The organism is Micromonospora sp. CPCC 206171, from assembly GCF_036906755.1.
Classification (GTDB): Bacteria; Actinomycetota; Actinomycetes; order Mycobacteriales; family Micromonosporaceae; genus Micromonospora; species Micromonospora purpureochromogenes.
Genome location: NZ_JBAKHT010000034.1, coordinates 1 through 56846 on the forward strand (window position 1 = coordinate 1; position 56846 = coordinate 56846).

Genomic DNA, 56846 nt, shown 5'->3' on the forward strand with positions numbered 1-56846 from the left:
CGGCGGCGACGCGGCGGCCGGCGGCGACGCGGCTCCCGGCGCAAGCGCGGCGGCCGACGGCGGCGCGGCGCGGGCGGCCGGGATCATCGACGCTGTGGGTGGTCTGCTCGGGCAGATCGCCGACATCATCGAGGCCGCCGGGGCTGGTCAGCAGGCCGGCGCCGGAGAGCAGGGGGCCGGTGGGCAGCAGGCCGGCGAGGAACAGGGCGCAGGGCAGCAGGCGGCCGGCGGACAGCAGGCCGCAGGTGAGCAGGAGGCCGGCGAGCAGGAGGCGGGCGCCGAGCAGGCCGCCGGCCAGCAGGCGGGGAACGCCGGCGGCCAGCAGGCGGGGAACGCCGGCGGCCAGGAGGCCGGGAACGGCGGCCAGAAGGCGGCGAATGCCGGCGGGCAGGTCGCCAACCGGATCCAGCAGATCCGCGTCCGGATCCAGCAACTGCGGGCGATCGTGCAGCAGGTGCGGGCGGACCGGCAGGCGGCGCGCGACCAGGCTGCAGCCGAGGATCAGGCGCAGAACGAGGCCGGTGCACAGAACCAGAACGAAGCCGGGGCCGACGCACAGAACCAGGCCGGAGCCGAGAACCAGGCTGGCGCCCACGAGCAGAGCGGCGCAGCAGAGCAGGCCGGAGCCGAGGGCCAAGCCGGGGCACAGGACCAAGCCGGAGCACAGGATCAAGCCGGAGCCGAGGACCAGGGCGCGGGCGGTGCCGGTTCGGTCTACATGGTGGCCGATCCGAGTGCGCCGGGCTGCGCCGACGCAGCCGGGGAGAAGTCCGGCGGGTCCGCCGCCGACGGCGGGACGGCCGACACCGACACCGGCACCGGCACCGGCACGGGCCCGGGTGCCGACGGCCGCAGGGCCGGCACGGTGAGCGGGTCACGCACGGACTAGGACCGGGCGGCGAGGTGGGGCGCGGACCTGGTCGGGCGTACGTCAGACCAGGCCCGCGTCCCGCAGCAGCTTCCAGAGCCCGGCGCCGTCCGGCGCGGAGAGCCACTTCTGCCCCACCGGTCCGGAGGACGAAGACTGGCCGGCCGGGGCGGGCAGGCTACCGGCCAGCACCGACTGGGTCGGCGAGAGGCGGCGGATCGCCACCCCGGCGACGTTGTCCGGGTGGGCGGCGGCGAACTCGCGGTAGATCTCCTGGTCGTGCTGCCCGTCGTCGCCGATCAGCAGCCAGCGCACCTCCGGGAACTCCCGGGCCAGCCGGGCCAGGGTGGCCCGCTTGTGCTCCCGGCCGCTGCGGAACCACCGGTCGGCGGTCGGGCCCCAGTCGGTCAGCAGCAGCGGGCCGGCCGGGTAGAGGTGCCGGGAGAGGAACCGGGTCAGCGTCGGGGCGACGTTCCACGCCCCGGTGGAGAGGTAGAAGACCGGCGCCCCCGGGTGGGCGGTGGCCAGCCGCTCGTAGAGCACCGCCATGCCGGGCACCGCGGCCCGGGCGTGCTCGTCCAGCACGAAGGTGTTCCAGGCGGCGAGCAGCGGTCGGGGCAGCGCGGTCACCATGACCGTGTCGTCGATGTCGGAGAGGATGCCGAACCGGACCTCCGGGTCGAGGATCCGCACCAACGCCTCGGCCGGTTCGGCGTCGGCAACGCTGAGGCGGACGGAGGACCAGCCGGGGGTGAAGTCGCCCTCGACGAGGGTGTCGACGAAGCCGCTGCGGTCGGCGTGTGCCTCGTGGGTGACCCCACCCGCCTCGATGGTCACCTTGACGTGCTTGGCCGGCAGGGTGGTGAAGCTGCGCCAACCGCGTACCTTGTCCAGCCGGCCCCGCTGTCGGGTGTCCGGGCGGCCGAGCAGCACCCGGCAGAGCACCCGCGCCCAGCCCGGCGCGCCGTAGCCGGCGTACGCGACGATGTTGGCCTGCCAGCCGGTGCGGCGCAGGCGACGCTCCACCAGCTGGTGCACGGCGTCCTCGATCCGCGCGGCTCGGTGCAGGTTCGGTACGGCCAGCTGGCCTGCGGGAGTGGGTGGCACGCTGCAACCCTGCCACACGTGGGCGGAAGCGGCCACGCGAGAGAGCCCGGCTCCCGGGATCGACCCCGGGCGTCCGGTACGGCGTGAAACACTCCGATCGGGACGACGACGGGGGCGTTGGTCGTGTCGACATCAGGATCGCGGGACCACGCGGAGCGGCCGCGGCTCGACCGGCCGGCGCTCGTCGCGCTGCTGCTCGGGGCGGTCGGGGTGGGTTACCGGCTGGTGCTGACCCTGCTGACCGTGCCCCCGTCGAACAGCGACGAGGCCACCTTCGGGCTCGCCGCCCTGCACATCGCCGCCGGCCGGGAGCGCCCGGTGTTCCTCTACGGGCAGCACTACATGGGCATGGCCGAGGCGTACCTGGCGGCGCCGCTGGTGGCGCTGGCCGGGCCGAGCTGGCCGGTGCTGCGGCTGCCGCTGCTGGCCCTGTACGCGCTCTTCCTGTGGTTGTCGTACCGGCTGACCCGTCGGCTCTACTCGCCCTGGTTCGCCACCTTCGTGGTGGGCCTGCTGGCGCTCGGCACGGAACGGGTGGTGCGCGACCAGTTGACCGTGGTGGGCGGCCGGCCCGAGGTGAAACCGGCGGTGCTGGCGATGCTGCTGATCGCGGTGGCGCTGGCCCAGGACCGGGTACGGCGCCGGTGGGCCGCGATCGGCCTGGCCGGGCTGCTGGCCGGGCTGGCGCTCTGGTCGGACTGGCTGATCGTGCCGTACCTGGCGGTGGCCGGGCTGCTGCTGCTCTACGCCGCCCGCCGGGACCTGCTCGGCTGGCCGGCGCTGCTGCTGCTGGCCGGGTTCGTCGTCGGCCTGGCACCGATGATCTGGGACAACCTGGTCGCGCCGCCCGGGCTGGACTCGCTGTCGGTGCTGCGCGAGGTCAGCGCCACCGCCGGACCGCCGCCGCCCTGGTCGGAGCGGGTGCGCGGCGGTCTGCTGGAGGGGGTGCCGCTGGCCACCGGGCTCTGCCCGATCACCGGCTGCGCCCGCTGGCAGGAGTGGTTCGGCCTGCTCTACCCGGTGCTGCTGGCCGTCGCCGGGCTGGTCGCGCTGCTCGCGTACCGCCGGACCGCCGGCCTGCCCACCGCCCGGCGGGTCCGGCCGGTCGCGCAGCTCACCCTGGTCGTCGGCGCGGGGCTGACCCTGCTCGCGTACGTCCGCAGTCCGCTCACCGTGACGGACCCGCTGGGCAACGCCCGCTACCTGTCGGTGCTCCAGATCTCCCTGCCCGCGGTGCTCTGGCCGCTCTGGGCGGCGGCGGTGGCCTGCTGGCGGGGCACGGTCGGTGCGGCGGGCCGGCTGGCCGGGGCGAGCGCGACCGCCGTGCTGGCCGGGCTGACCACGACCGCCGTGGTGGCCACCGGGCTCTTCCTGACCGGGACGGAGGCGGCCCAGGACGAGGAGCGGCAGGCGCGGGAACTGGCCGACGCGGTGCGCCGGACCGGGCTGCGCGAGGTGTACGGCGACTACTGGACCTGCAACCGGCTGACCTTCGCCACCGGTGAGCGGGTGGTCTGCGCGGTGCTCGACGGCGCGCTCACCCCCGGGCAGAACCGCTACCGGCCGTACTGGGAGCAGGTCGGCCGGGCGGAGCGGCCCGGGTACGTGGTGGAGGTCGACTCCGCGGCGGACCGCCGGCTGCGCCGCCTGCTCGGCGAGCGGGCCGACGCCGCCACCCTGGCCGAGGTGGCCGGCTACCGCGTGTACCACCCGCCGACCGCCGTGCGGCCGTGGCGCTGAGCCCGGCCCGTACGCTGGCGGAATGCTCATCCTGCTGCCGCCCTCCGAGGGGAAGGCCGACGCCGGCACGGGCCGGCGGCTCGACCTGACCCGGCTCTCCCTGACCGAGCTGACCCCCGCCCGCCAGGAGGTGCTGGCCGCGCTGATCGGGCTCAGCGGCGGCGACGAGGCGGCGGCGCTGGCCGCGCTCGGGCTCAGCGCCGGGCAGCGGGGTGAGCTGGCCCGCAACGCACGGCTGGACCGGGCGGCGACCGCACCCGCGGGGCAGGTCTACACCGGGGTGCTCTACGAGGCGCTCGACCTGGTCTCGCTGCCGGCTACCGCCCAGCGGGCGGCGCGCCGGACCGTGCTGATCAGCTCCGGCCTCTGGGGCGCCGTGCGCCTCACCGACCGGATCCCGCCGTACCGCTGCCCGATCGGGGCGAAGCTGCCAGGGGTGGGGGCGCTGTCGGCGTACTGGCGTCGGGTGTTGGCCCCGGCGATGGCGGCGGCGGCCGGCGACGGGCCGGTGCTGGATCTGCGCTCCGGCGCGTACGCCGCGACCTGGGCGCCGCGCGGCGAGCAGGCCGGCCGCACGGTGACGGTGCGGGTGCTGCACGAGCGGGACACGCCGGCCGGGCCGACCCGCAGCGTGGTCAGCCACTTCAACAAGGCCACCAAGGGTCGCCTGGTTCGCGACCTGCTGGTGGCCGGCGCCCGGCCGCGCACCGCCGCCGGGCTGGTCACCGCGCTGCGTGACCTCAAGTACACGGTCGAGGAGCAGCCGACGCCGGCCGGGCGCCCCCGGCAGCTCGACGTGGTGGTCACCGAGCTCTGACGAGCCGCAAGATTTCCTCAAGGCTGGGCCGGATCGGTGGAACCCGGCCGGCCCACGGGTGACGGTATGGGGACCCGACGCCGACAAGGAGCGGTCCGATGGCCCCGCAACCCACTTTGCTCGACCGGCCCCGCGTTCCGCCGCCCCCGCCGCCGATGGACTGGCTCACCCTGGGCGACGCGTTCGAGGTGGCCTGCCTGGTCCGCTGCACACCCCCACCGGCCGGCGAGCGCGGCCCGGTCGAGCCGTACCGGCCGGTGGAGTTCAACCGGGAGGACGCCGCGCTGCGGATGCGGCAACTGCTCAACCGGCTGGACGTGCCGGTGGAGCACGAGGTGGTCAGCGGTGGCCTGCGCCGCCGCTACGAGCTGCACCGGCTGCACGTGCCCCGGGAACACCGGGCGGCGTACGCGGAGCTGCGCGAGTCGGGCTGGCGGCGGGGCCGCCGTGAGCTGCTCAGCGGGCCGGCCCCGGGCGCCTCGACGGCCCGGGCGGCCTGGCGGTCCCGGCTCGCCGCGGCGGCCTGGCGGTCGGCGCTGCTGGCCGGCGGTCGGCACGTGCGCCGGCACATCCTGGGGATCCGGCTGACCGACCGGGAGCTGGCCGCCGTGCTGGTCCGAAGCGCCGCCCTGCTGGACGTGCCGGCGCTGCTCCGGCCGGGCGCCGGCTGCTTCGTGGTCAGCGTCGCCGACGGCCCGGACCGGCTCAGGATCATGGACCGCGCGGCGCTCGCCCCGGCCCGCTGACCCGGTACGCCGACCGGGCGGGCTTGCGCCGGGGGCGGTGCGCAGCGCAGAGTGCTGCGGGTGAGCCGTTGCTGGTCTGTCCCCGGCCGGCGGCGCGCCGCCGCCCCGGCGGCGCTGCTGATGCTGCTCCTGATGTCGGCGACCGGGCTGGGCGCCTGCCGCGACTCCCCGACCGAGCCGGTGCCGATCCGGATCGCCACCGGCAGCCCGACGGCCGTCTACCATGCCTTCGGGCAGTCGCTGGCCGCCATCCTCAACCGAGAGCTGCCCGGGGTGCGGGCCAGCGTGGTGGTCACCGCCGCCTCCGCGGAGAACATGCGGCTGGTCGGCGCGGGTGCGGCCGAACTCGGCTTCACCCAGGCCGACGTGCTGCCCACCGGCCCCGCCTCGAACCCGTCGGTGCTCGCCGTGGCCCGGGTCTACGACGACCTGCTGCACCTGGTCACCACCGCCGGCGGCCCGGTCCGGACGGTCGCCGACCTGCGCGGCCGGCGGGTGTCGGTGGGCGCGGCGGGCTCCGGCACGGAGGTCACCGCGACCCGGCTGCTGGAGGTGGCCCGGCTCGGCGGCGACCGGGTCCAGCAGAAGCACCTCAACCTGGACGACTCGGTGGCCGCGCTGCGGGCCGGCGAGATCGACGCGTTCTTCTTCTCCGGCGGGCTGCCGGTGCGCGCGGTGCGCGAGCTGACGGCCGACTCGGCCACCCGGGTCGTCGACCTCGGCGAGTGGACCGAGCCACTGCGCCGCAGCTACCGCGAGGTGTACGTGTCGCGGGACATCCCCCGCTCGGTGTACCACCTCGATCCGATCACCACGGTGGCCAACCCGAACTACCTGATCGTCCGGGCGGACCTGCCGGAGCCGCTGGTACGGGAGGTGACCCGGCTGCTGATGGAGCGCCGGGCCGAACTGGCCGCGGCCCATCCGGCGGCCGGCCGGATGAGCCCCCGCTCGGCGATCGCCACGTCGCCGCTGCCGCTGCACCCGGGCGCGGCGCGCTGGTACCGCTCCGTCAAGCCCTGACCGCTCAGCTCCCGGCCGGCGTCCCGCCCACGTCTTCGGCGGAGTGCCCCGGGCCCGCCTGCTTCGGCACCGGGGCGTCCGCCGGGGTGGGCCGGGTGGCGGTCAACGCCGGTGGCGGGTCGACCGGTGAAGGGTCGTCGGGTGCGGGGCCGTCGGGTGCCACCCGCACGTCCTCGGCACCGCTGATCGCGCCGTCCCAGGGGGCCGGGAACCACAGCTCCGCGACCAGGCCACGCGGCTCCCCCGCCCGCATCGTCAGCCGCCCGTCGGAGGCGTCCACCAGCACCGCGACGATGGTCAGCCCGAGCCCCGCGCCGTCGATGTTCTGCGCGTCCGGCGCCCGCCAGAACCGCTCGGTGGCCTGGTCGAGCTGGCCCGGCGTCATTCCCGGCCCGGTGTCGCGCACCTCCAGGGCGGTCCCGCCGTCGGCGTACCGGGCGGTCACGGTGACCTCTCCCCCGGCCCCGCTGAACTTCACCGCGTTGTCGATCAGCGCGTCCAGCGCCTGGTCGACGGCGGTGGGCACGGTCCGGGCGTACGCCGGGCCACGGGCGACAAGCCGGAGGGCCACCGCGCGGTGCCGGGCCAGCGGCTCCCACGCGGCGACCCGCGAGGCGGCGACCTCCGCCGCGTCGACGGTCACCCGCTGGTTCTCCTCCCGCTCCGCCCGGGCCAGGGTGAGCAGGGCGTCGAGCACCAGCGCCAGCCGGTCGGTCTCCTCCAGCGCGAGCCGGTGCTCGGCCCGGCCGTCCGGGTCGGTCAGGCTCGGCCCCAGCTCCTCCACCCGCAGCCGCAACGCGGTCAGCGGGTTGCGGAGCTGGTGGCTGGCGTGGGCGACGAACGCGCGCTGCCGGTCCATCACGTCGGAGACCGCGTCGGCCATGTTGTTGAAGCTGGCCGCGAGGCGGCGCAGCTCGGGCGGGCCCAGCCGGTGCTGCACCCGCGCACCCCCGTCGCCCTCGGCGATCTCGTGGGTCACCGCGTCCAGCTCGGTCACCGGGCGCAGCACCCAGCCGGCCAGCCCGAACGCGGTGGAGACGCAGGCCAGCACGGCGAGCAGGCCGATTCCGGCCAGCAGCAGCCACCAGACCGTCACCGTGCGCCGGACCTTGCCGGCCGGGGTGGCGGTCACCACCGCGCCGAGCACCTCGCCGCCGTCGTTGATCGGCACCGCCACCACCAACGGGCCGTCCACCCACGGCCAGACCGCCTCCGGCCCGCTGAACTGCTGGCCCGCCAGGGCCGTGTCGCGCGCCGTCTCGGCGTCCCGGCCGGCGCGCCAGTCGGGCGACACCACCACGGTACGGCCGTCCCGGTCGACCACCGCCGCGCCGATGCCGTACAGCTCCTCGTAGGCGGCCAGTTCGCCGCTGAGCGGTCCGGGCACGCCGCCGCGCAGTGCCGGCCCGGCCAGCGAGGCGAACCGGGTCGCGTCGGCGAGCCGGTCGGCGCGGACCCGGTCGGTCTCCCGGGAGGCGAGGGTGGCCGCCAGCGGGGTCTCCAACGCCAGCAGCACCAGCACCATCAGCAGCAGGTAGCTGATCACCAGTCGGCGACGCACCGGCCGCCCCTCACTCGCCGCGGAGCCGGTAGCCGACCCCGCGCACGGTCTCCACCAGGCGGGGCTCGCCGAGCTTGCCGCGCAGCGAGCCCACGTGCACCTCGACGGTGTGCCGGTCGGCCCAGGTGGTGCCCCAGACGTCCAGCAGGATCCGGTCCCGGGGCACCGCGACGCCGGGCTGGCGGGCCAGCGAGAGCAGGATGTCGAACTCCTTGCGGGTCAGCGCCACCGGCCGCCCGGCGACGGTGACCGTACGGCCGGCGACGTCGATGCGCACGGCGCCGGCCTCGATCAGGTCCCGCTCCGGCACGGTGTGCGAGGCCCGGCGCAGCACCGCCTCGATCCGGGCCTGGAGTTCCACCATCGAGAACGGCTTCACCACGTAGTCGTCGGCGCCCAGCCGCAGGCCGAGCACCCGGTCGCGTTCCTCGCCCCGGGCGGTCACCGCGATGATGCCGAGCTGGCTGCTGCGCCGGCGCAGCTCCCGGCAGACTTCTGTGCCGTCCCCGTCGGGCAGGGTCAGGTCCAGCAGCACCAGGTCGCACGGGGCGGCGGAGAGGGCCGCGGCGACCGTGGCGGCGTGCTCGACCTCGTACCCGCGCCGGGTCAGCGCCGAGGAGAGGGCGGCGGCCACCCGACGGTCGTCCTCGACCAGCAGGATGCGCACGGGGGACCCCCATTCGTCGTACGGATGACGTGCGAATGGTGGCAGAAGAGCGCGACGGGCGGGAGGCCCGGTCCGGCCACCGGACAGCTCGACCGCCCCCGGGGCCGCCGGAGCGGGCCGTACGCTGCCGTCATGATCTACAAACTGGTGACCCTCGACGAGTGGGCGCGGGCCGGGGTCGACGGGTACGTCCCCGCCTCGGCCCTGGACCGTCAGGACGGGTTCCTGCACCTGTCGGCGGCGGACCAGATCGTGGAGACCGCCCGGCGGCACTACGCCGGCGCCACCGGGCTGGCCCTGCTCACCGTCGAGGAGGACCGCCTCGGCGACGACCTGCGCTGGGAGCCGTCCCGCGACGGCGCCCGGTTCCCGCACCTGTACGGCGCGCTGCCGCTGGCGGCGGTCACCGGCGTCGCGGAACTGCCGGCGGACGTGCCCGCCGCCGAAGCGGTGGCCGACCTGCTGCGCTGACCGGGAACACGGCGAAGGGCCCGGGACAAGCGTGTCGTCCCGGGCCCTGATGCCGTTGGGTCAGCGGCAGAGCCGCCCGATCTCCTCCTGGAACCGGTCCATCGGGTTCGCCTCGGCCGGGCCGAGCAGGTAGGTCTTCAGCTCGCGCCGGGCCTCGGTCATCGGGTCGTCGCCGGTACGGGTGAGGGCGAGGATCTTCTCCAGCTCGCCGCAGTCGACCGAGAGCAGGTACGCCGCCCGGGAGGTCGGGAACTCCCGGCGGAACTCGTCCTCGGGCAGCCCGCTCGGGTTGGCGACCACGTACGGCCGCTGGCTCTGCACGAAGTCGGAGACCACGCTGGACACGTCGCTGATCAGCAGGTCGGTCTGGTTGAAGCAGTCGAACAGCGCCGGGACGCGGCCGGTGACCACCCGGTGGCCGGGGCCGTCCAGCGAGGTGGCGTCGACGTCGCCGCCGGCCGCCCGGACCAGCGACACGATCCGCTCGTGCGCGGCCTTGGCCTCCTTGGAGCGGGAGCCCGTCAGCGGGTGCGGCTTGTAGATCAGGCGGACCGCGGGCGAGGTGGCCAGCAGTCCCTTGACGATCCGCTCGCCCATCAGCACCACCGAGGTGTGGTACGGGTCGTCGTCCAGCCAGCCCTCCCAGGTGGGGGCGTAGAGGACGGTGAACGGCCGGTCCTCGGCGGGCGCGCCGAAGGTGTGCACGCCGGCGAGCTGCGGGCGTCCGATCTCGACGATGTCCTCGTCGCGTACGCCGACATCGGCCCGGGCGTAGCGCTCCCGGCCGGCGAGGCCGGCGACCCACACCTCGTCGTACACCTTGCTGTAGGGGTTGACGCTGGCCTGCTTGTCGCTGTCGCCGTGCCCGACGAAGACGTGCTTCATGCCCGGCTCGCGGAGCAGGTGGATGTTCGCGCCGACGTTCGCGGCGTAGAGCGCGGCGCGGACGGTGCCCAGTTCGAGGTTCATGAAGTCGACCCCGGCCGGTACGCAGACCACCGGCAGCCGGGTGTCGGCCAGCTCGAGGAAGGCCTCCTTGCTGCGCATCAGCACGATGCCGCGCTGGTTCAGCGCCTCGGTCGGGGCCAGCCACATGTTGGCCTGGTAGACGTCCTTGGCCGGGCCGGCGAAGTAGAGCGCCACCTCGGGCCGGTAGCTGTCCAGCCAGCGCTGGAGCACCGGCAGCACCGGGCTCTTGCCGGTGCCCCGGCCGCGCAGCCAGGTCAGCGCGATGATCCCGCCGACCGCCGCGGCGGCGGCGACGGCCACCGCGCCGACGACCAGGACCGGGGTGACGTCCTCCTGGACCGCGGCCACCACGGCGGCCGGGATCAGCAGCACGTTCACCACCGCCAGCGGGACGCCGGCGAGGTCGGACGCCCACTGCGGCGGGCGCGGCGCGGACCGGATCGGGCCCAGCTCGATGTTGCGGACCAGCGCGGAGATCGGGTTGCGACGGTCGATCATCGTGTTGAGCGCGCCGGAGAAGACGGCGATCACCCATACCGCGGCCGGCAGGATCAGCAGCCAGGTCACCTCGATCGCGGTCAGCCGGACGGTCGCGGCGATCAGCAGCACCGTGGCCAGGTCGCGGCTGAGCTGGCGGTAGCCCCGGTTGAGCCCGACCTTCTCCAGCAGGAGGTCCGACGGCGGCGACCACCGGGAGAGGGCGAACTCACCGACGACGGCGGCCAGCCCGGCCACGGCGAAGACGGGCACCCAGCCGAAGGTGCCCGCGACGAGCATGACCAGGTAGGACAGCACCAGCAGCGCGCTACGGGCGGCGACGCCGGTGCGTTCCATTAACGTGCCGAACAACGGTTACGCTCCCTACGATATCGATGACGGGCGTTGCCCGTGTCGTCGACGTCACGCCGCGACGTGGGTGGTCTGTCCCGTGCCGTGTCCGGTTCGACCCGGCTGCGGGTGACTGCGACCTTAACGCGAGTGGATGCCCCGGTGTCGCTCGGGTGTCGGGAACGATCATCGTCGCCGCGACACGGGCCGGCGCGCCGCCGGGGCGTGCGTGTCGGACCGCTCAGCCGGCCGGCCGGTAGCAGGTCATCGCCCCCGGCCCCGTGCGCGCGGCGAACTCGGTGAAGCCGAGGTCGACCACGGTGTCGCGGGCGTACCGGTTGCCGTTGTAGACGCAGATGGTGCCCACGCCGACCCGCCGCACCGCCGTGGCCACCTCGTCCTTCGGCGGCTGGATCCGGCCGTCGGCGAACCGGGCGAGCAGCAGCCGGTCCTTGGCGAAGTCGGAGTTGAGGTCGTACTCGACCAGGTAGAAGTCGCGCGGCAGGACCACCCGGACCTCGCTGGTGACGATCAGCGAGGTCCGCATGATCACCGACGGGGCGAGCAGGAGACCGGCCGGCCGGTCCTGGTCCTTGATCCAGAACGCGATCTTCTGCCGCTGCTGGGGCAGCTTCCAGGTGGGCCGCTCGTGGGTCTCCACCCAGCTCTCCGGGGACCACATCGGAGTGGCCCAGATCGCGAAGCAGGCGACCATCGCCGCCGCGAGCACGGCCCCGACCGCGCCGCGCAGCAGCGGCGCGGGTGACGGGACGTCCACCGTGCAGAGCAGGCCGATCAGCGCCGGCAGGGCGAGCAGCCAGGGCACCCGCCAGAGCACCACGGAGATGCCGCTGAGGTCGCCCAGCACCTCCAGCACACCGGGAATCAGCAGCACGCTGATCGTCAGGGTGGCGCCGGCGGCCAGCAGCGCCGGGGTGCGGCGCCGGGCCAGCAGCGGGCCGCACCAGAGCGCCAGACCGCTGATCACGCCGACGATCCCCACCAGCAGCGTCCGCCGGTAGGTGTACTCGGCGTCGAAGAAGGCGTCGTCCGCGCCGGTCGCGGTCATCCCGCCGAGCACCAGCCGGGACACCACGATCGCCCCGACCGGGTACGCGACGGCGGCCACCCCGCCGATCAGGGCGTCCTTCCAGCGGCCGACCAGCAGCATGGCCAGCCCCGCCGCGCCGACCAGCATCGGCAGGATGATCGCCGAGGTGGTGGTCAGGCCGGCGGCGGTCACCGACAGCGCGAAGACCAGCAGCAGCGACCGGCGCGAGCGGGTGTCGAACCACTCGGTCAGGTAGAGCCACATCAGCGGGATGACCGCCGAGACGAACATGCCCTTGCCCTCGTAGAGCCGGGGCAGGTGGAAGGTGCCCAGCGCGGCGTCCGCCCCGGCCACCAGGTAGAGGTAGGCGACGGCGACGCTGAAGGCCAGCACCGGGCGGCGGGGCGCCCACCGGTGGACCAGCCGCCAGAGCGCCAGGATGGCCAGCACGGCCAGCGCCGGCAGCAGCACGTACCAGGTCGCCGAGGCGCCGTGGATGCCGAGCACCCGGCCGAGCGCGCCGGCGAACACCTCGATGGAGGGGGTCGGCGGCTGCGAGCCCATCGCCGGGGCGACGTTCTCGGTGAAGAGGAAGTCGTTGAGCGGGACGATGTCGCGCTCGGCCACCCAGACCGACTTGCCGACGTAGTAGACGTCGTCGGGGGTGTTGCGGGCGATGAACAGCGAGGAGATCGCCACCCCGACCGAGACGAGCAGCGCGTACGCCGACTGGAGCGCGGTCGGCGCGGGCGCCGCCGGCTCGGGCGCGGGCCCGGCCAGCCAGGCCCGCCGGGTCAGCAGCGTCACGCCGACGGCCGCGATGATCCCGGCGACGGCCGGCACCCACCAGGAGATGCCGTCCCCGGCCGGCGTGCCGGCCAGACCGGCGGTGATCGCCGCCACGGCGGCGGCCGCCACGACCGGCAGCACCCAGCGGCGCGGGTGAGCGGCGGGGGCCGGGCCCCGCGCCACCGGCGTCGACCCGGTGGTCGCGCCGCTGCGCCGCCAGGCGCGCACCCCGGCCCAGCCGGCCAGCAGGACGCCGGACGCCACCCAGATCAGGAAGGTCACCGACGGGCGGAGGCTGAACAGGAACGCGGCGTGGTAGAGCACGGTCCACAGCGCGAAGCCGACCACGCCCGCGTCGGTGACGGCGGCGGGCGCCGCCGCGATCAGCGCGGACAGCCGGCGCCGACCGGGCGCCTGCGGGCTCTCGCGAGACGCGTCCGGCGGGGCGGACCGCTCCTCGACGGCAACGTGGTCGGCGTTCGACACGGGTCGTCCTTGTCGTTGTGTGGGCGATGTGCGCGACGGGCGGGCGGCGGGCGGCGCCACCGGGGCGGCCGGGCTCCGGTCCGGGTTGCAGAGTAGCCGGAACCACCTTTTCGTGATGTCCGGCACGTGGCGTGGCGGGGACGCGTCGGGGTCCACGGGGGTGTCCCGGGTCAGCCGGACACCGGGGCCTCGCGCTGCCGGGGCAGCGCCGGCTCGGCGCCGAGGCCGGCCGCGACCGCCTCGGCGAGGGTGTCGAGGTAGGTGTCGGTGAGCGGGGTGCGGGCGATGGCGAGCCGCCAGTAGAGCGGCCCCACGATCAGGTCGACCGCGGCGTCCGGGTCGGTGCCGGCCGGCAGCTCGCCGCGCTCGACCGCCCGGCCGATGACCTGGCCGCCGATCTCCTGCTGCTTGCCCCGGAGCACCTGCTGCAGGCTCTGGTCGATGGTCGGGTTGCGGGCCGCCTCGGCGAGCAGGTCGGGGATGATCTGCGAGGCCAGCGGATGGCTCAGCGCGTGCGCCACCACCTGGAACAGCAGCGACAGGTCGCCGCGGAGGGTGCCGGTGTCCAGCGCGGGCAGCTTGCTGCCGGCGGCGGCGACCACGGTCTCCAGGACCAGTTCGAGCTTGGAACTCCACCGCCGGTAGATGGCCGTCTTGCTGACCCCGGCCCGGCGGGCGACCGCCTCGATCGAGAGCCGGCCGTAACCGACCGCGGCGAGCTCCTGCATCAGCGCGCGCCGGATGGCCTTCGTGATGTCGCCCCGGAGCACCGCGGCGCCGGCCGGCGTACGCCTCTTCTCGCTGGTCATCGGGGACCTTCCGCAGCTGTCACGGTGGCCAATGTACCGCAACGACGGTACGGTTGCGTCCCGACGTGTTTTGGACTACCGTCCACGCAGCGACGAGGCGGCCTCCGCGAACAGCTCCCCTCGTAAGATTCCATCGTCGCGCGCATCCCGTTGGCACGAAAGATCGGAGCGCCCTTCCATGGCCGACACCGCGCTGGTCGACCCCGAAACGGGCCTGACCCAGGCGCAGCTGGCCGCCCGGCACGGACTACGGGTCGCCGGTGAGCGCCCCTCCCTGGCCGAATACAGCCGCCGGCTGTGGTCCTACCGGCACTTCATCGCCGCGTACGCCAACGCCAAGCTCGTCGCCTCGTACAGCAACGCCAAGCTGGGTCAGATCTGGCAGGTGCTGACCCCGCTCACCAACGCCCTGGTCTACTACCTGATCTTCGGCGTGGTGCTGGCCCAGAACGACATGCCGAACTTCATCGCGTACCTGACCACCGGGTTGTTCATCTTCAACTTCACCCAGAGCGCGGTGCTGGCCGGCACCCAGTCGATCAGCGGCAACCTCGGGCTGATCCGGGCGCTGCACTTCCCCCGGGCCAGCCTGCCGCTGGCCGCCACGCTCACCCAGTTCCAGCAGCTGCTGGCCTCGATGATCGTGCTGGTCGGGATCGTGCTGGTGACCGGCGAGCCGATCACCCTCAAGTGGCTGATGGTGGTGCCGGCGCTGCTGCTCCAGGCGGTCTTCAACGCGGGCATCGTGATGGTCGTCGCCCGGATGGGCGCGAAGGCCAGCGACCTGAAGCAGGTCATGCCCTTCATCCTGCGCACCTGGATGTACGGCTCCGGCGTCCTCTACAGCGTCAGCCTCTTCGAACGGCTGCCGGGCTGGGCGACGACCCTGGTCCAGTTCAACCCGATGCTGGTCTACATCGAGCTGGCCCGCTACTCCCTGCTCGAGCAGGCGCCACTGCTCAACGAGTCGCTGGCCCAGCTCTGGCTGGTCGGCGCGGCGTGGGCGGTGCTGGCGGGCGTCGGTGGCTTCATCTACTTCTGGCGCGGCGAACAGGAGTACGGCCGTGGTTGACCACTTCGAGGCGTCCAACGACGCCACCGTCACGCTGCCCCGGCTGACGGAGCGGATCCCCACCGTGGTGGTGGACGGCGCGCACGTGATCTACCGGGTGCACAAGGGCGCCGGTGGGGGCAGCTCGCCGGTGGCCTCGCTGCGGCGGCTGGTGAAGCGCTCCGCCGCGCCGAACATCCAGGAGGTGCACGCGGTCAAGGGGGTCTCCTTCACCGCGTACCGGGGCGAGGCGATCGGGCTGATCGGCAGCAACGGCTCCGGCAAGTCCACCCTGCTGCGGACCATCGCCGGCCTGCTGCCGGTGAACCGGGGCGCGGTCTACACCCAGGGCCAGCCCTCGCTGCTCGGCGTGAACGCCGCCCTGCTCAACGACCTGTCGGGTGAGCGGAACGTCACGCTCGGCTGCCTGGCCATGGGCATGCACCCGGACGACGTGGCCCGGCTGGCCCCGGAGATCATCGAGTTCTCCGGGATCAACCAGCGGGGCGACTTCGCCAGCCTGCCGATGCGGACGTACTCCTCCGGCATGGCGGCCCGGCTGCGCTTCTCCATCGCGGCCGCCAAGAGGCACGACGTGCTGCTGATCGACGAGGCGCTCGCCACCGGCGACAAGGGCTTCCGCAAACGCAGCGAGCAGCGGGTCCGCGAACTGCGGGAGGGCGCCGGCACGGTGTTCCTGGTGAGCCACCAGCTCTCCTCGATCCGGGACACCTGCGAACGGACGATCTGGCTCGAATCGGGCGTGCTGCGAATGGACGGGCCGACCGACGAGGTCATCCGGGCATACGAGGCGTTCTCGAACGGTAAGTAACATCCCGGACCGCGTCGCCCCGTTGGGGCGGCGCGGTCCGCGCGTTAAGGTTCAACCCGTCGCCACTCGGGCGCAATCTTTCGTTCAGGCATTCCTGGAAGTGAGGATCGGCAATGACGCAGGACCACACCACTGGCCCGGACGCCACACCGGAGACCCCGGCGCCGTGGCGGCCCTCGCGGACGGTGGCGGTGGTGCTGGCCGGTGGCACCGGGACCCGGCTCGGCCTGGGCATCCCGAAGCAGCTGCTGAAGATCGCCGGCAAGCCGATCATCGAGCACACCCTGGCCGTCTTCGAGGCCGCCGCCGAGATCGACGAGATCATCGTGCTGATGGCCACCGGGCACGTCGCCGACGCCCAGCAGATCGTCGACAAGGCCGGCTTCCGCAAGGTCAGCAAGGTGATCGAGGGTGGCGACACCCGCAACGCCACCACCCGGATCGCGCTGGACGCGGTCGGCGAGGGTGACGTCAACATCCTCTTCCACGACGCGGTCCGGCCGCTGGTCAGCGCCCGCATCGTGCGTGAGTGCGTGAACGCGCTCTGGACCTACTCCGCGGTCGACGTGGCGATCCCCTCGGCCGACACGATCATCCAGGTCGACGAGAACGAGTGCATCACCGACATCCCGGTCCGCGCCACGCTGCGCCGCGGCCAGACCCCGCAGGCGTTCCGCTCCGGCACCATCCGGGAGGCGTACCGGCGGGCCGAGGGCGACCCCGACTTCGCCGCCACCGACGACTGCGGCGTGGTGCTGCGCTACCTGCCCGGCACGCCGATCAAGGTGATCGACGGCTCGGACGAGAACATCAAGGTCACCCACCCGGTCGACGTGCACCTGGCCGACAAGCTCTTCCAGCTCGCCGCCGCCCAGGCACCCCGGCTGACCGACCACCGCAGCTACACCGAGGAGCTGACCGGCCGCACGATCGTCATCTTCGGCGGCAGCTACGGCATCGGCCACGACCTGGCCGAACTGGCCCGCCGCTACGGCGCCCAGGTCTTCCCGTTCAGCCGCTCCTCCACCGGCACCCACGTCGAGCGCGCCGAGGACGTCGAGGTCGCGCTGAAGACCGCCTTCGAGGCCACCGGCCGGATCGACCACGTGGTGGTCACCGCCGGCATCCTGGAGAAGGGCTCGCTGACCGACATGGACCAGGAGACGATGGACCGGGTGCTCCAGGTCAACTTCGTCGGCCCGGTCATCGCCGCCCGGCAGTCCCTGCCGTACCTGCAGCAGACCAAGGGTCAGCTGCTGCTCTACACGTCCAGCTCCTACACCCGGGGCCGGGCCCAGTACGCCCTCTACTCCGCCACCAAGGCGGCCCTGGTCAACCTGACCCAGGCGCTGGCCGACGAGTGGGCCGAGTTCGGCGTGCGGGTCAACTGCATCAACCCGGAGCGCACCGCCACCCCGATGCGTACCAAGGCCTTCGGCGAGGAGCCGGAGCACACCCTGCTCGCCGCCGAGACGGTGGCCCAGTCCTCGCTGGACGTGCTGATCTCCGACCTGACCGGCCAGGTGATCGACGTACGCCGGGCGCCGGGCGAGCCGGCCCCGGTGCCGGCGCAGCCCACCGCCGCCGACCAGGACCGGCTGGCCAGCGGCGTCGACGCCGGCTGACCCGCGACCCGGAGACGAGTGGGCGACATGCGTGGTGACCTGGTCAGGAAACTGATCGCGCGGTGCCTGACCACCGGTCTGGCCGTGGTCGCGTTCCTGGTGGTGGCGCTGACCGGCGCCACCGGCTGGGGTCTGGCGCTGGCGGTGGCCGCTCTCGTCGCGGCCGCGGCGGAGCGCCGGGTCCGCCCGGGCGCCGACATCAGCGCAGAGTCGGTGCTGCTCGCCGCCGGGATCCTGGTCGGGTACGCCCGCCGGCTCGACGGCGGCTTCGACCCGGCGCTGGTGCTCACCGCGCTGGCGCTGCTCGGCCTGGTGCTGCTGGTCGTGCCGCTGCGCGACGCCGGCAACCTGGAGATCCGGGCCGCCAATCTGCCGGTGCGCACCTGGACCCCGCTGGTCGCCGCCCGACTCGGCGGCGCGCTGCTGGCCCTGCTGGGGGTGGTGGCGGTGTGCGCCGCGCTCGCCCTGCCCGCCGTCGTCGCGCTGGCCGCCAGTCTGCTGGTGGCCGGCGCATGCGCGGCGGTCGGGCTGGACCTGGCCCGCCGGCGGTTCCGGCCGGCGGCGGGCGGCGGGCCGGTCGCCCGGGCGCTGCAAGCGCACCAGCCGGAGTTCCTGCTCTACTTCTCCGCTCCCCCCGGCTCCGAGTACCAGGTCACCATGTGGCTGCCGTACCTGGAGCGGCTCGGCCGGCCGTTCGTGGTGCTGCTGCGGGAGCCGGAGTTCCTGCCGACCGTCGCCGCCGCGACGAGCGCCCCCGTCGTCTACTGCCCGACGCTCAAGGCGATGGACGAGGCGCTGGTGCCGAGCCTGCGGGTGGCGTTCTACGTCAACCACGGCGCGAAGAACAGCCACTGCATCCGGTTCTCCCAGCTCACCCATGTGCAGCTGCACCACGGCGACAGCGACAAGGCACCGAGCGCCAACCCGGTGTCGGCGATCTTCGACCGGATCTTCGTGGCCGGTCCGGCCGCCGTCGAGCGGTACGCCCGCGCCGGGGTGGAGATCCCGGCGGAGAAGTTCGTCGTGGTCGGCCGCCCGCAGGTCGAGGCGATCGAGGTACGCACCGAGCCGGTCACCGGCCTGGCCCACCCGACCGTGCTCTACACCCCGACCTGGACGGGGCACCACGCCGACGCCAACTACTGCTCCCTGCCGGTGGCCGAGACGCTGCTGCGCCGGCTGCTGGACCGGGGGGCGACGGTGATCCTGCGGGCCCACCCGTACACCTCGCAGAACCCGGCCTCGGCCCGGCAGCTGTCCCGGCTGACCGAGCTGCTGGCGGCCGACCGCAACCGCACCGGCCGGCAGCACCTCTGGGGCGCCGCGGCGAGCCGGGAGCTGTCCCTGGTCGACTGCGTCAACCGGGCGGACGCGCTGGTCTCCGACGTCTCCGGGGTGATCTCCGACTTCCTCTACTCCGGCAAGCCGTACGCGGTGACCGACATGGGGGTGGACGGCGACGACTTCGTGGCGCGGTTCCCCCTCGCCGGCTCGGGTTACGTGCTGCGGCGGGACATGTCCAACCTGGACGAGGTGCTGACCGGGCTGCTGGACACCGATCCGCTGGCCTCGGCCCGGTGGGAGACCCGCCGCCGCTACCTCGGCGACTTCCCCGCCGACTCGTACGCCGAGGGGTTCCTCAAGGCGGCCCGGCGCGAGCTGGAGCCGGGGTGGGAGCCCCCGTCGCCCCGCGCCGCCGACGCGCTGGCGCAGGAGGAGTCACCCCTCTCCCCCACCGCCTGAACGTCGGCCCGGGCGCGTCCACCGGCTCCGGTCCGGCTGGTCCGGCGCGCCTTCGGTCAGATGCCGATGGCGAAGGCCAGCTGAGAAACCCGCGACATGTTTAAAGGGGTACGGTCGAGAGCGATGGCTCGCTGGGTGGCGGCCGGCGGGCCACCTCGGACCTTCGGCTGGGAGCGGCGCTATGGCCTCATTCGTCGACCCGCGCCTCGGCGTAGCTCTGCGTGAGTTCCGAGAGCGCCGTGGTCTGTCGCTTCGGTCTCTTGGGCAGCTCGCCCATCGGAGTAAGAGTCATCTGCACGAGCTGGAGACGGGGCTCAAGGCTCCGACCGTCGACACCGCGCGCCACCTGGACCGGGTCCTCGACGCGGGAGGCGTTCTCGCTCGCTTGATCGATGCACCCATAGACCATGCTGCCGAGGCCGGCGAGCTCCGGGCGAGGGTTATCGCCAGTGATGTCAGTAAGGACGTGCTCGGCCGTATCGAGCAGGGCGTCGATGACCTTGCCAGCGCCTATCCGACAATGGCCCCAGCCGACCTCCTGCCTCTGGTGCGACGGCACCTGGCCCACGTCGGGCGGCTACTCGACGGTCGTGTCACGCTTGCTCAGCAACGACGGCTGCTGGTTGCTGGCGGGTGGTTGGCGGTGCTGCGGGCCACCGTTCACATCGACCTGCGGCAGCGGTCTGCGGCGGCTGCCCATCTGCGAGCCGCGCATGACCTCGCCGAGCATGCCGAGCACGCCGAGATCCGGGCTTGGTGTCTGGAGACCCGCGCCTGGGACGTGCTGACTCAGGGCGACTACCGGACGGCACTCGACCTTTCCCGCCAGGCCCAGCAGGTCGCTCCGAAGGGTAGCTCCGCCTACATTCAGGCAACTGCCCAGGAGGCGCGTGCGTGGGCGCGGATGGGTGACGTTGGTGCGACGCGGCGCGCGTTGGATCGGGTCGAGCGACTGGCGGCGAACTTGCCGGTTCCCGAGCGTGCGGAGCACCACTATCGCTATGACCCGGCCAAGGCTGCCGCGTACACCGCTACGACGTTGTCGTGGGCGGGGGACCCTGGGGCCGAGCAGGTTGCGCGAGCCGTGCTGGCGGACCTGGACCCAGACGGCGATGGGGGAGCGCGGCCCCACCGGTCCGCGTCAGCCCGTCTTGACCTGGGCCTTGCCTTGGCCGCCGCTGGGCAGCCGGACGAGGCGGTAGCTCTCGGGGTGAAGGCCGTGGCGTCCGGACGGGTGGTGCCGTCGAACTGGTGACGGGCTACGGAGCTGCTGGCCAAGGTGGAGCAGGCGGGAGTGCCGGAGGCCGGGACCTTACGCGACCTGTGCATCGAGTTCGCTCCCGGGCGTCGGCCATCAGCGGACAGCACATCCAGTTAGCGGACTGTCACCTTCTGGATCGACGATGTTTGTGGCGTGACGCTGTTCCTCACTGCACCGGGGTGCGGAACAGGGCACATCAGCCGCTGCCTATCCGCGCACCTGCAAAGAAGAGGGGGCGGATTCGTGACGTTGATTGTCGGGCTTCTACGACAGATCGTCAGCCGGCTTTTCCCGTCGCCACCGGCTCTCCCCGGCACCGGACAGCGCATTGAGGCACGGGAGCAGGAGGCTGCCCGGCGGCGGCTCTTGGATCAGGCGCGAGGCACGGAGCAGCAGCCCTCGACGGTAGAAGACCGGTCGCTCGACTGTCACCCGGCGCCGCGGTCTGCGGAGCGCGGCACGGGAGCGCCCACGGGCCAGTGCTGCCGATCTGGAGCTGCGGCGGCTGTGGCGCGCCATGGCCATGCGCTACCCGACGCCAGGAGCACCGACCGGAGCTGATGCCGGTAGACCTTCTCCGCCACTGTGGTGCCAGCGTGGCCGCAAAGAACGGAGCCCCGCAACGAGTCCGACCTCGCGGTGACACTGCCGAGCGACGGGCTGATCGGCTTCGCCCTGCCACCTCCACCACGGCTTCTCCCGCCTGCACGGCCAGGACCGCCCGACACCGCTGCTCCACGTTCGACAACTCCACCAGCGCCAATCCCGGCCTCCCCAGCCCGCGACGATCACCACCATCACGCGATGAACGAACCGATATCGATCATGTCAAGCATCTGGTGGGACGCGACCGTCAAGCATGTCCGGTGACGGGACAGAGGAGATCTATGTTCTGTCGGGTCTCAGGACCTGCGTGACAGAACAGTCTCACGACATGGGTGACGCCTCCGGCTAGTCGGGCGGTGACGGCGCCTCGGGCGGGCGTCCGCGGGCGCGGGCTGCGTCGGATATGGCGATCCCGGTCAGGACGAGGGCAGCAGCGGCGGCGACCACGACTGGCGGCAGGGGAAGCATCGCCGGTGTCAGGGCGGCCAGCGCAAGGACGCCGATCGATCGGGACCGGGACACGCGGCCGAACACCGTGTGCTCGAAGCGGGCACGCCCGGCCAGGTACAACGCGGGTCCGCCGAGGATGACGGCGATCCAGGCCGGTGGGGTGTGCCCGAGTGGATGGGCGATGACAAGTTCGTCGCCGACGGCGGCAACGACCACGCCGGCCACCATCACCAGGTGGGCGTATGACGCCGATCGGGCGAGGCGGACCGCGTCGGCAGACACGGCAATCGCTTCCGCCAGTACTTGCCCAGCCCGGTAGATGTAGATCCGCCACAGCAGCACGGCGGTCGCGATCGACACTGCGAACGCGGCGGCCCCGTCCGGCGCGAAGCCGCTGCTGCTCAGCGCCAGTCCGGTAACCAGGATCAGCTCGCCGAGCGCGATGATGAAGAACTGCCGGTAGCGCTCGGACAGGTGCTCGCCCGAGATCACGAGGTCTTGGCTGGGCGTACGGCCCGCCCCCGGGGTGGGGAAGCCGATTCTGCCTGCCGTGTGGTCAAGGACCACCGCGAGTGCCCACAAGCCGCCACGCGCCGTACCGTGCACGAGCGCCCCCGCGATCCACGGCAGCGCCGACAGGCCGTACCAGAACAGCCCGCGCACGACGTGGCGCTGCAGTTCGTGGCCACGCAGAACGGCCACGAGAACGAGCCCGCGGCCGAACTGGATGGCGACGTAGGCGCCCGCGAAGATCAGGCCCGTGTCGCCGAATGCCTCGGGCACCGCGGCCGCCATCACCAGGCTGCCGACCATGGTCGCGATGACCAGCGCCTGGATTACCGGTCGATGCGGGTCCGTCCGGTCGGTTAGCCACGCGGTGCTGGACCAGACCCACCACAGAGCCCCCAACAGCACCAGCGTCCGGAAAGCACCGCTCCACCCGAGATCCTCAGCCAGGCCGCGCGAAAGCTGAGCAAGCGCGAGGACAAACACCAGGTCGAAGAAGAGTTCCAGGAACGTAGCCCGCTCCGGGTCCCCGGCTTTCCGCGCCAGCTCGGCCGCCCTGCTCGTCATCATCGGCTCGCCCGTTCTGCCAGCTCTGCTCCAGGTTTGGGAGCATTCTGACATGCGGCAGCGGCGGTGACCGCGGACGTGCTGCCGTGGACTGGATCGAGCGACCCGCGTTACACGGACGGGCGACGGTCGAGGCCGATGAGTCCCTTCCATCCGTCGCCGCCAGATCGGATTAGCTCGTCGACCTTGGGCCAAGCGTCGCGCCGGTGCTACAGAGGGCGGAGTGTCACCCAGGTCCTGATACCGATATGTCACGCAGATCCTGACACCGGACAGAGGAGATCTAGGTTCTGCCGGGCTCCACTTGATCCGTTACACATCGACTTCACTTGATGGGTTCCGGTTGGCTGACTCTCTCCGGGCTCGGCTGTCACCGTGCGTAACTGGCGTGCCGCCTATCGCTGGGGCATGCGATCCTCGACGCCGGTCAAGACGCGCGATCAGCGGCAGAAGCGTGCACTCGATCAAGACCGACGACCGCCAAGCGGAGCAGCGCCTGAACGCGGACTACCGCAAGGCGATCGCCAAGCGCTGATCACCGGTACCCCCGGTGCCGGGCACAACGGTCTGCAGCGCTGGGGCTACCGGCTGGTCCCGCTCGTCTTCATCACCATCGGCAGCCTGATCCTGATCCAGGCCTATGCCTGACCGACGGCCTGAGCGATGGCGAGGGTGTGCTGGTACTCGCGCCAGTGGGCCAGTTTGCCGTCCCGCGTCCGCAGCACCCCGATGAACGGCGCCGATGCGGAAACCCCGGTCGCCGCGTGAGTGCCGACCAGTTCGTACTCGACCACGATGACCTCGGGGTCAGCGGTCTCGTGCACGATCACGTTGCGGCAGTCGTCGAACCGGACGGGGAACACCGCTCGGCTCTCTTGGGTGTACTCGAGCACCCGCTCCTTCCCCTCGGTACGCGTAGGGCGGCCGGGTGCGGCGAACGGTGTCTCGATCACGACGTCGTCGGCGAGCAGGTCAGCCTCGTAGGTGGGCAGGTTCGCGAGCCACTGGGCGCGCATGCTGTCGAAGATCTCGCTCGGTGTCATGGTCGTCCTCCCTGGATAAGATGAGTCAGGACTCGACTTGCACCGCCGAATATAATGAGTGGAGGCTCATTTTGATAGAGGGACCACCGCTGCGTGCCGACGCGCAGCGCAACCGCGCACGCATCCTGGACGCCGCCGAGGCAGTCTTCGCCGAGTTCGGCCCCCGCGCCTCCACCGAGGAGGTGGCCCGGCGGGCCGGCGTCGCAATTGGTACGGTCTTCCGCCACTTCCCCACCAAACACGCCTTGCTCGCCGCGATCATGAAGCGACTGCTGGCACAGCTCATCGAGGAAGCCGGAAAGCGTGACCTCTTCGCCTTCTTCACCCACATGGTGGCGCAGGCCGCAGCGAAGAAGACCGTCGTCGACCTGCTTGCCGGGTCGGGGGTGGACATCCGGCTCCCGGACGCGGTCGGTCACCTGGAGGAGGCGGTGGGCAGGCTGCTGGAACAGGCCCAGGCCGCCGGGGCCGTCGCCGCCCCGGTACGGCTACCCGAGGTGATGGCGCTCCTCGCCAGCGTGTGCCAGGGAGCCCTGCACGGTGGATGGGACGAGCAGCTGCAAGCCCGTACGCTCACGGTCATCTTCGCCGGCCTGAAGCGCGACTGACCGCCAGCCTCGTGGATCAGGTGCGCCCTTGGCAGGCACCGATCGACCGAATCGTCAGGCTTCGTCACGGCCACGGGGTGCCGCTGCAGGAGTTCCCCACCACCCGGCTGGTCGAGTTGGCTGTACACGCCTGGATGTCGCCGACGGGCTGGGCCGGCGACCCGGCCTGGACCGCAGCGGCCGGGCTGCCGACGCATCTGCTAGTGCTCGATCGAGCATCCGCATATCGGAAGCGGATGCCGCCATCCCGGCAACCTTCGTCCGGGCAGAGCCGAGCGGGCAGGGCCTGCCCGGCCAAGGTCGGTCAGCCGCTGGGTGCTCCACCTTGACCGGGCAGGCCCAACCCGCCCCACAATGTGTGGACGCAGGCCGATGGGATGGCTGGGAGGCGCAGCGGGGGGAGACCGGGGCGGTGAGGTCCGGGCCGACGGAGCCGGCACTGGTGGAGGACGATGTCCTCGTGAGCTTTGACCTCCTGGTCCTTGCGGCCAACCCTGCTGCTTCTTTGGACGTGGTGCGTGACATGGTCGATCATTGCACCGGCCTCGCACACCGAGGCGGGGAGCTTGATCCGCGAATTGCCGCCTTCTACGAGGATCTGCGGGAGCAGTTCCCGGATCACCCGCCGTACGATCCGGAGTCGCCCTGGATGTTGGCACCCCTTGCTGTGGGGATCGACCACGTGAGCATGGCTATCAGCCACTCCCCCCGGGGCAGCGAGGCGGTGAAGACCGTGTGCCACTTGGCCGAGCGGCATGGCTTGGTCATCTACGACCCGCAAGGCGACGAGGTCACCGGATTGCGTCAGGACTACCGAGTCGCGGTGCCGCTGGTGGACTAGCTGGTTGACGGCGAGCAAGAGCAATGACAGACGGCCGTAGACGCTCGCGGACCGTTCGGCCAGCTCGACCCAGACGCCCACGCACCTCAGCCGCCACTGATCATTCCTTCACACCGAGGAGGTCACCGGGGGTTTGTCCCTGGTCAGGCCTAACGAACGGACTGGGGTCTGTGGCGGACAACGTCCGGCGATACACCAAGCGCCGTGGCGAGGTCCGGTCTGGACGGAAAACTCGAACGTCTGGGTCGGCAGGTAGTCCCGAGCCGCATGCCACCCACGACGGCGACGCCGGCCGCCCGCGCGCCGGTCACAGGTACGGGTCGAGCAGGGCCAGCACCGCCGCCGGGTCCTCCACGTGCGCGTTGTGGCCGAGGCCGGGCAGGGTCGCCACCGGCACGCCCAGCTCGGCGAGCTGCGCGTCGCTGACCATCGGGTCGTGCTCGCCCCGGGCCAGCAGCACCGGGACGTCGGTGGCGGCCAGCAGAGTCGGCAGCTGCGGCTCGCCCACCGCGAAGGCGGCCGGGTCCATGGCCAGCCGCCAGCGGCCGTCCTCGGCACGCAGCCCCGCGTCGATGACCGGGTGGTCCGGCGCGAAAAGCCCACCGAGGCCGGCCACCTTCAGGTAGCGGCGGGCCGCCTCGTCCCGGGTGGCGAACCAGGTCACCGGGCGCTCCGCCAGCTCGCGCGCCCGGGCCAGCTCGGCCGGCGACCAGACCGCCTTGATGCCCAGCCCGACCACCGCGTCCACCGGGAGCCCGGCGTCGCGGGCGGCCAGCGCCAGCGCGACCACCCCGCCGAGGGAGTGGCCGAGGACGACGAGCCGGTCAGCCGGGCGGGCCCCCTCGGGCACCGGGCCGAGCCCCGCCGCGACCTGCTCGGCGAACCCGGCGAAGGAGTACCCGGGCAGCGGCGGCGAGAAGCCGTGGCCGGCCAGGTCCGGCGCCAGCCAGCGGCCCGGGCAGCGGTGTTCCAGCAGCGGCGCCCAGGGCAGCCACACGTCGCCGGTGGCGCCCATCCCGTGCAGCAGCAACAGCAGCCGGCGGGTACCCGAGTCGTCGGTCATGGGCCGCAGTGTGCCACCGCCCGGCTCCGCCGCGCGAGATCCGCGCCAACGGCGACGGGCACCGGCCCCTGAGGGGAGCCGGTGCCCGGACGAGCGACGGTGTGGATCAGGCGGAGTAGCCGCGGGTGGCGATCCAGTTCGCCAGGTCGATGGTGCTGACCCAGTACGACGGCAGGTTCGGGTCCGCCGAGTCGGCGATCCGGACCGTCCGGCCGTCGTTCTTGTAGCCGACCACCGCGATGTAGTGGCCGCCCGGGAAGGAGTGCCAGCCGCCGTCGGTGTCGGTGGCGCTGCCCGCCACGTTCGCCACGACGCCCCGGCCGTCGGTGATCGCCGCGATCACGTCGGCCTGGAGCCGGTCGATCTGGGCGGAGCTGGGGGTGCCCTGGAACATCCGGGTCCGGTACGGGTCACCCTTGACGATCTGGTTCAGGACCCGGGTGGTGTCCAGCGCCGAGTTGGTGCCCATCTCGGTGGTGCCGAGCGGGCCGGCCAGCTCGTCCTGGGTCCGCTCGACGCCCGACGCGCTCAGCGCGTTGCGCACCGCGGCCGGACCGCAGTTGTAGTAGGTGGTCTGCGCCTGGTAGTCGTAGCGGAGGACCTTGGTCGACGGCGGCTTGGGGGCCGCCTTGCGGGTCACGTCCGGGTCCGCCTTGGCCTTGGTGGCGCTCGCCGACGGCGAGGGGCTGGCCGAGGGCGACGGCTTGTGGGCCGGGACGGCGACGCGGGCCTGGCTGCGGGTCGCGACGTCGTCCAGCCGGGGCGCCACCTCGGCGACGGCGGCCGAGGTCTGCTGGCGGGCGGGCGCCTCGTCGGCGAGCAGGGTGCTGGCGCCAGAGACGAGCACGAGCGCGGCGGCCGAGCCGGCGACCAACTGGTACGACCGTTCGGTGGCCAGGCGTCGCAGCTGCCGCTTCAGGGGGTGCTTCACGTGTTTCCTCCACGGTACGAGGGCGGGAGCGGCATGCCGGACCGGCGCGTGACAGGACGTCACCCGCGGTGTCGAAACCGGTGTGCGAGGCCGCTCGGCGGGGGGTGCGCCCGGTTGGAGGCCGGGCGGCGGGGTGAGGCCGGAATCAGCGCGCGAGGGCGCGAGGGACCGGCGGGATCACCCCGGTACCGAGGTGGAGAGCAAGCCGAGGAATGCGAGGGAACAGCAAGAGCTGGAACTCCTTCCGACACCGCCTACCGGGTTAGCTGACGGATTCGGGCGGGAAGAGCGCCCTACCACGGGCCGTGGCCCGCGGATTCACCCCGGACGTGCATGGGTCCCCGGTTCGTGAAATCACGATTGAGCGGGTCGGCGCGGCGTCGCCTCTTGCGATCGGAAACCGCACCGGACCCGGGCGACACTACTGGTCGGTCACGGGTCGGCCAAGCCCTGCGATCTGCGTAAACATGATCAGGGCGACCAATTTGCCGTACAGTTCGGCACTGACTTCGCTCGATGGGACAGGCGGTTGTTCCGGGATCGCCGGGCGACAACCGGACAGCACGGCAACAAATCCCGCCGATCGTCGCGATCGATGTCACCGGCTGTGACCGGATGACCGGTTTCACGGTCGCCGTGACGCGACTCACGGAAATACGGGTAACAATTCGGTCGCGTCCTCAGCCCACCCGTGCCGGCCGCCACCGCGCCGCGAGCGCCGTCCGTGCCGTCGCCGTCGCCGTCCGCTGGGCGGGCAGCCGCGCCGGACACAGTCGCTCCGCCGCCGCGTACGCCTCGACGGCGAGCGCGCGGGCCGCCGCGGCGGCCAGTTCGGCGTCCCGCCACGCCGACCGCTCCCGCCCGGCCGCCGCCCGGTACGCGTCCCGCCGACCGTCGCGTACCGCCCGGGCCAGCAGCACCTCCTGCTCGACGGGGTGCCGTCGGGGGTCCCAACCGTCCCGGTGCGCGAAGACGTCCCGCAGCCGCTCCACCGGCAGCTCGCCGCGCCAGTGCGCCGCCACCGCCGCCTGGTGCAGCCAGCGCTCCCGGCCCGCGTACTCGGCCGGCGTACGTGGGGTGCGCGGGGCGGGCAGCGCGGCGGCGCCGGTGAACCGGCGGGCGGCGGAATCCGCCTCGTCGTACGCGGTCCAGGCCCGGTCCACCTCCTCCTGGGCGGCCAGCCAGGCATCCCGCCGCCGGCGCGCGGTCTGGGCGGCGCCGGCCGCGGCGACGGCGATCTCCTCGGCGTACCGGCGCAGGTCCGCCAGCTCGGTCGCGGGATCGGCAGCTGGGGACGGGTCGACGACCGACTCGCCGGGGGCCGGGTCCCGCTCGGGGCGGGCGACCAGCACGGTGAGCACGGTCAGGGCGAGCACGAGCAGGGCCGACCAGATGGCGGCGGCGGTCGGGACCTCGACGAGGAACTGGTAGAGGACGGTGTTCACGGTGGGCACCTCCCGGAAGCGGGATGCGGAAAGAGGAGTCGCACCGGCCCGGTGTCGACGGGGCGAGGCCGGGGCGTCGCCGCGTGCCAGAGGGCGCGGGTGCGGGGGTGAGGTTCTCGGAGGCGCGGTCGCGGGTGGCCCCCGCGTGGCGGTCAGCCGACCGGCGGGGCGCGGGGACCGGTCGCGCCGGCGGCCAGCCCGGTGAGGGGCAGCGGCGGTGCGGTGACCGGATGGGCCGGCCGGCCGGCCGGGTCGATCGAGGTGACCGGATCGAGCGGAGCGGCGGGCGGGGCGACGAACGCACGGCCCGCGCTCGGGGCGTCCCCGCCAGCGAGCGTCACGGCGGGGACGGCGGCCGCGCGGACGGCGGACCCGTCGGGCACCGCCAGATCGGCGAGGATCGGGGCACCGGCCGGGCTCGGGGCGGCGGGAAGGGTGCCGACGTCCGGCACGGCCGGACCGCCGACGGAGAGCGCGACCGCCAGGGCGAGGCCGGTCAGCAGCCGGGAACTCCAGCGCGCCACCCACCACAGAGGACTGGTGAGCGCGACCGGAAGCACGGCACCACGCTACCGCCGATGCCGAGTGAACGCAGCGTCGCCGGGCGTGTCGGCGCGGCGCTCCCTGAGGTGTGCCGGGACGAGCGCCGGCAGTTCGCGGCGTGTCGTGCGATCCCCGGCCAACGTCACCCCGACACGCCGCGAACGGCGCGAGGCGCACGGGCACCGGAACCGGAGCGCACCGGCCAGGGTGGACCCGGGGTCAGTGGGGGTCGCGCGGGCCCGCGTACTCGACGGGTCGGCCGGCCGGCGCGCCGTCGGCGGCCGCCCGCGGCGCCGGCGTGGGCGGCGGCGTCGGCGCGGTCTCCGCGTCCGGGGTGGACGGGGCGGGGCGAGGCCGGCGACGGGGGGCCAGGCGACGCATCATCGGCGTCTCGACCCAGCGGTGCAGCAGGGCGGCCAGCACCAGGTTCACGGCCAGGAAGCCGAGCACCGCCAGCGGTCCCCACCAGCCGGGCAACCCGACGCCGAGGTGGCCGCTGGCCCGCAGCACGGTGACCATCACCAGCACGTGCACCAGATAGAAAGCGAACGAGACCTCACCGAGCCAGACCAACCGGCGGTGCCGCCAGGGCGAGGGCAGACCGCGCACGTCGGCGTCCGCCGCGGCGGTGATGATCAGGATGTACGCCACGGAGAGGATCGCCGCCCAGAGCTCGGCGCGGATCCACTGCGCAGCCACCACCCAGGTGAACACGAAGACGAGGCTGGCCAGCGGCAGGCCGGGGCCCCGCCAGCGGCCCCGCCGTAGCAGCTCGGCGGCCGCCACGCCCAGCCAGAACTCCAGCGAGCGGACCACTGGGAAGATCTGGGTGAACCACCAGGTGCTCTCGTCCGGCACCAGCGCCTGCCCGGGCCAGAGGGCCACGATCAGCAGCGGCACCGCCGCCACCACCGCCCAGAGCAGGCCGGCGCGGGCCCGGCGCAGGGCCGGCAGCACCAGCGGCAGGCAGAGGTAGAAGAACAGCTCGCAGGAGAGCGACCAGCTCACCGTGTTGATGGCGTAGAAGTAGCCGGGCGTCGGGTCCCAGGCCTGCACGAGCAGGAGGCTCTCCAGCGCGGCGCGGGGCACGATGGTGTCGGCGAACCACCACATCACCAGCAGGGCCGCCACCCAGGTCAGCAGGTGGTTCGGGTAGATCTTGGCGAGCCGTCGACGCCAGAAGTCGCGCCGCCGGTCCCCGTCGCGAGCCGACCAGACCAGCACGAACCCACTGAGGATGAAGAAGAACTGCACCCCGGACAGGCCCAGGGCGAACACCCCGCCGACGACCGCCTGGTAGTCCGGTTCGCCGACGATCCGCATGGTGCCCGCGTGGTAGCCGAAGACCAGCATCGCGGCCACCCAGCGCAGCCCGGTCAGCGACGGCAGCCGGCTCGCCGTGGCCGTCGGTGCGCCCACCGCGCTCGTCATGCCGGGCACTCCGCCGTAGCCACGCTCACCCGCACGTACCTCTCCTCCCCCGGCCGTTCGCCGCCGCGACCGCGGCCCGGCGCCGGACGGCGGCACCGGTCGTGCCACCGTCCGGGCACCCTACCGGCTGGTGGGGCCGCCACGACCCGGCCGGGGGACGCGGACCACCGGGAGATGTACGCGTGGGCTGCAGATTGCCCTAATATTCCCCGGACCCGCAGCCGACGTCGTGCCCGGCGGCGGGCTGGCCGGCGTCCTGGCTCCGGGCGCCCCGGCACGCGTGAACCACGAATTGGAGCGGCGATGGGCCAACAACGGCAACCTCGTCCTCAGCCACGCCGCCCACAAGCTGCTCAGCACGACGACCGCCGAGATCACGCCGACCGAGTTCAAGGTCAACCCGCGCGAGGCCGACGAGATCGACGAGAAGTACGACGTCTACGTCGTCCCGCTGGCCAACGCCTTCCGGCGCAGCTACGCGTACCGGATCCAGCTGATGACCCGGCTGGTCGAGCGGCTGAAGATCCCGGTGGTCGTGCCGGCCGTCCGCCCGGCCACCGCGACCTCCCCGGAGGCCCTGCTGGAGCGGATCCAGTGGCTGCGGGACCGCAACACGGCACTGGACGGCCAGGTGCGGACGCTGGAGCAGCAGCGGCTGCGGGCCCGGGCCAGGCGGGCCGTCGGCGCGCCGGTACGGCGCATCCTGAGCCGTTAACCCGCCGCTCGGCGGCTGTTCAGTAACTCCATCTCCCCCGGATACGTCAGGTTCCGGGGCCGTCCACCCGGGTGCACCAGGGTGGCGGCGTGGTCAACGAGCCGACGCGCGCCACCCCGCTGCTGAGCATCGTCGTGCCGGTCCACGGGGTGGAGGCGTACCTGTACCAGTGCCTCGAGTCGATCCGGGCGGACGTCCCGGCCGGCGAGCGGGGCACGGTCGAGCTGGTCGCCGTCGACGACGCCTCCCCGGACCGGTGCGGCGACATGCTGCGCGCGTACGCCGCCGGGCGGTCCGAGGTCCGCACCGTGCACCTGAGCAGCAACGTCGGGCTGGGCCCGGCCCGCAACGCCGGCCTGGACGTGGCGACCGGCGACTACGTCTGGTTCGTCGACAGCGACGACTGGCTGCCGCCGGGCACCATCCCCGCGGTGCTGGACCGGCTACGCGCGCACCGCCCCGACGTGCTGCTGGTGGACCACGTGCGGGTGCACGAGGGCGGGCGGCGCGAGCTGGACGCCAGCAGTCCGCTGCTGCGCGGGGTGCCCGACGTGGTCCGCCTGGCCGACCGGCCGCAGCTGCTGCGGGTGCAGCACACCGCCTGGAACAAGGTGGTCCGCCGCGCCTTCATGGACGAGCTGGAGCTGCGCTTCCACCCCGGCTGGTACGAGGACATCCCGTTCAGCCATCCGCTGCTGATCGGCGCGGAGAAGATCTCGGTGCTGGACCGGGTCTGCTACCTGTACCGGCAGGGCCGGCAGGGCGCGATCACCTCGACCCGAAGCGGCCGGCACTTCGACGCCTTCGAGCAGTACGACCGGCTGCTGGACTGGGTCGGGCGGCGGTACCCGGACGAGCGGCTGCGGGCCGAGCTGTTCGGGCTGATGGTCAACCACATGCTGGTGGTGGTCGGCAACGACGACCGGCTGCACCCGCACCTGCGCCGGGAGTTCTTCCACCGGGTGGCCGCGCAGTACCGTCGCCACCTGCCGGCGGGCGGCTACCCCCGCCCCGGCGGGGTGGCCGGGCTCAAGCACCGGCTGGTGGGCCGGGACAAATACCTCGCGTACGCGGCGCTGCGCCAGGCCCACCGGCTGGCCGGTCGGCTGCGCCGGCCCGTCGCGCCCCCGACCGGCGCCGCCGTCGCGTCGGCGGGTACGGACTCAGTCGCCGCCGACCCGGCGGAGCGGGCCGAGGCAACCGACGCGCTGGCCGGTCGTGGCACGCCGTGACGAGGCTCGTCGCGCCTCATGAGCGTCCGGAGTCGGGTCGGACGCCCACGGCGGCGGAGTTTTCCAGGTCGTCCCCGGACGACGAGGCAGGGACCGCGCCCGGGCGCGGACGCAACAGCGGACAGAGGTCGGGCATGACGACAGTGAAGATCGGGCCGCACGTGGTCGGCGCCGGGGAGCGGCCCTTCGTGGTCGCCGAGATGTCCGGCAACCACAACGGGGACCTGGACCGGGCGCTGGCCATCGTGGACGCGGTCGCGGCCAGCGGGGCGCACGCACTGAAGCTCCAGACGTACCGGCCGGACACGATCACCATCGACGTCGACACCCCGGCCTTCCGGATCTCCGGTGGGCACGAGCTGTGGGGCGGGCAGAACCTGTACCGGCTCTACGAGCGGGCGCACACGCCGTACGAGTGGCACGCTCCGATCTTCGCCCGGGCCCGCGAGCGGGGGCTGACCGTCTTCTCCTCGCCGTTCGACCCCACGGCGGTCGAGCTGCTGGAGGAGCTGGACGCGCCGGCGTACAAGATCGCCTCGTCGGAGCTGGTCGACCTGCCGCTGATCCGGCTGGTCGCCGGCACCGGCAAGCCGCTGGTCATCTCGACCGGGATGGCGACGGTGGCCGAGATCGACGCCGCGGTGCGGGCCGCCCGGGAGGGCGGGGCCGGCGGCATCGTGCTGCTCGCCTGCACCGCCTCCTACCCGGCCCCGCCGGCCGACAGCAACCTGCGCCGCATCCCGGTGCTCGCCGACGCGTTCGGCGTGCCGGTGGGGCTCTCCGACCACACCCCGGGCATCGGCGTGCCGGTCGCCTCGGTGGCGCTGGGCGCCTGCTTCATCGAGAAGCACGTGACGCTGGACCGCGCCGACGGCGGGGTGGACTCCGACTTCTCCCTGAACCCGGAGGAGCTGGCCGCGCTGGTGGTCGAGTCGGGGCGGGCGTACGCGGCGCTCGGCGGCACCGCGATCGGCCCCACCCCCGCCGAGCGGGAGGGGCTGCGGTTCCGCCGTTCGCTCTACGTCGTGGCGGACGTGCGCGCCGGCGACCCGGTGACCGTCGACAACGTGCGGTCGATCCGGCCCGCGGGCGGGCTGCCGCCGGTGGAGATCGAGAAGGTGCTCGGCCGCACCTTCGCCGTCGACGTCCCGCGCGGCACCCCGCTGAGCTGGGATCTCGTCTGAGCCGTCGCTGACCGACACCGGCTCCGGGCTTCCGGGGCCGGTGTCGCCGTCCGCCGGCCGGCAGGGTTGTCCTGGCTCCCTTTCGAGGTGATGTCGCAAACGACTCAGCCACCCGGGCCGGGGCACAGGCGGCATCGCGCGGCCGCAGGCATGGCCCCGCGGCCCGAGGCCCGGCCGTGCGGCGCGGCGCGAAAGACACGGCCGCCCAGCCCTGGCCGCAGCGGCGCGCAAGGCCCCGCGGCGTGAGGAGCACGCGGCGACAGGCGCGAGGGGCACGCGGCCCGAGGCGACGCAGTGCCGCGCGAGGCGACGCAGTGCCGCGCGGGGCGACGGGTCAGGGCGCGAAGGCGACGGTCACCACCACGTCGCCCAGGCGCAGGGTCCGCCACACCGCCCGGCTCTCCGGGGGTACGGCGAGCCCGTGCCGCCGCCACCAGGCGGCCACCGGCACGTCGGCCAGCTTGCAGAGGCTCTCCGCCCGGGTCCAGCGGGCCCAGAAGTCGGCCCGCCCGAAGCGGTGTGCCAGGGCCGGCGGGACGTCCGCGTCAGCCCGTTCGGCGTCCACCGCGACCCGCCAGCCGGGGGTCGGTGGGCCGTACCAGCCGACGCAGCGCCCGTCGTCGAGGTGGCTGCGGGTGACGGCGTACCTGAGGTCGGCCGGCCGGCCCACCCGCAGGTGCCGTTCGGCGGTGCCGAGCAGGGCCGGCACCGGCCGGGGCGCGCGGGTGGTGGGCCCCGGCCGGGACCGGGCGGCGTCAGACGGAGGCGGCACCGTCCACCACGATCACCTGGCCGTTGATGTTGGTCTGCTCGCGCAGCAGCATCCGCACCACCGGCACGACCTCCTCCGGCTCGGTGAGGTGGCCGGTGGGGGTACGCCGGACGATCTGGTCGAGCTGGGTGCTGCCCAGCACGGCGGACATCTCGGAGGCGAAGAAGCCGGGCGCCACCGAGTTGACCAGCATCCGGCCGCCCAGCTCACGGGCCAGCGAGCGGGTGGCGGCGTCCATGCCGCCCTTGGTGGCCGAGTACGCCACCAGCCCCGGGAAGCCGCGCTGCGCGCAGATCGAGGTGATGTTGACGATCCGCCCGCGCCGCCCCCTGCCCAGCATCCGCCGGATCACCAGGCGGGTGAGCTGCAACGGCGCGGTCAGGTTGGTCTCGATGATCCGGGCGATGTCGCCGGTGGAGGTGTGCACGTGCAGCGAGTCCTGCCCGACGGCGGCGTTGTTGACGACGCCGTCGATCGGGCCGAGCCGCTCCTCCACCTCCCGCACGAAGGCCCGGGTGGCGGCCGGGTCGGTGACGTCGACCGCGCCGACGTGCACCCGGTCGGGATGCTCGGCGGCCAGCTTCTCCAGCTCCGGCGTGACGGTACGGGCGAAGGCCGCCACCCGTACGCCGGCGTCGAGCAGGTCGGTGGCGATGGCCAGGCCCAGCCCCCGGGAGCCGCCGGAGACGAGGACCACGGTGCTGGGCGGGACGAGCGGGAAGTCAGACATCGCTCTTCAACGTCTCCTTGACGGGGATCTCGGTGAACATGCGGATGCGGCGCGGCACCGCGTAGTCGGGGAGCCGGTCGGCGCACCAGCGCACCAGCGTGGCCTCGTCCAGCGGGTCGCCGGAGCGCGTCGGCACCACCTCGGCGACGACCATCCGGCCGAGCACCGGGGCGCGCCGACCGGTGACCCGCGCCCAGGCCACCCGGGGGTGGGCGGTGAGCACGCCCCGCACCAGCCCGGCGGAGACCTTGCTGCCGCCGACGTTGATCTCGTCGGAGTCGAGCCGGCCGGTGATCAGCACCCGGTCGTCGACCACCTGCGCCCGGTCGCCGGTGCGCACCGGCCCGTCGAGCCCGACCCCGTGGTACGGCGAGCTGACCACCAGTTCCTCGCCGTCGACCGAGAGCCGGGGCCGGCCGGGCACCTCCCGATCGAGCCAGTCGACCGGGAACCCGGCGCGGCCGTCGTGCACCACGATGGACGCGCCGACCTCGGAGGAGGCGTAGATCCAGGAGATCCGGGCGGTCGGGAAGACCGCGCGGAGCTGGTCCAGGACGGCCTGGTCGACCGGCTCGCCGCCGAGGGTGAGCTGGCGCAGCGGCACCCGGGCCAGCGCCGCGCCGTCGCGGTGCAGGGTGCGCCGCCAGAAGGTCGGCGTGCCGGAGGCGGCGTCCACGCCGTGCGCGGCGGCGACGGCCGGCCACTCGTCCAGCTCGGCCGGGTCGACCACCACCAGGTGCTGCCCGGGCTGGGTCAGCGACAGCGTCACGACCTGCCACCAGGCGTACGTACCGGGGGCGTACGGGCAGAGCCAGGTGCGCTGCGGCTGGGCGCCCCGGACGGTGGTCAGCGAGTCCAGGGTGTGCCCGACCCGCTTGGGCCGCCCGGTGGACCCGGAGGTGAGCAGCCAGAGCCGGCCGGGCTCGGCCGGGCGGGGCCGGGTGGGCGGGACGGTCACCGGCCCGGCGGCGTCCAGCGTGGTCACCGCGAAGCCGGCCTCGCGCAGCTCGTCCCGCATCGCCGGGTCGACCCGGTGCGCGGTGCTCAGCAGCAGCTCGGTGCCGTGCTCGGCGTGCTGCCGGGCGGCGGCCAGCGCGTCGGCGGAGCCGGCGGCGAGGACCGCGGCGGGCGACGGCAGCGCCGGCGCGGGCAGCGCCCGCCAGGTGTGGGCGGCGCCCCCGACGACGACCCGGTTGTCCAGGCCGGCCGGGGTGGAGGTCGTGACGGTCACTGCCGCTGGAGCGTGCCGAGGAAGTCGAGGACGTCGCCGACGGTGGCGATCCGGCGCAGGCCGGGGGCGTCGAAGTTCAGCTCCTCCCCCGTCTCGTCCTCCACCCGCAGGGCCAGCTCGGAGAAGTCCAGCGACCGGAAGCCGATCTCCCGCAGGTCGGCGGCGTCGTCGTCCGGGAGCACCTTGCCCTGGTTGGCGAGCACCTGCGCCATGAGGTCGCGGATCTGCGCGCGACTCAATTCGTTCATGCCGCGGAGTGTACAGCCCGGGAATTGGGCCCGGCATTTCCCGGGTAGGGTTTCCGGGACCCGTGGAAATCGGATGGAAAGAGGTCGGCGTGCTGCGTGGGGCGACCGAGGACGACGTTAACCTGATGTTGTCCTGGCGTAATCAGGAAAGCAACCGACAGGTCAGCAAGAACAGTCACGAGATCACCGCCGAGGAGCACGCCGCGTGGTGGTCGCGGGTGCGCACCGACCCCACCCGGCGAGTCCTGGTGTACGTCCGCGAGGGCCGGCCCTGCGGCGTGGTGACCTTCTTCGACCTGCGCCTCGCCGGGCCGCGTACCGGCTCCTGGGGCTTCTACCTGGACTCCGACGGGCTGGCCGAGCGGGGCGAGACGCTGCCCGCCTGGCTGGAGGTGATGCGGGCGGCGGTGGACCACGCCTTCGACGAACTGGGGCTCGACCGGCTCGACGGCGAGGTGCTCGCCGACAACACGGTGGTACGCCAGATGAACCGCCGGTTCCGGTTCGTCGAGGGCGTTCCGGAACAACAGACGCACGACGGCCGGGAAATCACGGTCGTCCCCGTTTCCCTGCACCGGGAGAATCGTCGGCGGCGCTGATGTCGACAATTGTCCGTCGTGCATTAACCGGCCGGCCATTTCCCGTTAATCGAGGTCGGGAGAGAAACGTCAGCCGCGTCGCCAGGCCGCCCAGTGCTGGTCCGGATTGCCGCCGAGCCGGGTGAAGCCGTAGCGGGTGCCGTCCCAGTCGTCCGGGGCGCCGGGCGCCCAGCGGGCGAAGACCACGTCGGCGGCGGCCGGCGGCCGGTCGTTGAACCACCGCACGTCGCTCCAGGTCACCTGGTGGCTCAGGTTGAACCGCAGGATGTAGTGCACCCCGACGGAGGCGTAGACCCGCTCGCCGGGGCGTACCCCGAGGTCGGCGACGCGCGGGGTCGGCGCGGTCGCCGCCACCATCGGCCGGACCAGCCGGTCGGTGATCACCTGCATGGTGCCGAGGTTCACCACGATCAGCGCGGCGAGCACCGGCACCCGCAGCCTCGGCACCCGGACCGCGGCGACCAGCAGCAGGCAGGCCACCGCGCCCACCGCCGCCCCGGTGAACGGGCGGAACTCGCGCCAGCCGCCGGTCAGCGCCATCAGGTCGGGGGCGCCGAAGCCGCCGTAGCGCAGCTCGTGCCCCCGACTCGCCACGTAGGCGAGCCGGGCGGCGATCAGTGCCGCGCCCGCCACCAGCAGCGTGACGGCGACGGCCGCCCGGGCCAGCAGCACCCGGTACGCCACGGTGAGCAGCACCCCCACCCCGACCAGCAGCCAGAACGGGGCCAGCATCTGCACGTACCGGCCGTAGATGGCGTCCAGCGGCTTGGTGGTGATGCCGGCCAGGATCACCGACGCGCCGCCGGCCACGCCGACGCTGGTCACCAGCGCGACGCCGAGCGTCCAGCGCAGGGCCGGATCGGTTCCGCGCCGGCGCAGCTCACGCACCGCGGCGGCCCAGGCGATCCCGGCCAGCCCGAAGGTGATCACCACCAGGTACCAGAGCTGCGTGGCGACGGCCGCCCCCAGCCGCAGCAGCCCCTGGCCGGAGGCGACGGCCCGGACGGTGCCGCCGCCGGGCGGGTTGCCCAGCAGGTAGACGCGGTCGCCGAGCAGCCGGATGCCGACGGCGTTCACCAGGGCCAGGGCCAGCACGGGCAGCACCGCGGCCAGCGCCTGCCGGAGGGTGGCCCGGCGGCGGACCAGCAGCAGCAGGACCAGACCGGCGTGCACCGCCACGATCACCAGGCCCCGCGAGTGCAGCAGGTGGAACGCGCCGACCAGCGTGCCCACCGTCGCGGCGGCGAGCGCCCCCGGCCGAGCGGCCCACCGGTGCACGGCCAGCAGCCAGGCCAGCACCAGCGGCGCCAGCACCGCGTCGATCATCGCCACCTCGGCGTAGAAGGCGGTGGCCGGCAGGGTCGCGGCCACCGCGGCGGCGACCAGCGCGTACGAGCGGCGCAGCGCGAGCAGCCGACGGGCCAGCAGGTACGCCAGCGGCAGCACGGTGGCGTTGACCGCCGCGTTGATCAGCTGCACCAGGCGGTAGCTGTCGGTGAAGTCCCGCTCGCCGAGGAACGCCGGGGAGATCAACATCGGGTAGCCGACCCGGCGCAGCGGGCCGTTCTCGCTGCTGAAGCCGCCCGGTCCGCCGGCCAGTGCCCGGGCGGTGTTGAGGTAGCTGTCCTCGTCGGTGTGCGCGATCGGCAGCGCGACGTGCCGGGCCAGCCACATCCGCCAGGCCACCCCGGCGAGCCAGCCCAGGACCAGCAGCGCCGGCACCAGCCAGCGCCGCCGGGCCGATGCCGACGCCGCCTCGGCCGGGGCAGCTGCCCGCTCCCGTACGTCGGTACCGGACGCCATCGTCGCCTCCTGCTCGCTGGGTGGGCCCCGGCGACCGTCGGTCGGCAGGGGTCGGTGTCTGGTGTCGCGCCCGCCACCGGCCGGATCCTGGGCGCTTGCCGTTCCGCTCGAACGGAGACGGTCCAGGATCTCCAGCCCGCTGGCCGCAAGGCGGGCGGGGCGCCGTCGGTCCGAGGCGCCGGGACGGGTGGGGTCGGCCGACGGTCGGGAGCCGCCGGGGGCCGCGCGGCCACTGTAGCCACGACCGATCCCGCAGGTCGGCCGCGCGAGGCGATCGGCGCAAGTGTTCGCCTGCCGGGTGTCCGGCATTCACGGGACCAGCGCGGTCGGTTCACCCGGGCGCGTCGGGGTGTTAACCCGCCGTGGCTAGCGTCCGTCCGGTCGCGTGGCCCCCGGCCGCCGGCGCACAACCTGCGATCATGGGAGCACCACATTGAGCGAGCTGACGGGATCCTCCATCCTGGTCACCGGCGGCACCGGTTCCTTCGGTAGGACCTTCCTCCGGCACATCCTGGCCGAGGCCGACCCGGCCCGGGTGGTGGTCTTCTCCCGCGACGAGCTGAAGCAGTACGAGCTGCGCCAGCAGCTCGGCGACGACCCGCGGCTGCGCTGGTTCATCGGCGACATCCGGGACCGGCACCGGCTCACCCGGGCCATGCACGGCGTCGACCACGTGGTGCACGCGGCGGCGTTGAAGCAGGTGGACACCGCCGAGTACAACCCGTCGGAGTTCATCGCCACCAACATCACCGGCTCGCAGCACGTGGTGGACGCCGCGATCGAGGCCGGCGTCAGGAAGGTCATCGCGCTCTCCACCGACAAGGCGTCCAGCCCGATCAACCTGTACGGCGCCACCAAGCTGGTCGGCGACAAGCTCTTCGTCTCCGCCAACCACTACGCCGCCCAGCACCCCACCCGCTTCGCGGTGGTCCGCTACGGCAACGTGGTGGGCAGCCGCGGGTCGGTGGTGCCGCTGTTCCGCCGGCTGGCCGCCGAGGGCAAGAGCCTGCCGATCACCGACAAGCGGATGACCCGGTTCTGGATCACCCTCGACCAGGCCGTCCAGTTCGTCATGGACAGCTTCGACCAGATGCAGGGCGGCGAGCTGTTCGTGCCGCGCATCCCCAGCATGCGGATCCTCGACCTGGTCGAGGCGGTCGCCCCGGACGCCACCACCCACGAGATCGGCATCCGGCCGGGCGAGAAGCTGCACGAGGAGATGATCGCCCCGGACGACAGCCGGCGGACGCTGCGCGCCAAGGACCGGTTCATCGTCCAGCCCACCATCGCCACCTGGGGCTACCAGCCGCCGGTCGACTGCGAGCCGGTGCCGGACGGGTTCGCGTACCAGTCGGACACCAACGACGAGTGGCTGAGCGTCGCGCAGCTGCGCGACATGCTCGGCCTCGGCGCGTGACGGCGATGCTGCCGTACGGGCGGCAGTCGGTCACCGCCGACGACGTCGCCGCCGTGGTGGCCGCGCTGCGCAGCGACTGGCTCACCACCGGCCCGCAGGTCGACGCCTTCGAGGCCGACCTGGCGAGCTGGACCGGCGGGGTCGGCTGCGCGGCGGTGTCCAACGGCACCGCCGCGCTGCACGTCGGGTACGCGGCGGCCGGGGTGGGCCCCGGCGACGAGGTGGTGGTGCCGCCGATGACGTTCGTCGCCACCGCCAGCAGCGCGGTCGCGCTCGGCGCGAAGGTGGTCTTCGCCGACGTCGAGGAGGAGACCTTCACCCTCGACCCGGTCGCGGCGGCCGCCGCGACGACCTCGCGTACCCGGGTGGTCTCCGCCGTCGACTACGCCGGCCACCCGGCCGACTACGACGCCCTGCGCGGCGCCCTCGCCGGCAGCGACGCGCTGCTGCTGGCCGACGCGGCGCACTCCATCGGCGCCACCTACCGGGGCCGGCCGGTCGGCTCGCTGGCCGACCTGACCACCTTCTCGTTCTTCCCCACCAAGAACCTGACCACGGCCGAGGGCGGCGCGGTAGCCGCGCTCGACGCGCAGCTGCTGACCCGGGCCCGCCGGTTCCGCAACATCGGGCTGGTCCGCGAGCGGGACGCGCTGCGCTGGCCGGACGAGGGCGGCTGGCACCAGGAGGTGCACGAGTTCGGGCTGAACTACCGGCTGCCCGACGTGCTCTGCGCGCTCGGCCGCAGCCAGCTGCGCCGGCTCGGCAACTTCCTCGCCGCCCGGGAGCGGCTGGTCGCCCGGTACGACGAGGCGCTGGCCGGCCTCGACGGCGTGCTGCGGCCCGGCCGCCGCTCGTGGGCCGCCCCGGCCTGGCACCTCTACCCGATCCGGGTGCTCGACGGCCGCCGCCGTGAGGTGTACGACCAGATGCGGGCCGCCGGCATCGGCGTCCAGGTCAACTACCTGCCCGCGCACTGGCACCCGGCCTTCGCCGACCTCGGTTACCGGCGCGGATCGTGCCCGGTGGCCGAGTCGTTCTACGAGCAGCAGCTGTCGTTGCCGCTCTTCCCGACCCTGACCGACGCCGACCAGGATCGCGTGATCGACGCGCTGGCCGCGGCGCTGCGGGGCGGCGCGGCACGTCCCGCCGCCGCCTGACGGGGGAACCGATGCACCACGCGAACCACTTCTACGGCCACGCGCACGTACTGGCCCGCTACTGCGGGCTGGGCGACGGGCACCCGCCCCGGATCAACGGGTACGTCCAGCACGGCTGGAACATCGGCGACGGGCTGGCCCCCGGCCACCCGTACGCCGAGTTCACCCCCAGCCTGCTCTGGTCCGAGCAGACCCGGCGGCGGGCCTGGTCGGTGGGACGGCGCAACGTGGTCACCGTCGGCGCGCCGTTCGCCTACCTGCTGTCGCTGCGCCCGGACGACCCGCCGGAGGCGGAGCGGGAGGGCACCATCTGGTACCCGTTCCACGGCTGGGAGGGCCAGCACGTCAAGGGTGACCACAAGGAGCTGATCGCCCGGATCCGGGCCACCGAACCCGGCCCGGTCACGGTCTGCCTCTACTGGCACGAGTACGGCATGCGCCGGGTGCGCCGGCTCTACGAGAATGCCGGCTTCCGGGTCATCTGCCACGGCTACCGCGGCCACTGGTGGAAGGACACCGACCCGCTCTTCCTGGACAAGCAGCTCACCGAGCTGCGCCGGCACAAGCGGGTCGCCTCCAACCGGCTGACCAGCGCGATCTTCTACGGCATCGCCGCCGGCTGCGAACCCGCCGTCTACGGCGACCCGATGATCCTCGCCGCCGAGGACCCGACCTTCGGCGGCACCGCCCGGATCCGCCGGCAGTGGCCGGAGCTGCACGGCGAGTCCGTCGACCTGCCGACCGCCGTCGAGATCGCCCGCGCCGAGCTGGGCACCGACCACCGTTGTACGCCCGCCGAGCTGCGCGAGCTGCTCGGGTGGGCGAACCTCCAGGAGGAGAAGAGTTGACCACTGAGACGGCGGCCCGGATCGCGCTGCCCGGCGGCGAGATGCTGGCCTGGTCCGACCTGCCGGAGGAGCGGTTGCCCGACGGCGGGCCGGTGGCCGCGCTGACGGCCGGGGTCGTACCGGCGGGGGCGCGGGTGCTGCTGGCCGGGCCGCACGACCCGGCGCTGCTGACCCGGCTGGCGCACGCCGAGGTGACCTGCCTGCTGCGCAGCCACCCGGACGGGGTGGCGCTGGCCGAGCGGGGCGCCCGGGTGGTGGTGGGCGGCCCGTCCGGCCTGCCCGCCGGCGAGACCTTCGACGTGGTGGTGGCCGCCGCCGGGCTGGACGCCGTGGAGTCGGTGGAGGGCCCCCGGCTGGGTTGGGACGGCGTGCTGGACCGGCTGGCCCGGGCGCTGCGCCCGGGTGGGACGCTGCTGGTGCGGCTGGACAACCCGCTCGGCGTGCACCGGCTGGTGGCCACCGCCCCCTGGTACGCCGACCGCGCCGACTCCGCCTGGACCATCGGCGGGGTGCTCGACACCGACCGGCCGGCCAGCCCGGAGCAGTTGCGGGCCCGGCTCACCGGGGCGGGACTGCGGCCGGCGGCGTGCTTCGCGGCGTACCCCGATCCGAGCGCGCCGACCGCGCTGGTGGCCGCCGACGAGCTGGACCGGCGGCCCACGTCCGGGCTGTTCGACGCCGTGCTGCACGGCGCCTGCGCGGCCGGCGCGGCCACCGTGCTCCAGGACCCGGCCCGGCTGGCCGTCGACGCGCTGCACGCGGGCCTCGGCTCGGCGCTGGCGCCCGGCTGGCTGCTGCTCGCCCACCGCCCCGCCGACCCGGACACCGGGCCGGCCGACCCGTCGCCGGCCGCGCTGCCCGTGGCGCTCGTGCAGACCGGGCCGCCGGGGATCGGCGTGGTCGAGGTGGTCGACGGGCCGGACGGCTGGCGGTGGCGGGTGGGCGGCCGGGTCAGCCGGCCGGAGCCCGCGCCGTTCGCCACCCGCGAGACGGCCTATCGGGACGCGGGCGCGCTGGACGGGCCGGTGCCCGAGGGGCGGCTGCTGCGCACCCTGCTGCTCGACGCCTGCCTGCGCCGCGACCTGGACACCCTGCGCCGGCTGCTGCGCGGGTACGCGACCTGGCTCGCCGCCGACGCCGACTCCCACGGCCGACTGGGCGGCGCGGTCGCCCTCGCCGGCACGGACAACGTGGTGGTGGCCGGCGACGCGCACGCCGTGCTCGACCCGAGCTGGCGGGCCATCGCGCCGATGGACGTGGACGTGGTGCTGGCCCGGAGCCTGTGGCGGTTCGCCGCCGCGCTGCTCACCGGCGGGTACGCCCACCCCTGGCCGTCCACCCTGGACGTCGCCGGGCTGACCGTGGTGCTCGGCGGCCTCGCCGGCCGAGAGCTGGACCGGCGCACCGTCGACGCGGCGATCGAGGCGGAGGCGGCGGTCTCCGCCGCGCTGCGCGGCCTCGACGCCGACGGGCGGGTCCGCCTCGCCACCGAGCTGCGCGCGGTCGAGCCGACCGACCCGCCGGCCGGGCCGCGCAGCTACCAGCAGCTCCACCAGGCGTGGCTGCGCCAGCGGGAGGAGCTGACCCGGCTGGGCGCGCTGCTGAAGTGGACCGAGGAGCTGCTGACCTCGCGGGAGCGGGCGTTGCGCCGGGCCGACGCCACGATCAACCTGCTCAGCGGTTCGCTGAGCTACCGGGTGGGCCGGCTGGCGATCACGCCGGCCCGGCTGGCGAAGCGGGGCGCCCGCGCGGCCAAGCGCCGCGCCCGGGAGGCGCTGAACCAGCGCGGTCCGCGGGAGGAGCAGCAGTGAGCGCCGCACCCTCGGGCCCCGGCGCCGCCGCCCCGACCACGGCGCCGGCCCCGGCCAGGCGGTCGGGCGAGGCGCGGATCGTGGGGATCGTGCAGGCGCGGATGGGCTCGTCCCGGCTGCCCGGCAAGGTGCTGCGCCCGCTGGCCGGACGCAGCGTGCTCGGCCGGGTGGTCCGGGCCGCCCGGGACAGTGGCGTGCTCGCCGACCTGGTCGTGGCGACCAGCACCGACGGCGTCGACGACGCGGTGGTGGCGGAGTGCGACCGGCTGGGTGTGCCGTGCCACCGGGGCCCGGTCGACGACGTGCTGGGGCGCTTCGTCGGCGCCCTGGCCGCCCACCCCGGTGACGCGGTCATGCGGTTCACCGCCGACTGCCCGCTGCTCGACCCGGAGATCATCGCGCTGGTGGCGGCGGTGTACCGGGCGGTGCCCGGGCTCGACTACGCCAGCACCTCGATCGCCCGTACGCTGCCCCGCGGGCTGGACGTCGAGATCATCCGGGCGGACGCGCTGCGCACCCTGGACCGGCTCGCCACCGACCACCACCGGGTGCACGTCACCTCGTACGCGTACACCCACCCGGAGCTGTTCCGGGTGCTCGGGGTGACCCTCACCCCGGACCGGTCGGCGCTGCGGCTCACCCTCGACACCGAGCAGGACTGGGCGTTGGTGCGGGCGGTCACCGACCACTTCGGCGACGTCAGCGTGCCGTTGGCCAAGCTCGCCGACTGGCTGGACGGCCAGCCCGCCCTGCGCGCCCTCAACGCCGCCGTACGCCAGAAGCGCCTGGAGGAGTCCTGACCACGCCACGGATCGGGTTGCGCTGCGACGCCGGGCCCCGGCGCGGCGTCGGGCACCTGGTCCGCTGTCTGGCCCTGGGCGAGGAGTTCCTGGCCCGGGGCGCCCGGGTCGAGCTGTTCGGCACCGTCGAGCGGATCGGCTGGGCGCAGGCGCAGCTGACGGCGCGGGGCATCCCGGCGTACCCGGGCCCGGACACCCCGGCCGGGCTGGTCGAGGCGGCCCACCGGCACCGGCTGGACGCGCTGGTGCTCGACTCGTACGAGCTGGACCCGGCCGGCGCCGGGGCGCTGCGCGCGGCGGGCGTGGTCACCCTGGCGGTGGTCGACGGCGACACCCGAGGGCAGGACGCCGACCTCTACCTGGACCAGAACTTCGGCGCCCGGACCGACGCGCCCGCCGGGCGGCTGCTGGCCGGCACCCGGTACGCGCTGCTGCGCGACTCGGTGATCGCCGCCCGGCCGGCCGCCCCGAAGCAGGCCGCGCCGGTGGACCGGCCCCGGGTGCTCGCCTTCTTCGGCGGGACCGACGCGCTCGGCGCCGCCCCGGTGCTGACCCGGGTGCTGCTCGCCACCGGGCACCCGATGGAGCTGACCGTGGTGGTGGGCCGCCCCGACGTCGAGGCGGAACTGGCGGCGCTGACCCCCGGCCGGGGCCAGTCGCTGCGTCCGGTCCCGCCCACCGACGAGCTGCCCGCCCTGATCGGGGCGGCGGACCTGGTGGTCAGCGCCGCCGGCACGTCCACCTGGGAACTGTGCTGCCTGGGCGCGCCGTCGGCGCTGGTCTGCGTGGTGGACAACCAGCGCGAGTCGTACCGCCGGGTGGTGGACCACGGGCTGACCGCCGGCCTGGGCGAGCTGCCGGAGCTGGCCGGGGCCGGGGTGGCCGGGCGGGCAGCCCGGGCGGCGGCCGCGCGCACCCTGACCGGCCTGCTCGGCTCCCCCCGACGGCGGACCGCGCTCGCCGCGCGGGCCTGGGCCACCGTCGACGGGCGCGGCCGGGCCCGGGTCGCCGACGCGCTGCTCGACCTGGCCCAGCGCGGCGATCGTACGCCTGTGCTAAACCGCTGATAGGGTGGCGGCATGACGCAGGCCGCCTACCAGCCGTCGATGCTCGACCTCGCCGACGCCGGCCCGTCGCTCGGGCCGCTGCCGGGCGCGCTGCGCCGGCACGTGCTCACCCGGGGCGCCTGGGTCGACCACCTCCCCGGCTGGGTGCGCGGCTCCGACGCGGTGCTCGACACCCTGCTGGCCGAGGTGCCGTGGCGCGCCGAGCGCCGCACCATGTACGACGCCGAGGTCGACGTCCCCCGCCTGCTCTGCTGGTACGCGGGCGGCCGCCCACTGCCGCACCCGGTGCTGACCGAGGCCCGCGAAACCCTGACCCGGCACTACGCCGCCGAGCTCGGCGAGCCCTTCGTCACCGCCGGCATGTGCCTCTACCGCGACGGCCGGGACAGCGTCGCCTGGCACGGCGACACCCAGGGCCGGTCGGCGCACACCGACACCATGGTCGCCATCGTCTCGTTCGGCTCGCCCCGGCCGCTGCTGCTACGCCCGCGCGGCGGCGGGGCCAGCCTGCGCTTCCCGCTCGGGCACGGCGACCTGGTGGTGATGGGCGGCTCCTGCCAGCGCACCTGGGAACACGCCATCCCCAAGACCGCCCGCCCGGTCGGCCCCCGCGTCAGCGTCCAGTTCCGCCCCACCGGCGTAGCCTGACCCACCCCACCCCACCCCACCCAGTCTCCGGCCCGCCCGGTTCTCGGCTCGGTGATCATGAAGTTATTGCCGCGACACGCCGGTGGGCAGGGCAACAACTTCATGGTCAACGCGGGGACACGGGGGACGCGGAAGGGGCCCGGGGGCGTCAGCCCCCGGGCCCCTTCCGCGTGCGGGTGAGTCAGCGTTCGATGAGGTGGCCGAGGACCGTGGGGCCGAGCATCACGGCGAAGCCACTGCCGTCGCGGCGCGGGTCGGCGGGGGGCAGTTCCACCGGGTCGCCGGTGGCGGTCGCGCCGACCGGCCGGGCGCCGACCCAGGCGACCACCAGGTCCGTCTCGCCCTTGAGGAACCGCTGCGCGCGCACGCCGCCGGTCGCCCTCCCCTTCGCCGGGTACGCCCCGAACGGCGTCACCTTGACCGTCGCACCGGTGGAGGTGACCACCATCGGGTCCCCGTGCCCGGGGTCGTCCGTGCGGACCGCCCCGAACCAGACCACCCGCGCCCCGTCGGGCACGTTGACGCCGGCCATGCCGCCGCCCTTGAGCCCCTGCGGGCGGACCAGCGTGGCGGCGAAGCGCAGCAGCGACGCCTCCGAGGTGATGAAGGTCAGCGCCTCCTGGCCGTCGGTGAGCCAGGTCGCCCCGACCACCTCGTCCCCCTCGCGCAGGCCGATCACCTCGAACTCGTCCGAGCGGACCGGCCACTCCGGCGCGCAGACCTTGACCACGCCCTGCCGGGTGCCGAGCGCCAGGCCCGGCGAGCCCTGCGCGGTGGCCCCGAGCGGGGCCAGGCCGACCACCGTCTCGCCGGCCTCCAGCGGCACCAGCTCGGCGGCGGACATGCCCCCGCGCAGCGAAACCGTGCCGGCCTGCTCCGGCAGCACCGGCAGCGGCAGCACGTCGATCTTGAACGCCCGGCCGGCGCTGGTCACCAGGAGCACCCGGCCGCGGGCCGTGGTGTGCGCGACGGCGCGTACCGTGTCGTGCTTGACCCGGCCGTTGCGCCGGCGCCCCTCGGCGGCCTCCTCCGACTCGGCCGCGGTGCGGGCCACCAGCCCGGTCGCGGAGAGAATCACCTGGCAGGGGTCGTCGGCCACCTCCAACGGGCCGGCCGGCACCGACGCCGCCAGCACCTCCTTGAGGTCACCGTCGACCAGGGTGGTACGCCGCGGCGCGCCGAACTGCTTCACCACCGCCGACAGCTCGTCGGAGACGACCTTCTTGAGCACCTTGTCGTCGTCCAGGATCTTCGACAGCTCGGCGATCTCCCCGCGCAGCTTCTCCTGCTCGGCCTCCAGCTCGATCCGGTCGTACCTGGTCAACCGGCGCAGCGGAGTGTCCAGGATGTAGGTGGCCTGGATCTCGGAGAGCTTGAACTTCTGCATCAGGCCGTCCTTGGCCGCCTGGGCGTCGTCGCTGGCCCGGATCAGCTTGACCACCTTGTCGATGTCGAGCAGGGCGATCAGCAGACCGTCGACCAGGTGCAGCCGCTCCTCGCGCTTGCGCCGGCGGTACGCGCTGCGCCGGGTGACGACCTCGTAGCGGTGGGCCAGGAAGACCTCCAGCAGCGCCTTCAGCCCGAGGGTGCGCGGCTGACCGTCGACCAGCACCAGGTTGTTGACGCCGAACGACTGCTCCAGCGGGGTGAGCCGGTAGAGGTCGGCCAGCAGCGCCTGCGGGTTGACGCCGACCTTGCACTCGATGACCAGCCGGGTGCCGCTCTCCCGGTCGGTGAGGTCCTTGACGTCGGCGATGCCGGTCAGCCGCTTGGTCTTGGTGACCTCGTTGGTGATCGCGGCGATGACCTTCTCCGCGCCGACGCCGTACGGCAGCTCGACGACGGTGATCGCCTGCCGGCCGCGGCTGCCCTCGAGGGGGCCGATCTCCACCTTGCCGCGCATCCGCACCACGCCGCGTCCGCTCTCGTACGCTCGACGCACCTCGTCCAGGCCGAGCAGCAGACCGCCGGTGGGCAGGTCAGGGCCGGGGACGAACTCCATCAGCTTGTCGAGGTCGGCGTCCGGGTGGTTGATCAGCCAGCGGGCGGCGGAGACCACCTCGCCGAGGTTGTGCGGGATCATGTTGGTCGCCATCCCGACCGCGATCCCGGACGCGCCGTTGACCAGCAGGTTGGGGAAGGCGGCCGGCAGCACGGTCGGCTGGGTCAGCGAGCCGTCGTAGTTGGGCTCGACGTCGACGGTGTCCTCGCCCAGCTCGCCGACGAGCAGCATCGCCTCGCGGGAGAGCCGGGCCTCGGTGTAGCGCGCGGCGGCGGGGCCGTCGTCGGGGGAACCGAAGTTGCCGTGCCCGTCGATCAACGGCGCGTTCAGCGAGAAGTCCTGGGCCAGCCGGACCATCGCGTCGTAGATCGCGGTGTCGCCGTGCGGGTGGTACTTGCCCATCACGTCGCCGACGACCCGGGCGGACTTCACGTGCCCCCGGTCCGGCCGGTGGCCGGCCTCGTGCATCGACCAGAGGATGCGCCGGTGCACCGGCTTGAGCCCGTCGCGCGCGTCGGGCAGGGCGCGGGAGTGGATGACCGAGAAGGCGTACTCCAGGTAGGAGTCGGAGACCTCGGTGACCAGCGGGTTGTCGAAGACCCGCGCGCCGGCCTGGTCGAAGGCGGACAGGTCCACCTTGGCGCGGTCTTCCTTGCGGCGTGCCATCGTCAGCTTTCCCCTCGAACGGACCCGGTGCTCATGCGTCGATCGCTTCCCGGTCGACCCGGTCGGAGGAGTCGATCAGCCAGTTGCGACGCGGCTCGACCTTCTCCCCCATCAGCAGTTCGAGGATCCGCTCGGCGGCGTCGACGTCGTCGAGGGTGATCCGGCGGACCGCCCGGGTGGCCGGGTTCATCGTGGTCTCCCACAGCTCGTCGGCGTCCATCTCGCCGAGACCCTTGAAGCGCGGGATCGGGGTGACGATCTGCTTGCCGGCCTTCTCCAGCTTGCGAACCGTCGCCTCCATCTCGGCCTGGGTGTAGGTGTAGATGGTCTGCGGGTTGCGCCCCTTGGTGGTGATCTTGTGCAGGGGCGGCATCGCGGCGAAGAGCCGACCGGCCTCGATCAGCGGCCGCATGTAGCGGGCGAAGAGCGTGATGAGCAGGGTACGGATGTGCGCGCCGTCCACGTCGGCGTCCGCCATGATCAGGACCCGGCCGTACCGCAGGGCCGACAGGTCGAAGGTACGCCCCGAGCCGGCGCCGAGCACCTGCACGATCGCGGCGCACTCGGCGTTGTCCAGCACCTGCTGGAGGTTCGCCTTCTGCACGTTGAGGATCTTGCCGCGGATCGGCAGCAGCGCCTGGTACTCGGCGGATCGGGCAAGTCGCCCGGTCCCGAGGGCGCTGTCCCCCTCCACGATGAACAGCTCACTGCGGTCGATGCCCGCCGCGCGGCAGTCGACCAGCTTGGCCGGCATGGACGCGCCCTCCAGGGCGGTCTTGCGCCGGGCCGCGTCCTTCTGCTGCTTCTGGGTGAGCCGGACCCGCGCCGCGTCGACGATCTTCTGGAGCACCGTGCGCGCCTCGGCCTTGGTGCGCCGGTCCTCCAGCCAGGCCTTGAGGTGCTGCTCGATCAGAGACTGCATCACCTTGGTGATGCCGGCGGTGGAGAGCTCGTCCTTGGTCTGCGAGGTGAACTGCGGCTCCGGGATGCGCACGTGCACCACGGCCGTCATCCCCTCCAGGACGTCGTCCAGGGTGGGCGGCTCCTCCTTGGCCTTGAGCAGGCCCCGGGTGTTGCGTACGGCGTCGGCGAGGGTGCGCGCCAGCGCCCGCTCGAAGCCCTTGCGGTGGGTGCCGCCGTGGGCGTTGCGGATGGTGTTGGTGAAGCACTCCACGGTGCGCTCGTAGCCGGTGCCCCAGCGGAAGGCCACCTCGACCTCGGCGCGGCGCTGCACGTTGGACTGCATCACGCCGTTGGCGTCGGCGGCGTTCTCCCGGTAGGTGCCCTCGCCGGTGACGAGCAGGGTGCCGGAGACCGGCCGGTCGCCGGCCGGGGCCAGGAACTCGACCATGTCGGTGAGGCCGTTGGGGAAGTGGAAGCGCTCCTCGGCGGGCTGCTCACCGGTCTCGTCGCGCAGCCGGTAGTCGACGCCGGGCACCAGGAAGGCGGTGTTGCGCAGCTTCATCCGGACGGCGTCGACGTCGAGCGCCGCGCCGGTCTCGAAGTAGCGGGCGTCGTGCCAGTAGCGGATCGAGGTGCCGGTGCGCTGGCCGCGCTTCATCGCCCCGACGATCTGGAGGCCGGGACCGGCGGTGAAGGGGGCGTCCGGGCCGTCGCCGTCGAAGATCCCCGGCACGCCGTGCCGGAACGACATGGCGTGCACCTTGCCGCCACGCCGGACGGTGACGTCGAAGCGGCGGGAGAGCGCGTTGACCGCCGAGGCGCCGACGCCGTGCAGGCCGCCGGAGGTCTTGTAGCCGGAGCCGCCGAACTTGCCACCGGCGTGCAGCCGGGTGAGCACCAGCTCGACCCCGGAGATGCCGGACTTGGCGTGCACGTCGGTGGGAATGCCGCGGCCGTCGTCGTCGACCTGCACCGAACCGTCGGCGTGCAGCGTCACCTCGACCTTCCGGGCGTGACCTGCGACACCCTCGTCGGTGGAGTTGTCGAGGATCTCGTTGACGAGGTGACCCACGCCACGGCTGTCGGTGGAGCCGATGTACATGCCGGGACGCTTGCGGACGGCGTCCAGGCCCTCGAGGTGGGTGAGGTCGTCGGCCCCGTAGAGGGTCTCAGGCTGTGCGGTCAACTGGTCGTACTCCCAGGTCTCGGCGGTGTGGTGCCGCTCACCGTCTTGATCCACCCTGACTCGATCTCCACGCGCGGCGCGCCGCAGCGAGCCTAGCCGCACGCCCCGACACAACCGCGCAGCCCCGCTGGAGCCATCGCGAACGGGGCGCGCGTCGTCGGTCTCCCGGGAGCAACGCCGGTCCCCGCCGAGGTGTTCCCGGGTACGGGGCCGCCCGACGACGCCTCAGGGCCGGATCGCGGCGCCGAGCACGTGCGGTGACGCCGGGGCCGGCAACCGACCGGGCGGGAAGCGGAACCGGTCCAGCCGGGCCACGCTGAAGCCCGCCGCGACGATCGCCGACACGGTGTCCCGCCCGGTGTGGCAGCCGCCGCAGAGCAGCGGCCAGCAGGTCGCGTCGACCACCCGCTGCGTCCGGCGCAGCCCGGGGGTGCCCGCGGCGACGTGCTCGTAGAAGCGCAACGACCCGCCGGGACGCAGCACCCGGTACGCCTCCCGCAGCGCGACGGCCTGGTCGGGGACCGAGCAGAGCACCAGCGACATCACCACGGCGTCGACGCTGGCGTCGGCCACCGGCAGCGCCTCGGCCAGCCCGTCGGTGACCGTCACCGGCACCGGCGCGTGCTCGGCGGCGCTGCGGGCGGCGGCGCGCAGCCAGGGCTCGGGCTCCACCGCGAGCACGGCGTCCACCTCGGGCGGGTAGTGCGCGAACATCCGGCCGTTGCCGGCGCCCACCTCGACCACCCGCCCGCGCAGGCCGGCGACCAGTCGACGCCGGTGCTCGGCCGCGCCGGCCCGGTCCAGGGCCACGCTCGCCCGCGCGAAAACGCGGGCGAACAGCGGGTGGGACACCCGGGAGTTGGACATCTGCGCTCCGCATCGACGTGGGCCGCTCGTCCCGCACGCTACCGCCCGTCCGCCACCGCACCGCCACCCCACGCCCGCCCCACCTGGGGCAACCCACGCAGACCCGGCAGCCAGGGGCCGGCAGCGGGGAGGCGCGGGGCGGTGACCGGCGGAACTCCTCAGCGGGTACGCGGGCGCGCCGTGAGCGTGAGCAGGACGGGGGCGGCGGGGCTGTCGGCGAGGTCGCCGAGGCGGACGTCGTCGAGGACGGCGAGGAAGGCGGCCTGGGCGCGGCGCAGCTGGCCCCGGAGCCGGCAGTCGGAGCGCAGCGCGCAGCCGGACTCCTCGCAGGCGACCACCTCACCCTCGCCCTCGAAGGCCCGCACGACCTGACCGACGGTCAGCTCCTCCGCGCCTTCGGCGAAGGCCACGCCGCCGGAGCGGCCCCGGATGGTGACCAGCACACCGAGCCGTTGCAGCCGCTGCACCACCTTGGCGACGTGGCTGCGGGGCAGGTCCAGCCGCTCGGCCAGCTCGTCGACGGTGGTCCGGGTCGACGCCGGCGCGGTCAGCATGGCGATCCGCAGCGCCATGTCGGTGGACCGGTTGAGCTTCACGTACCGACCCTAGCCAGCGCCTTCCGGCCCGGACAGGGGCCGGGAGACCGTGACGCCGGCAACACCGGACCCGGGACTTTCGGCCCTGAAGAGGCATCTGAGATTCCTGTTTAAGTGCTGGCGTAGGCAACGCAGAAGGAGGAGCACCGTGCTCTCGGAATCGTCCACGGCCGTGGTGATCGCGACCCTGCCCGTCGTACGGGCACACGGGGAGGAGATCACCGGCCGGTTCTACCCGCGGATGTTCGCCGCCCACCCGGAGCTGCTCAACCTGTTCAACCGGGGCAACCAGGCGACGGGCCAGCAGAAGGCCGCGCTGGCCGCCTCCGTCGTCGCGTACGCCGAACACCTCACCGGCGCCGGTGGGCCGGCGTGGAACGCGATCCTGGACCGGATCGCGCACAAGCACGCCTCGCTGGGCATCACCCCCGACCAGTACACGGTCGTCGGGCGGCACCTGATGGCCGCCATCGGCGAGGTGCTGGGCGCGGCCGTCACGCCGGAGGTCGCGGCGGCCTGGGACGAGGTGTACTGGCTGATGGCCTGCGAGCTCATCGCCCGGGAGGCCCGCCTCTACACGATGGCCGGCGTGGCCGGGGACGGCGCGATCTGGCGCGACTGGCGGGTCACCGGGGTGGTGCCGGAGGCCACCGACGTCATCTCGCTGACCCTCGTGCCGGCCGACGGCGGCCCGGTCCCCGGCTTCGTCCCCGGGCAGTACGTCTCGGTCGCCGTCGACCTCGACGGCGGGCTGGGCCAGCAGATCCGGCAGTACAGCCTCTCCGGCCGTCCCGGCGCCGACCACTGGCGGATCACGGTCAAGCGGGTACGCGGGGTCGGCGGCGCACCGGACGGCCTGGTCTCCACCGTCCTGCACGAGCGGGTCGCGCCCGGCGACACGCTCCGGCTCAGCCCGCCCTTCGGCGAGGTCAGCGCGGTGGCCGGCGACGGGCCGCTACTGCTGGTCAGCGCCGGCATCGGGCTCACCCCGGCGATGTCCGCGCTGGAGCACCTGGCCGCCACCGCGCCCGAGCGGCCCGTGGTGCTGGTGCACGCCGACCGGGACGGGGCGGCGCACGCACACCGCGACGAACTGCCCCGGCTGCATGCCCGGCTGCCCAACCTGCGGCTCAAGCTCTGGTACGAGCGGACCACCGACGGCGACGACCCGGCGGCGCTGACCGCCGAGGTGGCCAGCGGCCGGATCGACCCCGAGCTGATCCCCCTCTCCCCCGACGCGCACGTGCACCTCTGCGGGCCGCTGCCGTTCATGAACGAGGTCCGGGGCGGGCTGCTGCGCCGGGGCGTACCGGTGGAGCGGATCGCGTACGAGGTGTTCGGGCCGGGGATGCTGCGCGGCGGCGTCTGACTCCTCCGGCGGGAGAAGTCGATGATCTACCGGTTAGGAGGAGAAGTCGAGGGTACGGACCTTGGCATGCGCGTCCTCGGTATCAATGCGATCTTCCATGATCCGGCCGCCGCCCTGGTGGTCGACGGACAGGTGGTGGCCGCCGCCGAAGAGGAACGGTTCAGCCGCCGCAAGCACGGCAAGCGACCGGTCCCGTTCTCCGCCTGGGAACTGCCCGAACTCTCCGCGGCCTGGTGCCTGTCCAGCGCCGGCGTCGACGTCGACAGCCTCGACGCGGTGGCCTACTCCTTCGACCCCGGCCTGTGCCGCGATGCCGCCGACCTCGGCCTGGCCGACCCGTGGGACTGGCTGCGCGTCGACTACGCCCGGCGGGCCCCGCAGTTCCTCGCCGCCGCCCTGCCCGGCCTCGACCCGGAGAAGGTGCGCTTCGTCCCGCACCACGTGGCGCACGCCGCCTCGGCCGGGCTGGCCGCCCCGCCGGCCGGCGACGACACCGCCGTCCTGGTGCTCGACGGCCGGGGCGAGGTGGCCAGCCACCTGGCCGGCGTCTACCGGGACGGCGAACTCAGCCCGCTGTACTCGCAGGAGCTGCCGCACTCGCTCGGCCTGCTCTACGAGGACCTCACCCGCCACCTCGGCTTCCTGCACTCCAGCGACGAGTACAAGGTGATGGCGCTGGCCTCGTACGGCCGGCCCAGGCACCTCGGGCTGCTGCGCGAGCTGGTCCGGGTCACCGACTCCGGCGGCTTCCACGTCGACCGGATCGACTGGGCGAGCCTGGCCAAGGCCGCCGAGCCGGGCGCCGAGCTGACCGAGGACCACGCCGACCTGGCCGCCAGCGTGCAGGCCCGGCTGGAGGAGGTCATCCTCGACCTGGCCCGCTGGCTGTACGACGCCTCCGGCGGGGCCTCGACCCTGGCGATGGCCGGCGGGGTGGCGCTGAACTGCGTCGCGAACGCCCGGCTCGCGGCCGAGGCGCCGTACCGGGACGTCTGGGTGCAGCCGGCGGCCGGCGACTCCGGCACCGCGCTGGGCGCCGCCCTGCACGTCGCCGGCACCCTCGGCGACCGGGCGACGCCGATGAGCGGGGCGGACCTGGGTCGCGGCTGGTCGGACGAGGAGCTGGAGGCGGAGCTGCGCCGGGCGGCGCTGCCGTACTTCCGGCCGGAGTCGATCGCCGCCGAGGCGGCCCGGGTGCTCGCCGACAACGGCATCGTCGCCTGGTACCAGGGGCGCAGCGAGTACGGCCCGCGCGCCCTCGGACACCGCTCGCTGCTGGCCCACCCCGGCGACCCGGCGACCACCGCCCGGATGAACGACGTCAAGGGGCGGGAGCAGTTCCGCCCGATCGCGCCGATGGTCCGCGCCGAACGCTTCGCCGACATCTTCGACGGGGTCTTCCCCAGCCGGTACATGCTCTTCGTGCACCGGGTGAAGCCGGAGTGGCGGGACCGCATCCCGGCGGTCACCCACGTCGACGGCACCGCCCGGGTGCAGACCGTGCACACCGACACCGAGCCCCTGGTCGCCGAGCTGCTGGCCGAGTTCGAACGGCTCACCGGGCTGCCGGTGGTGGTGAACACGTCGCTGAACACCGCCGGCCGGCCCATGGTGGACACCCCGCGCGAGGCGATGGAGCTGTTCGGCTCCGCCCCGGTGGAGCTGCTGGCCCTCGGCCCGTTCGCGGTGCGCCGCGGCGCACTCGGCGGTGGCCGGTGATCAGCATCGTGGTGCCGACCCTCGGCCGGCCCAGCCTCGGCACGTTGCTCGACGCCCTCGCCCCGCAGCTCACCGAGCTGCCCGACGTGGAGATCCTGTTGGTCGACGACCGGCGCGACGCCGCCGGCGAGCTGGCGGTGCCGGGGGCGCTGTCCGCGTACGCCAAGGTGGTGACCGGTCGCGGCGCGGGCCCGGCCGCGGCGCGCAACGTCGGCTGGCGGGCGGCCCGCCGGCCCTGGGTGGTCTTCCTCGACGACGACGTGGTGCCGGCACCGGACTGGGCCCGGCGGCTGCTCGCCGACCTGGCGGTGGGTGACCGGGTCGGCGGGGTGCAGGGGATGGTGACGGTGCCGCTGCCGGGCGACCGGCGCCCGACCGACTGGGAGCGGAGCACCGCCGGCCTGGCCGAGGGCGAGTGGATCACGGCGGACATGGCCTACCGGCGGGCCGCGCTGGCGGCGGTCGAGGGCTTCGACGAGCGCTTCCCCCGGGCCTACCGGGAGGACGCCGAGCTGGCCCACCGGGTCCGCCGCGCCGGCTGGGAGCTGGTCCGGGGCCGACGCGTGGTCACCCACCCGGTGCGGCCGGAGGACCGCTGGGTGAGCCTGCGGGTGCAGCGGGGCAACGCCGACGACGCGCTGCTGCGCCGGCGCTACGGCCCGGACTGGCGCGCCGAGCTGGGGTTGCCGCCCGGCCGGCGACCCCGGCACGTCGCGACCGCCGCCGCCGGGGCGCTGGCGGTGGCCGCCGCCGCGCTGCGGACCGTGCTGCCCCGCGACGGCGCGCCGCGCCGGGTG

At 73.9% G+C, this 56846-nt stretch carries 47 protein-coding genes, 4 pseudogenes and 1 riboswitch; of the genes and pseudogenes, 28 read left to right on the forward strand and 23 right to left on the reverse strand.

What is annotated here, in order from left to right; all coding sequences use genetic code 11:
- Positions 1-889: pseudogene (locus V6U89_RS26755) on the forward strand (hypothetical protein); the annotation flags it as partial.
- Between the two features lie 42 nt (positions 890-931).
- On the opposite strand, the gene V6U89_RS26760 reads toward V6U89_RS26755, so the two are convergent.
- Complete coding sequence (locus V6U89_RS26760) at positions 932-1975, reverse strand: App1 family protein (RefSeq protein WP_334574821.1); 1044 nt, start codon at positions 1973-1975, stop codon at positions 932-934.
- 117 nt (positions 1976-2092) lie between these two features.
- Between V6U89_RS26760 and V6U89_RS26765 the strand changes: the two genes are divergently transcribed.
- The 4 genes from V6U89_RS26765 to V6U89_RS26780 all read left to right on the forward strand — a co-directional run bounded on the left by V6U89_RS26765 (position 2093) and on the right by V6U89_RS26780 (position 6301).
- Positions 2093-3715 (forward strand): hypothetical protein, encoded by a 1623-nt coding sequence (locus V6U89_RS26765; protein WP_334574823.1) that lies wholly within the window; start codon positions 2093-2095, stop codon positions 3713-3715.
- A gap of 22 nt (positions 3716-3737) precedes the next feature.
- A complete protein-coding gene (gene yaaA, locus V6U89_RS26770; protein ID WP_334574824.1) occupies positions 3738-4532 on the forward strand; it encodes a peroxide stress protein YaaA in 795 nt (264 codons plus the stop codon).
- Positions 4533-4630: 98 nt separating this feature from the next.
- On the forward strand, positions 4631-5278 hold the full coding sequence (locus tag V6U89_RS26775; RefSeq protein ID WP_334574826.1) for a hypothetical protein: 648 nt from the start codon (positions 4631-4633) through the stop codon (positions 5276-5278).
- A gap of 60 nt (positions 5279-5338) precedes the next feature.
- Positions 5339-6301: a TAXI family TRAP transporter solute-binding subunit gene (locus V6U89_RS26780; protein WP_442933993.1), complete on the forward strand. Its 963-nt coding sequence runs from the start codon at positions 5339-5341 to the stop codon at positions 6299-6301.
- Positions 6302-6503: 202 nt separating this feature from the next.
- Here the strand turns inward: V6U89_RS26780 and V6U89_RS26785 are convergent.
- A pseudogene (locus V6U89_RS26785) lies at positions 6504-7862 on the reverse strand (ATP-binding protein); the annotation flags it as partial.
- A gap of 10 nt (positions 7863-7872) precedes the next feature.
- Entirely contained in the window at positions 7873-8529 is a 657-nt protein-coding gene (locus V6U89_RS26790) for a response regulator transcription factor (RefSeq protein ID WP_088962950.1), read from the reverse strand.
- Between the two features lie 132 nt (positions 8530-8661).
- Between V6U89_RS26790 and V6U89_RS26795 the strand changes: the two genes are divergently transcribed.
- Entirely contained in the window at positions 8662-9000 is a 339-nt protein-coding gene (locus V6U89_RS26795; protein ID WP_334574828.1) for a DUF952 domain-containing protein, read from the forward strand.
- Positions 9001-9060: 60 nt separating this feature from the next.
- On the opposite strand, the gene V6U89_RS26800 is transcribed toward V6U89_RS26795, so the two are convergent.
- The 3 genes from V6U89_RS26800 to V6U89_RS26810 form a co-directional block, all read right to left on the reverse strand.
- Positions 9061-10818 carry a CDP-glycerol glycerophosphotransferase family protein gene (locus V6U89_RS26800; RefSeq protein WP_334574830.1) on the reverse strand — a complete coding sequence of 586 codons (1758 nt, stop codon included), beginning with the start codon at positions 10816-10818 and terminating at the stop codon, positions 9061-9063.
- 220 nt (positions 10819-11038) lie between these two features.
- Positions 11039-13123 (reverse strand): DUF6077 domain-containing protein, encoded by a 2085-nt coding sequence (locus V6U89_RS26805; RefSeq protein WP_334574832.1) that lies wholly within the window; start codon positions 13121-13123, stop codon positions 11039-11041.
- A 170-nt stretch (positions 13124-13293) separates the two neighbouring features.
- Complete coding sequence (locus V6U89_RS26810) at positions 13294-13893, reverse strand: TetR/AcrR family transcriptional regulator (protein ID WP_334574913.1); 600 nt, start codon at positions 13891-13893, stop codon at positions 13294-13296.
- Between the two features lie 217 nt (positions 13894-14110).
- On the opposite strand from V6U89_RS26810, the gene V6U89_RS26815 reads away from it, so the two are divergent.
- The 5 genes and pseudogenes from V6U89_RS26815 to V6U89_RS26835 all read left to right on the forward strand — a co-directional run bounded on the left by V6U89_RS26815 (position 14111) and on the right by V6U89_RS26835 (position 20561).
- Positions 14111-15004 carry an ABC transporter permease gene (locus V6U89_RS26815; protein ID WP_334574834.1) on the forward strand — a complete coding sequence of 298 codons (894 nt, stop codon included), beginning with the start codon at positions 14111-14113 and terminating at the stop codon, positions 15002-15004.
- Complete coding sequence (locus tag V6U89_RS26820) at positions 14997-15815, forward strand: ABC transporter ATP-binding protein (RefSeq protein WP_334574836.1); 819 nt, start codon at positions 14997-14999, stop codon at positions 15813-15815. Before V6U89_RS26815 ends, V6U89_RS26820 begins: the two co-directional genes overlap by 8 nt.
- 113 nt (positions 15816-15928) lie before the next feature.
- Positions 15929-17440 (forward strand): bifunctional cytidylyltransferase/SDR family oxidoreductase, encoded by a 1512-nt coding sequence (locus V6U89_RS26825; protein WP_334574841.1) that lies wholly within the window; start codon positions 15929-15931, stop codon positions 17438-17440.
- A 27-nt stretch (positions 17441-17467) separates the two neighbouring features.
- Positions 17468-19183 carry a CDP-glycerol glycerophosphotransferase family protein gene (locus V6U89_RS26830; protein ID WP_334574843.1) on the forward strand — a complete coding sequence of 572 codons (1716 nt, stop codon included), beginning with the start codon at positions 17468-17470 and terminating at the stop codon, positions 19181-19183.
- Positions 19184-19364: 181 nt separating this feature from the next.
- Positions 19365-20561 (forward strand): annotated as a pseudogene (locus V6U89_RS26835) (helix-turn-helix domain-containing protein).
- 311 nt (positions 20562-20872) lie between these two features.
- Here V6U89_RS26835 and V6U89_RS30300 read toward each other — a convergent pair.
- Positions 20873-21052: pseudogene (locus V6U89_RS30300) on the reverse strand (hypothetical protein); the annotation flags it as partial.
- Between the two features lie 343 nt (positions 21053-21395).
- Positions 21396-22574 (reverse strand): low temperature requirement protein A, encoded by a 1179-nt coding sequence (locus V6U89_RS26840; protein WP_334574848.1) that lies wholly within the window; start codon positions 22572-22574, stop codon positions 21396-21398.
- Positions 22575-22949: 375 nt separating this feature from the next.
- Here V6U89_RS26840 and V6U89_RS26845 point away from each other — a divergent pair, with 375 nt between their 5' ends.
- Entirely contained in the window at positions 22950-23222 is a 273-nt protein-coding gene (locus V6U89_RS26845) for a hypothetical protein (RefSeq protein ID WP_334574850.1), read from the forward strand.
- Here the strand turns inward: V6U89_RS26845 and V6U89_RS26850 are convergent.
- Positions 23213-23617, reverse strand: coding sequence for a nuclear transport factor 2 family protein (locus tag V6U89_RS26850; protein ID WP_334574851.1), 405 nt, complete (start codon positions 23615-23617; stop codon positions 23213-23215). The genes V6U89_RS26845 and V6U89_RS26850 overlap by 10 nt on opposite strands.
- A 71-nt stretch (positions 23618-23688) precedes the next feature.
- Between V6U89_RS26850 and V6U89_RS26855 the strand changes: the two genes are divergently transcribed.
- Together V6U89_RS26855 and V6U89_RS26860 are read left to right on the forward strand one after the other, a co-directional pair.
- Positions 23689-24225, forward strand: a complete 537-nt coding sequence (locus tag V6U89_RS26855) for a TetR/AcrR family transcriptional regulator (RefSeq protein WP_334574853.1) — start codon at positions 23689-23691, stop codon at positions 24223-24225.
- Between the two features lie 442 nt (positions 24226-24667).
- A complete protein-coding gene (locus V6U89_RS26860) occupies positions 24668-25066 on the forward strand; it encodes a hypothetical protein (RefSeq protein ID WP_334574855.1) in 399 nt (132 codons plus the stop codon).
- A gap of 307 nt (positions 25067-25373) precedes the next feature.
- Here V6U89_RS26860 and V6U89_RS26865 read toward each other — a convergent pair whose 3' ends face one another.
- From V6U89_RS26865 to V6U89_RS26885, 5 genes are all read right to left on the reverse strand, one after another.
- Positions 25374-26129: an alpha/beta fold hydrolase gene (locus V6U89_RS26865; RefSeq protein ID WP_334574857.1), complete on the reverse strand. Its 756-nt coding sequence runs from the start codon at positions 26127-26129 to the stop codon at positions 25374-25376.
- Positions 26130-26235: 106 nt separating this feature from the next.
- Positions 26236-27060, reverse strand: coding sequence for a C39 family peptidase (locus tag V6U89_RS26870; protein WP_334574859.1), 825 nt, complete (start codon positions 27058-27060; stop codon positions 26236-26238).
- Positions 27061-27296: 236 nt separating this feature from the next.
- Positions 27297-27437, reverse strand: a riboswitch (cyclic di-AMP (ydaO/yuaA leader).
- Positions 27438-27740: 303 nt separating this feature from the next.
- The gene (locus V6U89_RS26875; RefSeq protein WP_334574861.1) at positions 27741-28505 is read right to left on the reverse strand and encodes a hypothetical protein; all 765 of its coding nucleotides are present in this window, start codon (positions 28503-28505) and stop codon (positions 27741-27743) included.
- Positions 28506-28657: 152 nt separating this feature from the next.
- Positions 28658-29065 (reverse strand): hypothetical protein, encoded by a 408-nt coding sequence (locus tag V6U89_RS26880; protein ID WP_334574863.1) that lies wholly within the window; start codon positions 29063-29065, stop codon positions 28658-28660.
- A gap of 202 nt (positions 29066-29267) precedes the next feature.
- Positions 29268-30479, reverse strand: a complete 1212-nt coding sequence (locus tag V6U89_RS26885; protein ID WP_334574866.1) for an acyltransferase family protein — start codon at positions 30477-30479, stop codon at positions 29268-29270.
- A 280-nt stretch (positions 30480-30759) separates the two neighbouring features.
- Between V6U89_RS26885 and V6U89_RS26890 the strand changes: the two genes are divergently transcribed.
- From V6U89_RS26890 to pseI, 3 genes are all read left to right on the forward strand, one after another.
- Positions 30760-31194 (forward strand): hypothetical protein, encoded by a 435-nt coding sequence (locus V6U89_RS26890; protein ID WP_334574868.1) that lies wholly within the window; start codon positions 30760-30762, stop codon positions 31192-31194.
- An 89-nt stretch (positions 31195-31283) separates the two neighbouring features.
- Positions 31284-32426, forward strand: coding sequence for a glycosyltransferase family 2 protein (locus tag V6U89_RS26895; protein ID WP_334574871.1), 1143 nt, complete (start codon positions 31284-31286; stop codon positions 32424-32426).
- A 134-nt stretch (positions 32427-32560) separates the two neighbouring features.
- Positions 32561-33610, forward strand: coding sequence for a pseudaminic acid synthase (gene pseI / locus V6U89_RS26900; RefSeq protein WP_334574873.1), 1050 nt, complete (start codon positions 32561-32563; stop codon positions 33608-33610).
- Between the two features lie 334 nt (positions 33611-33944).
- On the opposite strand, the gene V6U89_RS26905 is transcribed toward pseI, so the two are convergent.
- Genes V6U89_RS26905 through V6U89_RS26920 form a run of 4 tightly spaced genes read right to left on the reverse strand, consistent with a single transcriptional unit; the run spans position 33945 to position 36591 of the window.
- A complete protein-coding gene (locus V6U89_RS26905) occupies positions 33945-34382 on the reverse strand; it encodes a hypothetical protein (protein WP_334574875.1) in 438 nt (145 codons plus the stop codon).
- A complete protein-coding gene (locus V6U89_RS26910) occupies positions 34366-35112 on the reverse strand; it encodes an SDR family NAD(P)-dependent oxidoreductase (protein ID WP_334574877.1) in 747 nt (248 codons plus the stop codon). Before V6U89_RS26910 ends, V6U89_RS26905 begins: the two co-directional genes overlap by 17 nt.
- On the reverse strand, positions 35105-36343 hold the full coding sequence (locus V6U89_RS26915; RefSeq protein ID WP_334574879.1) for a class I adenylate-forming enzyme family protein: 1239 nt from the start codon (positions 36341-36343) through the stop codon (positions 35105-35107). The genes V6U89_RS26910 and V6U89_RS26915 overlap by 8 nt, the downstream gene beginning before the upstream one ends.
- Positions 36340-36591 carry an acyl carrier protein gene (locus tag V6U89_RS26920; RefSeq protein ID WP_170285331.1) on the reverse strand — a complete coding sequence of 84 codons (252 nt, stop codon included), beginning with the start codon at positions 36589-36591 and terminating at the stop codon, positions 36340-36342. The genes V6U89_RS26915 and V6U89_RS26920 overlap by 4 nt, the downstream gene beginning before the upstream one ends.
- Positions 36592-36680: 89 nt before the next feature.
- On the opposite strand from V6U89_RS26920, the gene V6U89_RS26925 reads away from it, so the two are divergent.
- Positions 36681-37190: a GNAT family N-acetyltransferase gene (locus V6U89_RS26925; protein WP_334574881.1), complete on the forward strand. Its 510-nt coding sequence runs from the start codon at positions 36681-36683 to the stop codon at positions 37188-37190.
- Between the two features lie 69 nt (positions 37191-37259).
- Here V6U89_RS26925 and V6U89_RS26930 read toward each other — a convergent pair whose 3' ends face one another.
- On the reverse strand, positions 37260-38993 hold the full coding sequence (locus V6U89_RS26930) for a hypothetical protein (protein WP_334574882.1): 1734 nt from the start codon (positions 38991-38993) through the stop codon (positions 37260-37262).
- 433 nt (positions 38994-39426) lie between these two features.
- Here V6U89_RS26930 and pseB point away from each other — a divergent pair, with 433 nt between their 5' ends.
- The 7 genes from pseB (at position 39427) to V6U89_RS26965 (ending at position 46741) form a co-directional block, all read left to right on the forward strand.
- Positions 39427-40410, forward strand: a complete 984-nt coding sequence (pseB, locus tag V6U89_RS26935; RefSeq protein ID WP_334574884.1) for a UDP-N-acetylglucosamine 4,6-dehydratase (inverting) — start codon at positions 39427-39429, stop codon at positions 40408-40410.
- Entirely contained in the window at positions 40407-41567 is a 1161-nt protein-coding gene (locus V6U89_RS26940; RefSeq protein ID WP_334574886.1) for a DegT/DnrJ/EryC1/StrS family aminotransferase, read from the forward strand. Before pseB ends, V6U89_RS26940 begins: the two co-directional genes overlap by 4 nt.
- A gap of 11 nt (positions 41568-41578) precedes the next feature.
- Complete coding sequence (locus V6U89_RS26945; protein WP_334574888.1) at positions 41579-42415, forward strand: hypothetical protein; 837 nt, start codon at positions 41579-41581, stop codon at positions 42413-42415.
- The gene (locus V6U89_RS26950; protein WP_334574890.1) at positions 42412-44226 is read left to right on the forward strand and encodes a class I SAM-dependent methyltransferase; all 1815 of its coding nucleotides are present in this window, start codon (positions 42412-42414) and stop codon (positions 44224-44226) included. Before V6U89_RS26945 ends, V6U89_RS26950 begins: the two co-directional genes overlap by 4 nt.
- Before the next feature lie 77 nt (positions 44227-44303).
- A complete protein-coding gene (locus V6U89_RS26955) occupies positions 44304-45026 on the forward strand; it encodes a glycosyltransferase family protein (protein ID WP_334574915.1) in 723 nt (240 codons plus the stop codon).
- Positions 45023-46093: a PseG/SpsG family protein gene (locus V6U89_RS26960; protein ID WP_334574917.1), complete on the forward strand. Its 1071-nt coding sequence runs from the start codon at positions 45023-45025 to the stop codon at positions 46091-46093. The genes V6U89_RS26955 and V6U89_RS26960 overlap by 4 nt, the downstream gene beginning before the upstream one ends.
- A gap of 12 nt (positions 46094-46105) precedes the next feature.
- Entirely contained in the window at positions 46106-46741 is a 636-nt protein-coding gene (locus tag V6U89_RS26965) for an alpha-ketoglutarate-dependent dioxygenase AlkB (protein WP_238449492.1), read from the forward strand.
- Between the two features lie 181 nt (positions 46742-46922).
- On the opposite strand, the gene V6U89_RS26970 is transcribed toward V6U89_RS26965, so the two are convergent.
- The 4 genes from V6U89_RS26970 to V6U89_RS26985 form a co-directional block, all read right to left on the reverse strand.
- Positions 46923-49409 carry a DNA gyrase/topoisomerase IV subunit A gene (locus V6U89_RS26970; RefSeq protein WP_334574894.1) on the reverse strand — a complete coding sequence of 829 codons (2487 nt, stop codon included), beginning with the start codon at positions 49407-49409 and terminating at the stop codon, positions 46923-46925.
- 31 nt (positions 49410-49440) lie between these two features.
- On the reverse strand, positions 49441-51552 hold the full coding sequence (locus tag V6U89_RS26975; RefSeq protein WP_334574896.1) for a DNA gyrase/topoisomerase IV subunit B: 2112 nt from the start codon (positions 51550-51552) through the stop codon (positions 49441-49443).
- Positions 51553-51723: 171 nt separating this feature from the next.
- A complete protein-coding gene (locus V6U89_RS26980) occupies positions 51724-52365 on the reverse strand; it encodes a class I SAM-dependent methyltransferase (protein ID WP_334574899.1) in 642 nt (213 codons plus the stop codon).
- A 158-nt stretch (positions 52366-52523) separates the two neighbouring features.
- Positions 52524-52961, reverse strand: a complete 438-nt coding sequence (locus V6U89_RS26985; RefSeq protein ID WP_334574902.1) for an RrF2 family transcriptional regulator — start codon at positions 52959-52961, stop codon at positions 52524-52526.
- 148 nt (positions 52962-53109) lie between these two features.
- On the opposite strand from V6U89_RS26985, the gene V6U89_RS26990 reads away from it, so the two are divergent.
- From V6U89_RS26990 to V6U89_RS27000, 3 genes are all read left to right on the forward strand, one after another.
- On the forward strand, positions 53110-54330 hold the full coding sequence (locus V6U89_RS26990) for a globin domain-containing protein (protein ID WP_334574904.1): 1221 nt from the start codon (positions 53110-53112) through the stop codon (positions 54328-54330).
- Positions 54331-54396: 66 nt separating this feature from the next.
- On the forward strand, positions 54397-56049 hold the full coding sequence (locus tag V6U89_RS26995; protein WP_334574906.1) for a carbamoyltransferase family protein: 1653 nt from the start codon (positions 54397-54399) through the stop codon (positions 56047-56049).
- The coding region (locus V6U89_RS27000) for a glycosyltransferase family 2 protein (protein ID WP_334574908.1) at positions 56046-56846 on the forward strand (801 nt) is incomplete at its 3' end. The genes V6U89_RS26995 and V6U89_RS27000, both read left to right, overlap by 4 nt.

Coding starts and splice junctions, on each gene's coding strand:
- V6U89_RS26965 (WP_238449492.1), top strand. CDS start 46,106: ATGACGCAGGCCGCCTACCAGCCGTCGATGCTCGACCTCGCCGACGCC.
- V6U89_RS26910 (WP_334574877.1), bottom strand. CDS start 35,112: ATGTCTGACTTCCCGCTCGTCCCGCCCAGCACCGTGGTCCTCGTCTCC.
- V6U89_RS26885 (WP_334574866.1), bottom strand. CDS start 30,479: ATGACGAGCGCGGTGGGCGCACCGACGGCCACGGCGAGCCGGCTGCCG.
- V6U89_RS26850 (WP_334574851.1), bottom strand. CDS start 23,617: ATGACACCGAGCGAGATCTTCGACAGCATGCGCGCCCAGTGGCTCGCG.
- V6U89_RS26920 (WP_170285331.1), bottom strand. CDS start 36,591: ATGAACGAATTGAGTCGCGCGCAGATCCGCGACCTCATGGCGCAGGTG.
- V6U89_RS26840 (WP_334574848.1), bottom strand. CDS start 22,574: ATGACGAGCAGGGCGGCCGAGCTGGCGCGGAAAGCCGGGGACCCGGAG.
- V6U89_RS26825 (WP_334574841.1), top strand. CDS start 15,929: ATGACGCAGGACCACACCACTGGCCCGGACGCCACACCGGAGACCCCG.
- V6U89_RS26865 (WP_334574857.1), bottom strand. CDS start 26,129: ATGACCGACGACTCGGGTACCCGCCGGCTGCTGTTGCTGCTGCACGGG.
- V6U89_RS26830 (WP_334574843.1), top strand. CDS start 17,468: ATGCGTGGTGACCTGGTCAGGAAACTGATCGCGCGGTGCCTGACCACC.
- V6U89_RS26775 (WP_334574826.1), top strand. CDS start 4,631: ATGGCCCCGCAACCCACTTTGCTCGACCGGCCCCGCGTTCCGCCGCCC.
- yaaA (WP_334574824.1), top strand. CDS start 3,738: ATGCTCATCCTGCTGCCGCCCTCCGAGGGGAAGGCCGACGCCGGCACG.
- V6U89_RS26795 (WP_334574828.1), top strand. CDS start 8,662: ATGATCTACAAACTGGTGACCCTCGACGAGTGGGCGCGGGCCGGGGTC.
- V6U89_RS26970 (WP_334574894.1), bottom strand. CDS start 49,409: ATGGCACGCCGCAAGGAAGACCGCGCCAAGGTGGACCTGTCCGCCTTC.
- V6U89_RS26815 (WP_334574834.1), top strand. CDS start 14,111: ATGGCCGACACCGCGCTGGTCGACCCCGAAACGGGCCTGACCCAGGCG.
- V6U89_RS26930 (WP_334574882.1), bottom strand. CDS start 38,993: ATGGCGTCCGGTACCGACGTACGGGAGCGGGCAGCTGCCCCGGCCGAG.
- pseI (WP_334574873.1), top strand. CDS start 32,561: ATGACGACAGTGAAGATCGGGCCGCACGTGGTCGGCGCCGGGGAGCGG.
- V6U89_RS26995 (WP_334574906.1), top strand. CDS start 54,397: ATGCGCGTCCTCGGTATCAATGCGATCTTCCATGATCCGGCCGCCGCC.
- V6U89_RS26980 (WP_334574899.1), bottom strand. CDS start 52,365: ATGTCCAACTCCCGGGTGTCCCACCCGCTGTTCGCCCGCGTTTTCGCG.
- V6U89_RS26945 (WP_334574888.1), top strand. CDS start 41,579: ATGCACCACGCGAACCACTTCTACGGCCACGCGCACGTACTGGCCCGC.